The organism is Serratia sp. BFP-2025 (assembly GCF_050880365.1).
Lineage (GTDB): Bacteria > Pseudomonadota > Gammaproteobacteria > Enterobacterales > Enterobacteriaceae > Serratia > Serratia surfactantfaciens.
The window spans coordinates 1-56,243 of sequence record NZ_JBPAFV010000001.1 but is presented as its reverse complement, the minus strand read 5'-3'; the positions used below and the strand labels follow the sequence as shown (position 1 = coordinate 56,243).

55 protein-coding genes (1 of these 55 running past the window's edge) are annotated in these 56,243 nt (G+C 58.3%); 30 read left to right on the top strand and 25 right to left on the bottom strand.

The genetic code is table 11. From position 1 onward, the window contains the following. The 11 genes from gpJ to ACRAWE_RS00225 all read right to left on the bottom strand — a co-directional run. On the bottom strand, nt 1-3,340 hold the 5' portion of the coding sequence (gene gpJ, locus ACRAWE_RS00275; protein WP_154747711.1) for a TipJ family phage tail tip protein. Its footprint begins 2,378 nt before the window's first position; 3,340 of the gene's 5,718 nt are visible here — the first part of the coding sequence; its start codon is at nt 3,338-3,340; the stop codon falls past the left edge of the window. A 54-nt stretch (nt 3,341-3,394) separates the two neighbouring features. Further along, nucleotides 3,395-4,015 carry a tail assembly protein gene (locus ACRAWE_RS00270; protein WP_060441078.1) on the bottom strand — a complete coding sequence of 207 codons (621 nt, stop codon included), beginning with the start codon at nt 4,013-4,015 and terminating at the stop codon, nt 3,395-3,397. Then, nucleotides 4,012-4,722, bottom strand: a complete 711-nt coding sequence (locus ACRAWE_RS00265; protein ID WP_019455556.1) for a C40 family peptidase — start codon at nt 4,720-4,722, stop codon at nt 4,012-4,014. Before ACRAWE_RS00265 ends, ACRAWE_RS00270 begins: the two co-directional genes overlap by 4 nt. Nucleotides 4,723-4,724: 2 nt before the next feature. Next, on the bottom strand, nt 4,725-5,477 hold the full coding sequence (locus ACRAWE_RS00260; RefSeq protein WP_154747712.1) for a phage minor tail protein L: 753 nt from the start codon (nt 5,475-5,477) through the stop codon (nt 4,725-4,727). A gap of 8 nt (nt 5,478-5,485) precedes the next feature. Next, on the bottom strand, nt 5,486-5,827 hold the full coding sequence (locus tag ACRAWE_RS00255) for a phage tail protein (RefSeq protein WP_019455558.1): 342 nt from the start codon (nt 5,825-5,827) through the stop codon (nt 5,486-5,488). A 74-nt stretch (nt 5,828-5,901) separates the two neighbouring features. Then, entirely contained in the window at nt 5,902-8,346 is a 2,445-nt protein-coding gene (locus tag ACRAWE_RS00250; protein WP_154747713.1) for a phage tail tape measure protein, read from the bottom strand. Nucleotides 8,347-8,401: 55 nt separating this feature from the next. Next, nucleotides 8,402-8,635: a DUF1799 domain-containing protein gene (locus ACRAWE_RS00245; protein ID WP_071532865.1), complete on the bottom strand. Its 234-nt coding sequence runs from the start codon at nt 8,633-8,635 to the stop codon at nt 8,402-8,404. Between the two features lie 68 nt (nt 8,636-8,703). Continuing rightward, nucleotides 8,704-9,057 (bottom strand): phage tail assembly chaperone, encoded by a 354-nt coding sequence (locus ACRAWE_RS00240; RefSeq protein ID WP_019455561.1) that lies wholly within the window; start codon nt 9,055-9,057, stop codon nt 8,704-8,706. Nucleotides 9,058-9,130: 73 nt separating this feature from the next. Continuing rightward, the gene (locus ACRAWE_RS00235) at nt 9,131-9,793 is read right to left on the bottom strand and encodes a phage tail protein (RefSeq protein WP_019455562.1); all 663 of its coding nucleotides are present in this window, start codon (nt 9,791-9,793) and stop codon (nt 9,131-9,133) included. 126 nt (nt 9,794-9,919) lie between these two features. Then, nucleotides 9,920-10,441 carry a phage tail terminator-like protein gene (locus ACRAWE_RS00230; protein WP_019455563.1) on the bottom strand — a complete coding sequence of 174 codons (522 nt, stop codon included), beginning with the start codon at nt 10,439-10,441 and terminating at the stop codon, nt 9,920-9,922. 157 nt (nt 10,442-10,598) lie between these two features. Next, nucleotides 10,599-10,967: an antiterminator Q family protein gene (locus tag ACRAWE_RS00225; protein WP_154747735.1), complete on the bottom strand. Its 369-nt coding sequence runs from the start codon at nt 10,965-10,967 to the stop codon at nt 10,599-10,601. A 173-nt stretch (nt 10,968-11,140) separates the two neighbouring features. On the opposite strand from ACRAWE_RS00225, the gene ACRAWE_RS00220 reads away from it, so the two are divergent. Then, nucleotides 11,141-11,812, top strand: coding sequence for a LexA family protein (locus ACRAWE_RS00220; protein WP_019455565.1), 672 nt, complete (start codon nt 11,141-11,143; stop codon nt 11,810-11,812). Between the two features lie 64 nt (nt 11,813-11,876). Here ACRAWE_RS00220 and smrA read toward each other — a convergent pair whose 3' ends face one another. Beyond that, nucleotides 11,877-12,449: a DNA endonuclease SmrA gene (smrA, locus tag ACRAWE_RS00215; RefSeq protein WP_432524326.1), complete on the bottom strand. Its 573-nt coding sequence runs from the start codon at nt 12,447-12,449 to the stop codon at nt 11,877-11,879. A gap of 184 nt (nt 12,450-12,633) precedes the next feature. Here smrA and ACRAWE_RS00210 point away from each other — a divergent pair, with 184 nt between their 5' ends. After that, nucleotides 12,634-12,969, top strand: a complete 336-nt coding sequence (locus tag ACRAWE_RS00210; RefSeq protein ID WP_004928976.1) for an MbeD/MobD family mobilization/exclusion protein — start codon at nt 12,634-12,636, stop codon at nt 12,967-12,969. A gap of 67 nt (nt 12,970-13,036) precedes the next feature. Further along, nucleotides 13,037-13,483 carry a DUF1198 family protein gene (locus ACRAWE_RS00205; protein ID WP_063919944.1) on the top strand — a complete coding sequence of 149 codons (447 nt, stop codon included), beginning with the start codon at nt 13,037-13,039 and terminating at the stop codon, nt 13,481-13,483. 27 nt (nt 13,484-13,510) lie between these two features. Here ACRAWE_RS00205 and ACRAWE_RS00200 read toward each other — a convergent pair whose 3' ends face one another. The 3 genes from ACRAWE_RS00200 to ACRAWE_RS00190 all read right to left on the bottom strand — a co-directional run bounded on the left by ACRAWE_RS00200 (nt 13,511) and on the right by ACRAWE_RS00190 (nt 16,223). Next, complete coding sequence (locus tag ACRAWE_RS00200; RefSeq protein ID WP_019455568.1) at nt 13,511-13,849, bottom strand: DUF2002 family protein; 339 nt, start codon at nt 13,847-13,849, stop codon at nt 13,511-13,513. A gap of 102 nt (nt 13,850-13,951) precedes the next feature. Beyond that, complete coding sequence (locus ACRAWE_RS00195) at nt 13,952-15,124, bottom strand: MFS transporter (RefSeq protein WP_084799174.1); 1,173 nt, start codon at nt 15,122-15,124, stop codon at nt 13,952-13,954. A gap of 94 nt (nt 15,125-15,218) precedes the next feature. Further along, the gene (locus tag ACRAWE_RS00190) at nt 15,219-16,223 is read right to left on the bottom strand and encodes a helix-turn-helix domain-containing protein (RefSeq protein ID WP_432524322.1); all 1,005 of its coding nucleotides are present in this window, start codon (nt 16,221-16,223) and stop codon (nt 15,219-15,221) included. Between the two features lie 150 nt (nt 16,224-16,373). On the opposite strand from ACRAWE_RS00190, the gene ACRAWE_RS00185 reads away from it, so the two are divergent. After that, nucleotides 16,374-17,414, top strand: a complete 1,041-nt coding sequence (locus ACRAWE_RS00185; RefSeq protein WP_063919947.1) for an alpha/beta hydrolase family protein — start codon at nt 16,374-16,376, stop codon at nt 17,412-17,414. Here ACRAWE_RS00185 and ACRAWE_RS00180 read toward each other — a convergent pair. After that, nucleotides 17,374-18,270 carry a LysR family transcriptional regulator gene (locus ACRAWE_RS00180; protein ID WP_063919948.1) on the bottom strand — a complete coding sequence of 299 codons (897 nt, stop codon included), beginning with the start codon at nt 18,268-18,270 and terminating at the stop codon, nt 17,374-17,376. The two genes, ACRAWE_RS00185 and ACRAWE_RS00180, sit on opposite strands and share 41 nt — an antisense overlap. A 105-nt stretch (nt 18,271-18,375) precedes the next feature. Here ACRAWE_RS00180 and ACRAWE_RS00175 point away from each other — a divergent pair, with 105 nt between their 5' ends. Both ACRAWE_RS00175 and ACRAWE_RS00170 read left to right on the top strand, forming a co-directional pair. Beyond that, nucleotides 18,376-19,758: an MFS transporter gene (locus ACRAWE_RS00175; protein ID WP_063919949.1), complete on the top strand. Its 1,383-nt coding sequence runs from the start codon at nt 18,376-18,378 to the stop codon at nt 19,756-19,758. Then, entirely contained in the window at nt 19,755-20,135 is a 381-nt protein-coding gene (locus ACRAWE_RS00170; RefSeq protein ID WP_063919950.1) for a DUF4440 domain-containing protein, read from the top strand. The genes ACRAWE_RS00175 and ACRAWE_RS00170 overlap by 4 nt, the downstream gene beginning before the upstream one ends. A gap of 195 nt (nt 20,136-20,330) precedes the next feature. On the opposite strand, the gene asr is transcribed toward ACRAWE_RS00170, so the two are convergent. Continuing rightward, entirely contained in the window at nt 20,331-20,681 is a 351-nt protein-coding gene (gene asr / locus ACRAWE_RS00165) for an acid resistance repetitive basic protein Asr (RefSeq protein WP_004928953.1), read from the bottom strand. Nucleotides 20,682-20,880: 199 nt separating this feature from the next. On the opposite strand from asr, the gene ACRAWE_RS00160 reads away from it, so the two are divergent. Together ACRAWE_RS00160 and ACRAWE_RS00155 are read left to right on the top strand one after the other, a co-directional pair. Next, entirely contained in the window at nt 20,881-21,849 is a 969-nt protein-coding gene (locus ACRAWE_RS00160) for a nickel/cobalt transporter (RefSeq protein ID WP_063919951.1), read from the top strand. Between the two features lie 91 nt (nt 21,850-21,940). Then, a complete protein-coding gene (locus ACRAWE_RS00155) occupies nt 21,941-22,249 on the top strand; it encodes a DUF883 family protein (protein WP_004928950.1) in 309 nt (102 codons plus the stop codon). 61 nt (nt 22,250-22,310) lie between these two features. On the opposite strand, the gene ACRAWE_RS00150 is transcribed toward ACRAWE_RS00155, so the two are convergent. Beyond that, entirely contained in the window at nt 22,311-23,741 is a 1,431-nt protein-coding gene (locus ACRAWE_RS00150) for a PLP-dependent aminotransferase family protein (protein ID WP_432524319.1), read from the bottom strand. Nucleotides 23,742-23,836: 95 nt separating this feature from the next. Here ACRAWE_RS00150 and ACRAWE_RS00145 point away from each other — a divergent pair, with 95 nt between their 5' ends. The 5 genes from ACRAWE_RS00145 (at nt 23,837) to nrdF (ending at nt 28,292) form a co-directional block, all read left to right on the top strand. After that, nucleotides 23,837-24,268, top strand: coding sequence for a carboxymuconolactone decarboxylase family protein (locus ACRAWE_RS00145; protein ID WP_063919953.1), 432 nt, complete (start codon nt 23,837-23,839; stop codon nt 24,266-24,268). Nucleotides 24,269-24,541: 273 nt separating this feature from the next. Next, the gene (nrdH, locus tag ACRAWE_RS00140) at nt 24,542-24,772 is read left to right on the top strand and encodes a glutaredoxin-like protein NrdH (RefSeq protein ID WP_004928934.1); all 231 of its coding nucleotides are present in this window, start codon (nt 24,542-24,544) and stop codon (nt 24,770-24,772) included. A 9-nt stretch (nt 24,773-24,781) separates the two neighbouring features. Beyond that, a complete protein-coding gene (gene nrdI, locus ACRAWE_RS00135; protein ID WP_063919954.1) occupies nt 24,782-25,186 on the top strand; it encodes a class Ib ribonucleoside-diphosphate reductase assembly flavoprotein NrdI in 405 nt (134 codons plus the stop codon). Continuing rightward, entirely contained in the window at nt 25,168-27,312 is a 2,145-nt protein-coding gene (gene nrdE, locus ACRAWE_RS00130; RefSeq protein ID WP_025160247.1) for a class 1b ribonucleoside-diphosphate reductase subunit alpha, read from the top strand. The genes nrdI and nrdE overlap by 19 nt, the downstream gene beginning before the upstream one ends. A gap of 8 nt (nt 27,313-27,320) precedes the next feature. After that, a complete protein-coding gene (nrdF, locus tag ACRAWE_RS00125; protein ID WP_004928917.1) occupies nt 27,321-28,292 on the top strand; it encodes a class 1b ribonucleoside-diphosphate reductase subunit beta in 972 nt (323 codons plus the stop codon). A 61-nt stretch (nt 28,293-28,353) separates the two neighbouring features. On the opposite strand, the gene ACRAWE_RS00120 is transcribed toward nrdF, so the two are convergent. The 3 genes from ACRAWE_RS00120 to ACRAWE_RS00110 form a co-directional block, all read right to left on the bottom strand. After that, a complete protein-coding gene (locus tag ACRAWE_RS00120; protein ID WP_019455579.1) occupies nt 28,354-28,557 on the bottom strand; it encodes a DUF1289 domain-containing protein in 204 nt (67 codons plus the stop codon). 64 nt (nt 28,558-28,621) lie between these two features. After that, a complete protein-coding gene (locus tag ACRAWE_RS00115; protein WP_063919957.1) occupies nt 28,622-29,362 on the bottom strand; it encodes an SDR family oxidoreductase in 741 nt (246 codons plus the stop codon). A gap of 153 nt (nt 29,363-29,515) precedes the next feature. Beyond that, a complete protein-coding gene (locus ACRAWE_RS00110) occupies nt 29,516-30,460 on the bottom strand; it encodes an MBL fold metallo-hydrolase (RefSeq protein ID WP_019455581.1) in 945 nt (314 codons plus the stop codon). A gap of 206 nt (nt 30,461-30,666) precedes the next feature. Here ACRAWE_RS00110 and ACRAWE_RS00105 point away from each other — a divergent pair, with 206 nt between their 5' ends. Next, nucleotides 30,667-31,638 carry a patatin-like phospholipase family protein gene (locus tag ACRAWE_RS00105; protein ID WP_432524315.1) on the top strand — a complete coding sequence of 324 codons (972 nt, stop codon included), beginning with the start codon at nt 30,667-30,669 and terminating at the stop codon, nt 31,636-31,638. A 96-nt stretch (nt 31,639-31,734) separates the two neighbouring features. Here the strand turns inward: ACRAWE_RS00105 and ACRAWE_RS00100 are convergent, their stop codons facing one another. After that, nucleotides 31,735-33,090 (bottom strand): 2-hydroxycarboxylate transporter family protein, encoded by a 1,356-nt coding sequence (locus ACRAWE_RS00100; protein WP_019455583.1) that lies wholly within the window; start codon nt 33,088-33,090, stop codon nt 31,735-31,737. A 326-nt stretch (nt 33,091-33,416) separates the two neighbouring features. Between ACRAWE_RS00100 and ACRAWE_RS00095 the strand changes: the two genes are divergently transcribed. The 5 genes from ACRAWE_RS00095 to proX all read left to right on the top strand — a co-directional run bounded on the left by ACRAWE_RS00095 (nt 33,417) and on the right by proX (nt 39,508). Then, a complete protein-coding gene (locus tag ACRAWE_RS00095) occupies nt 33,417-35,009 on the top strand; it encodes an ATP-binding protein (protein WP_074055597.1) in 1,593 nt (530 codons plus the stop codon). Between the two features lie 33 nt (nt 35,010-35,042). Beyond that, nucleotides 35,043-35,729 (top strand): response regulator, encoded by a 687-nt coding sequence (locus tag ACRAWE_RS00090; protein ID WP_019455585.1) that lies wholly within the window; start codon nt 35,043-35,045, stop codon nt 35,727-35,729. Nucleotides 35,730-36,135: 406 nt separating this feature from the next. Beyond that, the gene (gene proV, locus ACRAWE_RS00085; RefSeq protein WP_063919959.1) at nt 36,136-37,338 is read left to right on the top strand and encodes a glycine betaine/L-proline ABC transporter ATP-binding protein ProV; all 1,203 of its coding nucleotides are present in this window, start codon (nt 36,136-36,138) and stop codon (nt 37,336-37,338) included. Then, nucleotides 37,331-38,437: a glycine betaine/L-proline ABC transporter permease ProW gene (gene proW, locus ACRAWE_RS00080; RefSeq protein ID WP_154747725.1), complete on the top strand. Its 1,107-nt coding sequence runs from the start codon at nt 37,331-37,333 to the stop codon at nt 38,435-38,437. Before proV ends, proW begins: the two co-directional genes overlap by 8 nt. A 69-nt stretch (nt 38,438-38,506) precedes the next feature. Further along, complete coding sequence (proX, locus tag ACRAWE_RS00075; RefSeq protein WP_063919961.1) at nt 38,507-39,508, top strand: glycine betaine/L-proline ABC transporter substrate-binding protein ProX; 1,002 nt, start codon at nt 38,507-38,509, stop codon at nt 39,506-39,508. A 30-nt stretch (nt 39,509-39,538) separates the two neighbouring features. Here proX and ACRAWE_RS00070 read toward each other — a convergent pair whose 3' ends face one another. Continuing rightward, entirely contained in the window at nt 39,539-40,417 is an 879-nt protein-coding gene (locus ACRAWE_RS00070) for a LysR family transcriptional regulator (protein ID WP_019455589.1), read from the bottom strand. 105 nt (nt 40,418-40,522) lie between these two features. On the opposite strand from ACRAWE_RS00070, the gene ACRAWE_RS00065 reads away from it, so the two are divergent. From ACRAWE_RS00065 to emrB, 7 genes are all read left to right on the top strand, one after another. Continuing rightward, nucleotides 40,523-41,722 carry an MFS transporter gene (locus tag ACRAWE_RS00065; RefSeq protein WP_025160248.1) on the top strand — a complete coding sequence of 400 codons (1,200 nt, stop codon included), beginning with the start codon at nt 40,523-40,525 and terminating at the stop codon, nt 41,720-41,722. 121 nt (nt 41,723-41,843) lie between these two features. Beyond that, nucleotides 41,844-42,590 (top strand): AzlC family ABC transporter permease, encoded by a 747-nt coding sequence (locus ACRAWE_RS00060; RefSeq protein WP_019455591.1) that lies wholly within the window; start codon nt 41,844-41,846, stop codon nt 42,588-42,590. After that, nucleotides 42,580-42,927 carry an L-valine transporter subunit YgaH gene (ygaH, locus tag ACRAWE_RS00055; protein WP_432524310.1) on the top strand — a complete coding sequence of 116 codons (348 nt, stop codon included), beginning with the start codon at nt 42,580-42,582 and terminating at the stop codon, nt 42,925-42,927. Before ACRAWE_RS00060 ends, ygaH begins: the two co-directional genes overlap by 11 nt. A 151-nt stretch (nt 42,928-43,078) precedes the next feature. Then, nucleotides 43,079-43,597 (top strand): transcriptional repressor MprA, encoded by a 519-nt coding sequence (gene mprA, locus ACRAWE_RS00050; protein WP_025160249.1) that lies wholly within the window; start codon nt 43,079-43,081, stop codon nt 43,595-43,597. Nucleotides 43,598-43,625: 28 nt separating this feature from the next. Further along, the gene (locus ACRAWE_RS00045) at nt 43,626-45,077 is read left to right on the top strand and encodes an efflux transporter outer membrane subunit (protein WP_025160250.1); all 1,452 of its coding nucleotides are present in this window, start codon (nt 43,626-43,628) and stop codon (nt 45,075-45,077) included. 23 nt (nt 45,078-45,100) lie between these two features. Further along, nucleotides 45,101-46,273: a multidrug efflux MFS transporter periplasmic adaptor subunit EmrA gene (emrA, locus tag ACRAWE_RS00040; RefSeq protein WP_309530602.1), complete on the top strand. Its 1,173-nt coding sequence runs from the start codon at nt 45,101-45,103 to the stop codon at nt 46,271-46,273. Nucleotides 46,274-46,290: 17 nt separating this feature from the next. Beyond that, complete coding sequence (gene emrB / locus ACRAWE_RS00035) at nt 46,291-47,829, top strand: multidrug efflux MFS transporter permease subunit EmrB (protein WP_019455596.1); 1,539 nt, start codon at nt 46,291-46,293, stop codon at nt 47,827-47,829. A 60-nt stretch (nt 47,830-47,889) separates the two neighbouring features. On the opposite strand, the gene ACRAWE_RS00030 is transcribed toward emrB, so the two are convergent. Then, nucleotides 47,890-48,978 (bottom strand): tRNA/rRNA methyltransferase, encoded by a 1,089-nt coding sequence (locus ACRAWE_RS00030; protein ID WP_019455597.1) that lies wholly within the window; start codon nt 48,976-48,978, stop codon nt 47,890-47,892. 207 nt (nt 48,979-49,185) lie between these two features. Between ACRAWE_RS00030 and trxC the strand changes: the two genes are divergently transcribed. The 4 genes from trxC to pssA all read left to right on the top strand — a co-directional run bounded on the left by trxC (nt 49,186) and on the right by pssA (nt 54,613). Further along, complete coding sequence (gene trxC / locus ACRAWE_RS00025) at nt 49,186-49,605, top strand: thioredoxin TrxC (RefSeq protein ID WP_004928868.1); 420 nt, start codon at nt 49,186-49,188, stop codon at nt 49,603-49,605. Nucleotides 49,606-49,718: 113 nt separating this feature from the next. Further along, nucleotides 49,719-50,408 (top strand): tRNA-uridine aminocarboxypropyltransferase, encoded by a 690-nt coding sequence (locus ACRAWE_RS00020; protein WP_033649762.1) that lies wholly within the window; start codon nt 49,719-49,721, stop codon nt 50,406-50,408. 48 nt (nt 50,409-50,456) lie between these two features. Continuing rightward, nucleotides 50,457-53,105, top strand: coding sequence for a GNAT family N-acetyltransferase (locus ACRAWE_RS00015; protein WP_432524307.1), 2,649 nt, complete (start codon nt 50,457-50,459; stop codon nt 53,103-53,105). A 152-nt stretch (nt 53,106-53,257) separates the two neighbouring features. After that, nucleotides 53,258-54,613, top strand: a complete 1,356-nt coding sequence (gene pssA / locus ACRAWE_RS00010; protein WP_432524305.1) for a CDP-diacylglycerol--serine O-phosphatidyltransferase — start codon at nt 53,258-53,260, stop codon at nt 54,611-54,613. A 36-nt stretch (nt 54,614-54,649) separates the two neighbouring features. Here pssA and ACRAWE_RS00005 read toward each other — a convergent pair whose 3' ends face one another. Next, the gene (locus ACRAWE_RS00005) at nt 54,650-55,960 is read right to left on the bottom strand and encodes an MFS family transporter (RefSeq protein WP_025160251.1); all 1,311 of its coding nucleotides are present in this window, start codon (nt 55,958-55,960) and stop codon (nt 54,650-54,652) included. Between the last annotated feature and the right edge of the window lie 283 nt (nt 55,961-56,243).

The following is a 56,243-nucleotide window of genomic DNA, read 5'->3' as shown; positions in this document are numbered from 1 at the left end:
CCTGATTATCGCTAAACTCGGCGCCCAATCCGCCCAACTGCTCACCCATTGCCTGCTGCTGGTTAGCCAATGCTTCCGTTTTTGCCGTAACGGCCGCATTAACCCGACCTTGTTCCGCATGATGGTCATCGACAATTTGGGCACTGGCGGCCACATCCGATTCCACTTTGGCCAACGCCGCTTGAGCATCTGCCTGCGTTTGTTCCAATTGGGCGATCGTTCCCTGCTGCTTATCGGAAACGGCTTTTACCGAATTGATAACTTGGGACATTGCCTCATCGGCATCACTCCTTGCCTGCTTTTCTTGAGCAATTTGCGCCGCATTGCCCGCTGATTTGGCCACGACGGCAGCCAATTGCTCTGCCAGCGCTTGGTCCTGTTCCCGCAAGACGCTAACCTGAGAAATCACCTCTGCAATGCTGGTGCCGTCACCGCCGGTCAATGCGTCTACTTTAGCCTGTAGCTCGGTATCGGCCCGCTGCAGAGCCGCTCGCGTCCCGCTAAGCTCATGCCGGGCATCTTGAATATCTCCGGCCAACGTTTGCTTCGCCATCGTCAAATCAGTGCGTGCCAAATCGAGTGTCAGGCTATTCTCAATCGCCGCCTTGCTGATTTGCTCCAGGTTGCGCTGCAAACCTTCTACGGTCATGTTCAGATCGGTATTGGTGCCGGCAACTTGTTCTTTAACACTCTCGAGAGCCTGCTCCAACGCACCGACATCGCCGGCCAGTGCCTCCTTGTTTTGCTCAATGTCACGCTGCGCCTTAGCGATCTTATTCGCCAGATCCTGAACGTTTTGATCGGACGGCAGACTGGAGATTTTATCCAACAGTTCTTTACCTAACTCCGTCTCGGTAATGCTGTTGGCAATCTGTTCCAAAACGATATCCGCTTTATCGGAGGAAATGCCGCGTACAAACTCCGTCCATTCAGACTGTAAGCCGTTTTTATCCGTAAACGCCGCGCGAAAATACAGCGTTTGCCCCGCCCTGAGTCCTTGCATGTCATAGTTATTTTGCGGATAAGGCACGTCTGCCAACAGTTTCTCATCAGAGAAATCCGCTCGTGCAGCAACGGCTAGCGTTGTTTTCAGACCATCCTCAGCCCCTGTACCAAACATCCAGGAAAGTTGGATACCAAATACCCGATCGATAGAAGCGCGCAGCCCAACGATTCGCGGCGGTGCCCCTTCTTTACCGGCCAAATAGGTGGTTTCTGAGCGGCCCCAAGGTGAGGAGACGTCGACTGCATTAACCGCACGCACCCGAACATCATAATTGCCTGCGAAAATACCGTTGACTTCAAACCCCAGCGAAGAGGTCGCACCGATATTCACCCAGTTGCCGCTGTCTTTGCGCCATTGCGCTTCATACTTCAGCGCACCGGTCACCCTCGCCCATTGCACGCGCAGAGTGGCGATATTGATCCCTTGGCTGACATAGTCATACCGGGAAAGAGTGATATTGGCGGGTGCGGCTATCGTGCCAGGGGGGGTGACAGTAAGCGGCGGAGAATCCAACCGAACACCGTTATCGATAAACGCGTATTTATTTGGATCGTGCTCTACCGCACTGATGGTGAAAGTGCCGTCATCGTTGGATTGCACTGAAATCACGCGGAACTGTTGAACGGCCAGGTCGTCAGAATCGATGCTCCAGACCGCTTCCGTTTCCGGTTGCTGACGAAAAGCCGCAGTGAGCGTTACGGTTTTCTTGTCAGCGGCAATGCTGGCAATGGTGCGGCGTTGGGCCGTGCCATCCGGCAGATTGACGCACAAACGATCGCCCGCGGTAAACTCGACCTCACGATCCAAAACGACTGTTCGTTCCTGTGCAGTTCGGATCCTGCCGCCATTGGCCTTACCGGCCAACATCGCGTCCGCGACGCCGATAATACGCGCAGGCAGAGGAATATTGCCGTCCAGTCCAACGTTAAAACTGACGGTACGATCTTTGGCATTGCTTAAAATAGCCCAGCGACCGCGGCGATGAGCTTCGGTCCGGCGTGTGCAGCCAATAGCCGTTATTTCGGTCTGGTTCACCCCATACCGTTTAACCAAATCGTTATCGTAGGCCGCCTCAACGGCCTCGGCATAATGATTGGATGGATCTCCCCATTTGACCAACGCCGAGGTATAGCGATTCTTGTAAGAACCTGAGGCATAGGTAAACTCACCGTTAATCACGTTGGCTCGCGAATAGACAAAATCCATATCGCGCGGCATATCCGCATAGGCAAATAGCTGATCGTTACCCCAGTAGGTAATACCGCGGAAAATAGCCGAAATATCGCGTAAGACGGTGTAAGCATCTTGCTGAGATTGAATATACACATCGCACAAAAAGCGTGGTTCCTTACCCTCACCACCCAGTCCGTCACTGACGAGCTCATCACAATACTGGGCGATTCGATAGAGTCCCCATTTGTCCATTTCCAATGCGGAAACCCGGTTCCCCAACCCATAGTTCTTATCAAGCGCAATATCGTAGAACACCCAGGCAGGGTTGTTGCTCCAAGCCCATTTGAAACTGCCATCCCAAGCGCCGGAGTAACTGCGAGCCAACGGATCGTAGTTGGCGGGAATGCGTATAATCTTGCCTTTTGGCCTGACGGTAATTTTAGGGACCGCGTTGAATTGAGCTGCGTCGAACTCAATGAACAGCAGTGCCGTATTGGGATAACGAAACTTCGCGTCAACGATCTCGGTATAAGTCTGAACCTGGGTATTATTTACCAGTTTGCTGCTGGTGGAGTCCGGCGTCAGACGACTTACACGCAACGTCCAGCCGTTTGTTGCCTTGGGCAAGTTAACCCGATGGTCACGCTCATACAAACTGGTGGTTTTGCCCTCTACTTTTCCGGCAACGACCGTTTGATAAGCAGCGCCGTCGGTAGAGAGTTCAATTTTGTATTCCACAACCGCGCCATGCATATCACCGTTATTTTCATAACGAAACAGCGATGGAAATCCCATCCGAATGCGCAATGCATCAATGTCGGTATTAGTGAAAGTACGTGTCCAGGCATTGGTCGTCGTCAGTTTTACGTTGACGGAGGTTTCCGACTCAACGTCCGGCATCCCCTGAATGTAATCCTGCATTTGCGTACCATTGCGCACCTCCCATTTCAGTCCGGTGAAATTCTCGCTGCCGTCGGCATTGTGTATCGGCGTGCCATCCAGCAGAATGCGCGTGCCGTCTAGTTCGCCGGCGATCTCACCTTCCGATAACGCCAGGAGGATTTTAATTTTTGCATTGGACTGCAAGTCATCAGGTGATTCGACCGGTGTATGCGCCGCTCCACCACCACCTTTGCGCCCGCGAATAAGTGTCTGTGCCATATTGCGCCCATAAAAAAAGGCCGCCTGAGCGACCGTGATGAATAAAGAAACGTCCTATTGTTGGTTTTCGGCGTAAATGCCCGCTGAGATCACCGCTCCCCCGATCTCGCGTTCACCGTACAAAATGGGCACAGGGTAGCCCTGTGCAGTGGTATTGACCGGGGAACCGAAAGCATACGAGGGTTTGTTCTCCACCGATTGTGAAACAGACATGCCGAAGCTGGGTTGCGGTGTCAGCATCTGGATGACACCGCCCATCACCATGGAAGCACCCATCATGCTGAGCGTTGAAACGGTGAGAGAAGTTGCCATGGATGCCTTCCAAAGCGCCAACGTGCCGCCCCCTGTATAAAATGCCCCTATCAAAGCGGCAACGCCGAGCACTATCTGGAACATGCCGCCGTTCTTGCTGCCCGCAATGATCGGCATGATGCGGATCACGGCATCACCTTTCGAGGTTGCGAACTCTTCAACCCCGATATTTTGATCACCGTTGAAAAAAGCGAAGTGAATGCCTTGGCGATGAGCGCCCATCATATATTTCTCAAACCCCTCGACCGTGACGCACAACGCGCGCAAGGCTTCACAAGTATCTTCGACCACCAACCGGTGAGTCTTGCCAAACCGCTTGCCCAGTTGGCCTCCTAACCTGATTGTTCTCGCTACCTTGTTCATAACAACTCCTTACGCCTGACCACTCGTACCGTTCGTTCTTGGAAATAGCCGTTATAGGGATAACGTTGGCTTAACTGGCCATAGAGATGATGCAACATCATGCTATCCCCTAAATAAATCCCCGCATGGTTTGTCACCGGAGCTGAAATTTGCATCATGATCATGTCACCCGGCCGTATTTCTCCCGCAAATTCACGAAACCCTTCACGATACCAATGCTCGTCATAGAGTCGGGTATGACCATCTCTCCACCACTCATGCTCTACGGAGTAATTATTCAGCATGATTCCATGCTGCCGGTGGTAATAATCCATGATCAATGACCAGCAATCGGCATGTCCCAGCAGCCAGTTGCGGCCAATCAACGGACGATCGCCACGCGGTGCAATTTCGAGATAATCCCCTTCAGGCCACGACAAAATGCCCCAGACAATACCCGAATGATCGCACTGAACCCGGTCCAACTCAGAAGGAACTACATTTGGCACATCGGGATGGCTGTGAATAATGCGAATAATTTCCCCACACGCTTCCGCACGAGCATAGTCCTGCGGAGCAATAACAAACCCCTCCAGCGGGCTGTCAGCCACATTATCACACGGCAAATACCGTACTTTACGACCACTGAGTACCACAAAACCGCAGCTTTCATTCGGGTACACCGAGCGGGCATGCTCATATATGGCCTGCATAACATGTTCTTGCATGCTCATTTCCCTAAAAGATTTGAACCAGGGAAACCACCGAAGGAGAGCGGCTGGGCTTCACCAAACCTTTTTCTGCATGAGGAAACACGGCCGCCACAGACATCCAACGCGGGATCGTCCACCGGTTGATCATCTTTGTCGAAGCCGGCAACGCCGCCGTAGTCGCAACCTCTTCCTGTACGATACCAACCGCGAATACACCACGTGCACAAACCATGGATTTGCCGTGACGGCAATTGTTGCCCCTGCAAATCAAAGGGTGTGGCCAGTTGGAATTCCACGACGGTGTTAGTCTCAGCAGTTTTGCTATCGATATAAAATACCTGCACCCGTTCCTGACTGGCATCCGCCAGCGAATTGCCTGCCGGAAAGTTGCGCGCATCAAGGTATTTCACAAAGGTTTGATGCACGGAGACTTTGGCCTGGACAAGATCGCTGTACGCCAGACATAACGCAGTCACCACATTGCTGATATTAGCAACGCGCAGTTTCGGCGTAGGCTGTGAACCGTCAGTTGTCGTGGCCAAGCCGGTAATTTCATACGGGTAAGCTTCATATTCCTGGCCCCGCCACCAAATTGACCTGGGCTTCAGGCGTTGCTCATCCCCTGCAGACGCGGCAAGCTCCTCAGATTCCCGAGGAAGGCTGTGCGCATGGAAGCGCAGGATGTCCGCGCCAAAACCGGTCCCATCAATTTCAATCAATTGGATAACTTCACCGGGCTCTAATTTTTGCACATCGTTGTGATATGACATGGCTCCCCCTACACCCCGAAGGCCTGTTCAAAGGTAAAACTCACCGAAAACACATTGCGTGAAAGCGGTGATACCGTGATGGAGTCAGATTTGACTCTAAACAGATTTTTTCTGCCGCCGGGCGGCGTCCAGAAAAAGGCGCGGATCACATGCGCATTTAAAAAAGACAACAGCGACTCCGTAACCGTAGGGTGGCCGGTATAGACCAGCTGCCAGGATTGGGTAACGCTGTTTAACCCATTGCTGCTGATTTGCTTATATCCGTCGCCAAACTGTGCGCTGCGGACATTGTGAAAAAAGTTGCCGACAGGTGCCGCCTGCGTGCGCCATTGAAAAGTATCGATTGGCATATTTACTCCAGACATAAAAAAACCCGCCGTAGCGGGTTGTGACCGTATATTTCGTAGTTTTAGCACCGATAAAATCAGCGCGCTCCCGAGGCATTCCAAATCAATCCCCCCGGTTTTAGTTCTTTGCTCAACCGTTCGGTAATCGCTTGGTTGACGATACCCTGTACGATTTTCCCCATCCCTCCCGCAGGAGGCTCACCGGCGTTACGCGCATTGCCATCCTGGCTCATCACCACAGTACTATTTACCGTAATACCGCCTCCCCGATCGCCTTTCAGTCCGAACATCGGTGCACGCTCGCCGACCAAACCACCGTCAGCGTAGCCGCGCATCATGGCGTAAAGATGACCTACGCCAATACGCTGCGTCGCCTCCTTGGTCATGACAAACTCACCGCGATGCACAACGCCGGCAGCATCATACTTGCCGCCATCACCGGTATACCCACCGGAGGACTTCAACCCCATCGGCACCGCCCCAGGAGTGTTACCGCCCGAAGAAGCGTCTCGGGCAATCCATCCCATGGCTTTTTGCACCATAAACGCCACCAACAACTGATTGATAACCTGGACGATCATTTTCAAGATAGAGGAAGTAAACTCTTGAAAACTGGTTTTCCCTGTGGTGACCATATCCGTCAACATTCCGGAAAGGCCGTTAAAGGTGGCTCGCCCAACATCCGCCATAGAGGCGTAAACGTTGGTCGCAGTATCCAGATATTCGCTCCATCCTTTACGTGCACCGGCGAGCCAGTCGCCACGAACCTTATCTTCAGCAGCAAATGTGTTTGCCAGCTCACTCATCATATTTGCAGCAAACGGGTTTTCTTTATTCTCCCGACTCAACTGCTGAAGCTCACGACGGCGTTGCAATTCACGGTCACTCACTCCGCTTTCTTGCAGTACTTGCTGGGATTTCGAGCGTTGTTGATTAATGTAATCCCCCGCAATACGGCCGTAGTCGGGCTTTTCTTGCCCTTTCGCCGACGAGACAGGGGCCGCTACCGCCGTGGGTGAATAAAATCCGGAGCGTTTATTGCGCTTACCCAGCCACGTGTCTATTTGCTCACGGCTGTCCCCCTTGTGAACAGGCGGTTGTTCCGCCGTCATGGCCTCACGATAACCTGCAAGGCCGGCACTGATTCTTGCGTGCCCCTGAAAGATGCTCTCCTCTAACTTAGCGGAGGTCTTCTGGCTGTCCTCAACAATTTTTTTATTCGTCTCAATAAAACCGTTAAGAAAGTCAACGTGGGCCATCTTGGCTATAGGCCCCAAAGAATCAACGATAAAGCCGGAAATCAATCCATCGCCTTTTGTGATTAACAGCCTGACTTCATCGATAAGCGTGCCCACGATATCTTTCACCAGCCTGGCCATGGCCAACATATCCACGCCAACGCCATGTGCGGCATCAGAAGCCCATTTTTTAACGTCCATCCACATCAGCGACAGCGGAGACATGTTTTCCATGATAGCCGCAGACTGCCTGCCGGTCTCATCACCATAGAACTGCATCGCCAACGTAGCCGCATCGGTGCTTTTCCCAGCATCAACCAAACGAGAGACATGCTCTAACATCTCAACGTTGACAAAGCCATACTGCTTACCCAACTCCGCCAATCCTTTAACGGGATCGTCCGCTATTTTGCGGAAGTTGGCTTCAACCTCTTCAGCGGTCACCTCGGTCACCGCACCAAGATCCTGCGTTGCTTTGGCAATAATGCCTATCTGCGGCGCGGAATAACGTCCCAAACGGTTCAAAGACGTGAGCAATGTTTCATTCGAACTGATACTGCTGTTCGTCATTGAACCGATAGAAACTGCCAGAGACTCCATTTGGCCAATCGAGTTGAAGGCCTGGCCGTTGGTCATAATGATGGAAGTTCGCATACTGTCGAATGATTCACGGACGTTATAGCCCCAACTGGCCAACGTTGCGACACCACCGATGACCCCACCCAAAGCGGCGCTAGTGGTCACCAACAATGGGCGTAATGCTTGCAACGTATTGCTTACGCCACCAAATGAAGTGACCAGTTGTGCCCCATGATTTAGCGCAACTTTCCAAACAGGCTCCCCCGACGCCAATGACGACACCAAACCCAACATATTGGTTGATAGAGTGTTTAATGTTTCCTTATAGGCTTTGGCATTATTATTACCAGTATGCATATCAGCAGCTTGCTGCCCCATTTGCCTCCTAAGCTGCTGCAGCGCCGCCCCATGGCGCCTTAAACCTTGCTCATCGAAGGCGCTGCGGGAAACTGAACTCTGGGTTTGACGTTGCTGCCGAATCAACTTGCCCAATTCATTATTTAACGGACCCAGCCGAGTCGACATCTGATGTAAACTATCACTATAGCGGCGGAGATCCTGCGCCCCACTGCGAAAAGCGCGATTCAGCACATCGATTTTACCGACGGTTGCCGAAGCGTTACGTTGCAAGTCGTTCAATTCTTTATTCGCACGCTGCAAATCACCGGTATGAATACGCAGCGTCATGGTTGCAATATCTGCCATGTCTGGCTCCTCGCCACAACAAAAGCCAGCACGGGGCTGGCACCCTCGCAGGCGATCATTTTCGGTGAATGACTCTTAGCGCTGCGTTTTCCATAATACGGATATCATTTAATGTGCTCGCCTCGTCATCTACCGCATAAACCTTCATTAACCAAGGCAGACAGTTATAATCCAACCCGGTGACACCATTCATTCCGATACGCCACTGCGTCGCCATCATCTGGAAAATAGTGACAGCTGATACCATATCCGGCCAGATTTCCAGAGTGACCGTTTCGTAGTCATCTATCGTTAATCCAAATGCGGCAAGTTCTTCGGGAGGGGTTTTAAGCGTGTAGAAAGCCTCGGCAAGCGCCGTCAGTTTTTTTCCCGTACCACCATCAACTCTTTGGTATACGCAGTGGCAATTGCATCAAACGCGCGCGGATAGTTATCAAGCAATGTGATAATGCTTTCTCTATTCAACGTGTCGGGCAATGCCCATCCATCACAAATTTCGTGCAAGAAATCGGCCATAGGTTCATTGTTGTAGCTACCCGCATCCAATTGCTGTTCGGTTGCTTCGCGCAGCGATTTTTCCAGCGTTTCCAATTGGCTGCGTTTTTTATGTTTGAACGAAAATGTCAATATTCCATCCTCGCTTCCCGCACGCGGAATAGCGACGTCAATGCTAAAGGTTGGGGTTGGGTTAAGGGTAAATTCAGTCATCATGAAAAAGCTCCAAGCAAAAATAGTGTCGTTGAAAAACAGGCCTTACCGAGATAAGACCTGTTTGCCGTACCGATTAAAGGGTGGTTTTATAGAAAGTCATGTCGCTGGACTGAATTGCCAGCGATACAGCCACAGTTTCCACCTGGTTGACAGCCGTTGTTGGTTGAGGGTCAAAAGATGGAATTGCTGACCAATAGCGCAGTTCGTTAGCTTTAGGGACGTACATATAAAATGCCAAAACATCGCCATTACGATCCGCATTCTGCAACACGCTATAAATTGGCTGTGTCGAATCGTGAGCGAAGGTAAAGGTTTGCGTTTTCGCCGCCTTGAATGTCGCGAGGTTGCGTTGACGATCATCCTCAAGAAACTGAACCTGAGCATATTGTTGATCGCCGCCCGACTGAGCCACTTCGGTAATTTGCGGAATTTGGGTCCAGTTGGCGACTTTAGTCAGTGCACCTTTACCGATACCGGCAGGGAAAAACTTCACATCCGAAGTATTGATCGCACCAATAGTAACGCTGGTATCGGTTGAGGCTGTGATCTTGGCAACCAAGTCATCAATCAGCCCCCAGCCTGAATTGACAATGACAATGTCCCCAATTTTCAAACCATGACCTGTGGCCAGAGTAAATACAGCGCCATTAGCGTTGCTAACCGCCGTCGTTGCTACCGTCGAAGTAGCAGGGATACCGGCAAATACAGTTGCGCCATTAGGTAATGCAAAACTCATGGTAACTCTCCATTTTTAGATATAAAAAAACCGCCAGGAGGCGGTAGCAGATAAAAAGAAAGACATCATTTTGATGTACTTCTTCATTACATTTATAATCGGTTACGTCTCAGCGCATTAGAAAATTCATGACTGAGACCAATAACTGATACTAACAGGAATGATATAGCTATCTTCTTTTTGAATAGCAGGTAAAATACTGGCCGGGGCATTAATACTGCAGCTCAAATAATCATCGAAAAGCTCAGCACCATTGGGAAAAAGTGACAACACCCGCTCCGCTAACAGATAGCCATCATGGCTCCCCTCGCCTTTTTTGATCACAATATTGACCTGATAATTACCGCTGTATATCGTCACATCCTGAGAAACACCGACCCCCTGATTGACTGCAGGAACAATAAATGGCTCAAGATGCAACACCGCACTTCCCTCAACAGGGAAATTTGCCAACGTATAGTCGATATTGTTTTTTTCCGCCCATTGCAACAGTACCGACTCAAACAAATCTTTTATCTTTAAGGTACTCAACACAACCTCCAAATAATTTAATCCATAAATCCTCTCATGCCCATCAGGAATTGACACAATCTTATATGGTGTTTTTATCAACGAGAATAGAAAAATTAGAATTAATGCCTCATGCATGCCAACTTCAGATGTTATCAAGCTACATGATAAAATTCGAAGCGAAAAGAATTATTTTATTATTTTTTTAAATTAAAAAATAAAACAAACAAAAACACCCCGATAAACGGGGCTATATAAAAAATTGTGAAAAACCTCAACGCTTTTTATGAATACGCTAATAGTTTTCCATCTGCAACTTTATTTCCTCATGAGATAAACATCCATCTATAAAACCTTCCGCAATTTGCATTTGCTGACGAACTCTCCCTTCAGAGCATTTCCAACCACGTGCGATAGCCGATTTTGATTCGCCATACACATAGTGACGCAGAATCAACTCCAACTCTTCTGGTTGACGTATAGCCTGCAATCGAGCAACGGCACGATCGACAGCCAATCCGTCTTCATCACAACAAGAAAGGCGATTCTTTGCCGTATTCGGCAACAATCCCTTAAAGCCCGCAGCGATATGAGAGTATCCCATCGAAGGATGTTCCCGCGCCCAGCCTCCCCACCGCATCAATACCTGCTGTATATCCCTCATGCCCCCTCCAGGAATGTACCTTATGAATTCACTATCACTCAAAAAATGTGCTAAAAGTACATTTACGCTGACTAAAACCATCAACAAATGTACCCAGTAGATACATTATGCATATAAAAAATAGTTAAACAAGTAACTTGTACCATTTTGGTACATATGCTGTAATAAGTGATATGAAAACGATCGAAGAAATCCGACGGGAAAACGCCAGAAAATTGCGCGACGGCGTGGGCGGCAACTCAAACTTCGCTGCCATGTTGGATCGCGAAGCGACGCAAATCAGCCGAGTTATCGGTAAAAACCCCACAAAAAAAATTGGCGACGATCTCGCTCGCCATATGGAAATTTGTTTTTCTCTTGCTACTGGATGGTTGGATAAAACCCATGACACCGCCGCCGGCCACACCAACGTTCAGGAAACATCGTACGGCAACGATAAAAAGATAAAATTGGTTCCGGTGATATCCTGGGTTCAGGCAGGAGCCTGGACGGAAATCGCGTTTTCAGAGGTTGATTTGATTCAAACAGAACACTATCCCTGCCCTGTCGCCTGTGGGGAAAGGACCTACATTTTGCGTGTGGTCGGCGATTCAATGAGCCCGGAATACTCCCCTGGCGATCTGATTTTTGTCGATCCTGATGTTACCCCCTGGAATGGCGATGACGTGATCGCTTTAATGAGCGACTTCGGCGAAACCACATTTAAACGTTTTATTGAAGAGGGCTCAGAACGGATGCTAAAAGCACTCAATCCTGATTGGCCGGAACGTTACATCCCAATCAACAGCAACTGCCATATCATCGGTACTGTTATCTTTTCGGGTAAATCTCGTCGCCATCGATAAGTCCGCTGTTTCATGTCTCATGCCACGCCGCAATCATTCTCCTGAGGTATAGCGGTTTCCTCACTCAACGGCTGCGCTTGGCGTGGCGCTCGAAGTTTTCCGCCTTGGCCTGCGCCGATTTACGCAGCGTGACGTAGCAGGCGCCCTCACCGCCGTCGCGGGGTAAGGCGCGGCAAAACGCCTGCACCTGTTCAAACTGCGCCAGCCATTTGGCGACGTAACTGCGCACGATATTCGGATGGCTCTCGTTCTGGCGCCCGCGGCCATGTACGATCAGTAGCGAACGCTGGTTTTGCGCCTCCGCCTGCACGATAAAGCGAAACAGCGCCTGCCGGCTGGCTTCAACCGACTGACGCAGCAGATTCAGCGACGCCTGCGGCGGGTAACGGCCGTTGCGCAGCTTGTCCAGCACGCCCTGCTGAATGCCTTCCCCTTTGAACTCCAGCGGCTGTTCACAGGGGATCACCTCGAGAAAATCAGTGCTGAGGAAATTTTCTTGCAGCAGCCGCTGCGCTTCGCGCCGCGCGCTTTTGTCCGTCGTCTCCTGCGGCTTGAGGTACAGCGTCTGCCGCCCGCTCGCCAGCGGCACCACGTCCGCCATCGCCTGTTCAAAAAAGTCTTTTTCCTGCTCGCTCATGTTCCACCTCTCTTGAACGGCAGCCTTTACGGCCGGGGATGGGGACGATTGTAAGACGCCTTGGCGCGGTTGCAAGCCGGGAATTGTCAGCGGCATTTGTCTCATTTGTCGTCAACGGGTGAGCTTGCGAGCAGTTTTCGCTATACTGCTAAGCCATCATTGAGTGCCGCAAAGGATCGAGCCCATGACAATGCGCGAGCTGGAAATCCAGTTTCAAAATGCGATGAATGAGTTGCAGAGCAGCTTCGAACGGCAACACCGCGAATGGCAGCAAAGCTACCAGGCGCTGCAGCAACTGCTGGAAGAAGCCAAACAGCGCGAAGCCGCGCTGCGGGCGCAGAATGAACAACTGGCGCGCAAGCTGAGCACCGCCAGCTCGGTGCCGGAACAGCATGCGCTGGTGAAGCAGATCAAAATGCTCGGCGCCCATCTGGATGCGCTGGCCAAAGACGCGGCCACCTTCAATCACCACCTGCGCCAACAGAGCGCGGTCGGTAATTTCAGCGGCGAACAGCATTGATAACAGGCGCTGTCGCACAGCGCCTCCCGCCCCTCTTCTGGCGTATTGAGAGTGTAATAAAGCCTAAATGACCTGGATCATCCTCGCCGCCCTGATCGTCGTATTTATTATCGGTTACCGCATTTTGACGTCCGACACTCGTAAAGCCATCGATTCGCTGGCCCATCTGCTGAGGGTCAAACCGATGCTGATCGAATCGATGATCCAGGAAATGGGCGGCCGCCAAAGCCAGACCTTTATCCGCATGCTGAACAACGGCTACACCGAAGAGATGCACCAGGCCGCTTACCTGCTGTTCATCTACCTGACGTTCATCAAGCAGGCGGATGACGAACAGATCGGCCAATGGCGCGATATGCTGCTGCGCGCCGGGCTGTCGCCGGAGCTGCACGCCGAACACACGGAAGCGGCGCTGTTTTACTTCGCCGAGCTGGATATCGATGCGTTTGAACTGGCGCAGTTCCGTCGCGCCTACAATGAGCGTTTCAACCGCGAAGCATTGGCCCACGGCTGATAGCGTCCCCCTGGGGCGGGGGACCGATTACAGGAACATGCTGTAGAGGTAGCGCGACAGCGCTTCGCGCGAGCTGAAGCCGTGTGCGATGCCGTAACGCTGGTTCGGGGCGTCGCCGCTTAAATCCAGGGGAAACTCCAGATACTGTTCGCTGGTGCGCACCGGCGAGGTCGGCGTGGCGAAATGCACGCTTTTCTCTTTCAGAGCCGGGTGGATCACCAACGCGGTTCTGCCCATCCGCGCTTCGCGATTCACATACACATAGTGTGCGCCCTTGCGGTAGCCATAGGCCTGATCGGTGACATAATCACGCTCAAAGCCGGTATTCTCCAACACTTTAGCCACTTCATCCGGCCGTAAATACATCGATTCCTCCTCTCATTCTGGACCGCTGAGCGACCTTACCGTAATCATTCACCGAAACAATGATTTTCTGGGGAGGAATCCGGGTTTCAGACTATTCCTGACTCAGGCCCGACGCTGCTGCAACAGACGCAGGGTGAGTAATACTCCGAGCGCCACCAGCAGCGCCGCCGCCAGATAGATCGGCGGCACGCCCGCTTGCCCAATCAACAGCCCGGCCAGCGGTCCGGTGATGCCCAACGCCAGATCGAGGAAGGCCGAATAGGTGCCGAGCGCCGTCCCCTGATTCTGCGGCGGCACCTGCTTGACCGCCTCGACGCCCAGCGCCGGGAACACCAGCGAAAAACCGGCGCCGGCCAGCAACGCGCCGGTTTGCACCATCCAGGGCTCGCCGGCTTGCCAGATCAACAGCAGCCCGACGATCTCCACCAGAAACGACGCCAGCGTCACCTTCAGGCCACCGTGGCGATTGATGACGTTGCTGAAGATCAGGCGGATGCCGACGAAGGCGCAGCTGAACAGCGTCAGCGAAAACGCCGCACCGCTCCAGCCCTTGTCGGCGTAGTAAAGGGTGATGAACGTGGCGATCACGCCGAAGCCGACGGTGCCCATAGCCAGTCCCAGGCCATAAGCCCAGATACGGCCGAGCACCGCGCTGAAGGCGATGCGTTGCCCGGCGGCGATCGAGACGTCCGGTTTGCCGCTCGCCAACAGCAGCGCGACCGCAACCGCCAGCACGATCAGCGCCGCCACACCGGCCAATCCCCACTGCTGGTTCAGATACACGCCGAGCGGCGCACCGGCCGCCATTGCGCCGTAGGTGGCGACGCCGTTCCAGGAAATCACGCGCGCGGTGTGCATCGCCCCGACCCGGCCGATACCCCACAGCGTGGAACCGGTGCTGGCGAAACTTTCGCCGACGCCGAGAAACACCCGCCCCACGCACAGCAGCAGCAGGCTGAGCCACGGCCAGCCGTCAACGCCGAACGCCAGCGCGTAAAACAGGCCGCTGACGCCGCAGCACGCCAGGCCGAACAGCACCACCTTCTTCGGCCCCAGCAGATCGGCGTAGCGCCCGGCGTGCGGGCGGCTGAACAGCGTGGCGAAGTACTGCGCGCTGATGATAAGGCCCGCCAGCACCGAGTTGTAGCCCAGGTGGTTATGCACAAATCCCGGCAGCACCGCCAGCGGCAGGCCGATGGTCAGGTAGCAGACGAAGGTGAACATCACCACGGACAGAATGCGTCGGTTCAACTGGAGGTTATTTTCTGCGGTCATCGAAGGTGGCTCGCATCGGACGGGGTAGGCGAAGCTCTCCAGCATACCCCGATGAGATTTGATGATAAATGAGAGAGTGATAACGAATTATTATTTAACTAAGTCTTTGCTGCCTGCGCCATTCGCTGGGATTGGCACCATATACGCGCAAGAATTCGCGGTTAAAATTCGACTTGGTGGTAAATCCCGACTCATGCATGATTTCGGTTATCGGGCGATCGCCGACAAGCAGCCTGCGCGCCGCCTCACCGATGCGCAATTGGTTCACGTATTGCGAGACATTCATCCCGGCATACTGATTGATGGCCTGCGACACCCGGCGCGCCGGCAATCCACTTTTGCGCGCCAACAGCGCCAAATTCAGCTCCGGTTGCAAATAAAGATCGTCTTTCAGCAATTGCTGTTGCACCTGAACAAACCAGTGGTGGATCTGGTCATCATTCACTGCGACGACTTTAACAGGCTCCGGCGTTTCCTCGACCGGTTGCTCCGCCGGCCGGGTGCGGGACAAGACCAGGTACACGCCCAACGTAAGCAGCAGAGTGTCGACCGTCACCAACAGGCCGGCATGTCGCCCGCCAAACCAGGCAAAATCGAGGGTAATGATCAGCTCCGCTATCGCGACGGTGAACAATAAAATGGCTAACCCACGCCACAGACGGCAGCAGAGCCAGCTTTCCGCCAACGCCACCTGCTTCAAACTGTTCTCCCCGCCGCGCAGTGCATACCACAAGGCCACGCCGTAACCCGCATCGGCGGCAATAATCAACGCATCCAACCAAACTGGCGCATACCAGCTGGCCAACAGCGTCAGGCATAAGGGCGCAAAATGCCAGACATCGGCAAGCCGCAATCGCCCCTGCGTGCTCACCCGGAAGGCCAGCCAGACCAGCACCGGGATCATGACGGCTCCCATCGGCTGCAACCGGTTGAACTGCGTTAAGTCGTAACCGTAACGCAACCCCACCAGCAGGCTTTGCCATGCGCACAGCAGCAGTAACAGCTGGAAAACCCAACGCCGGGCGCTGGGCCGGCCAAGGCGAAGCAACAGCCCGCAGCACAGCAGGCTGAACAAAAAGGTAACGGGAATGAGCGGCATTCATTACGCCTTATCCAAAGAGACGAAGCGGAAAAGTGTATGGCCTTAAGTCTGTTAAAACAATAATTTAACGACCTTGATCGCGATCGAGGTCGCCGAGAGGCACAGCCGATGTCACCTTTGCGCTTTTGTCGTAATGAGGATGTGAGGATGAAAAAGTTACTGTCCCTGTGGCTGCTGCTGTGCACGACGGCCAGCGCATCGCCTTATCAGATCGCCATTCATGATGAAGCGTTTTCCCGGGGTTCGCGCACGCTCGCCAGCCGTATTTATTATCCCACCGAGGCCGAAGGCCCACGACAAAACGTCGGTGCCAATCCGGTATTCACCGGTATTGCCGGCCAAATTGACGCACCACCGGCCAGGGGCACCTTTCCCTTGGTGGTGTTCAGTCACGGCAGCGGAGGGAACAATACCAGCCAGGCCTGGCTGGCGGCAGCGCTGGTTAGCCATGGCGTGGTGGTGATTGCCGCCAACTCACCCGGCAGTACCACCGGCGACTCAGTCCCGGCGCAGTCCATCAATCTTTGGCGGCAAACCGAAGATATCTCCGCGCTGATTGACGCGATCGGCGCCTCCCCTCGCTGGGCTGCTCTCGTCAACCCTCACGCCATCGGCGTTGTCGGCCACTCCAAGGGCGGTTACAGCGCTATCGCGGCCATCGGCGGCAGAGTCAGACTGGCAGATTTCATCGCCGGTTGTCGGCAACGGCCGCAGTCACCCAATTGCCGGTTCTATACCCAGGCCAGGGTTGACCTGACGCAGGTCGCCGCCGATCGGTTCGATGCCGATTATACCGACCCGCGTATCCGCTTTGCCGTCGCCCTCGATCCCGGCATGGTGCCCTATCTGCGGCCGGAGAGTTTGCGTCACCTAAACAGCCCCTTGTTGATTATCGAACCGCAAAACTATCTGCCAAGCGAGAAAGGCTCGCGTTTGGGTGGGGCGTCGCTGGCAGCTAACGGCGCTGAACAGCCTATCCGCGCACAGCGATTAACCCGCGGCAATCATTTCGATTTCTTACCCATTTGCCAACCCAACGGCCGCAAAATTTTGGCCTCTGAAGAACAGGAAGCAGAGGTACTATGCGCAACCACGCCTGCCCAACGTGAATGGGTACATCAGCAAACGGTGGCGGCAATATTGCCGTTCATTCGCCCCTGGCTACCCGTGCGCGCAGAAAATCGATAAACGCCCGCACCTTCTCCGGCACATGGCGGGTGTTCGGGTAGAGCGCATAGATGCTCTGCTCAGGGAAACGGTGATCCGGCAGCAACCGTTGTAGCCTGCCGGCATCGATTTCGGGCTGCGCCAGCCACGCCGGCAGCAGCGCCACGCCGCCGCCATGCAAGGTGAACGCCAGCAATGCCGCAGCGCTGTCGCCGGTGAGCGTGGCGGCATCCGCGACCTTGAACAGCACCGCTTCGCGCTGCGGCGTGATCACCTGCCAGCTGAGCGGCGAACTGAGCCGGCTGTGGGCGATCCACTGCGCCTGTGCCAGATCCGTCAGCGAATGGATCGGCCGGTCGGCCAGATAATCCGGCGCCGCCACCGGAAAAATGGCGAAGCTGTCGATCAAGGCCGCACGGTGGCTGGAATCCGCCAGTTGCCCCAGGCGGATCGCCACGTCGAAGCGCTCTGAGATCAGATCGGCATGGTAAGAAGAAGAGACATGCTGGATGCGCAGGCGCGGATGCTGTCGCGAAAACGCCGCCAGCGCCGGCACCACCACCTGCGCGCCATACTCCGGCGTGCTGGTGATACGCAGCACGCCGCTCAACCCATGATGATCGCGGCGCACGTCGTCCAGCACATTTTCCGCCTCCTGCAGCAGCTGCAGGCTGCGCTGGTAGAAACGCTCGCCGGCATCAGTCAGCGATAGCCGCCGGGTGCTGCGCGCCAGCAGTGAAACCCCCAGCTCGTTCTCCAGCTGCTTGACGTTAAAGCTCACCACCGCCTTGGTTTGCCCCAGCGCCACCGCGGCGGCGGTAAAGCTGCCAGCCTCCACCACCGCCGCGAAGATCGCCAGGCGCTGCAAATTCAGCATTTCGATACCCTTATTGTCAAAATGATTTTGACAGTGTAATCGCCCGCCGCCGATTTATCCGCACTTTTCCCCCCGCTACACTGCTCGCCTTCAACCGGAGGCACCATGTCTTATCGCAGCAAAGTGGCAATCGTCTATCTGCTCGGCTTTTTCGTCGATCTGATCAATATGTTTATCGCCAACGTCGCCTACCCCGCCATCGGCCAGGCAATGCGGGCGTCGGTCAGCCAGCTGGCGTGGGTCAGCAACGGCTATATTCTCGGCCTGACGCTGGTGATCCCGCTCAGCGCCTGGCTGGCGCAGCGCATCGGCGGGCGCCGGGTATTTATTCTTTCACTGGCGCTGTTCATGCTGGCCACCCTCGGTGCGGGCAACGCCGAGAGCATCGGCGCGCTGATCGGCTGGCGCACCCTGCAGGGCATGGGCGGCGGCTTGCTGATCCCCATCGGCCAGACGCTGACCTATCAGCTGTATCGCAGCCATGAACGCGCCGGGCTGTCGGCGGCCATCATGTTAGTCGGGCTGCTGGCGCCGGCGCTGTCACCGGCGCTGGGGGGCTGGCTCGTCGATCGGTTGGATTGGCGCTGGGTGTTTTTCGCCAACCTGCCGCTGGCGGCCTTGGCGCTGGCGCTGGCGGCGCTATGGCTGCGCGCGGAAACATCGGCGACGGAGCGAAAACCGCTCGACGCCACTGGCCTGCTGAGCGCCTGCGCGGCGTTGACGCTGCTGCTGCTCGGCCTGACGCGGCTCAGCGAAGCCGGTCATCAGGCTTCCGGCACGGCGCTGCTGATCGCCGGCCTGCTGGTGCTGGCCTATTATCTGCGCCATAGCCTGCACACTCCGCAACCGCTGCTGAACCTGCGACTGATCGGCGACCCGCTGCTGCGCAACGCCATGGCGGTTTACTTATGCATTCCCGGCCTGTTCATCGGCGTCAGCCTGGTGGCGATGCTGTATCTGCAAAACCAGCTGGCGATGCCCGCCGCTCAGGTCGGCGGCCTGATGCTGCCCTGGGCGCTGGCGTCGTTCCTGGCTATCACGCTGACCGGCAAAAGCTTTAATCGCCTCGGCCCGCGGCCGCTTTTGATCGTCGGCTGCCTGCTGCAAGGCGCCGGCATGCTGACGCTGGCGCAGATCGATCAGGCCGGGCAGCATGTGCTGCAGATCGCCGCCTTCGCCCTGATGGGGTTCGGCGGCAGCCTGTGCAGCAGCACCGCGCAGAGCAGCGCGTTCCTGCAGATCCCCGACGGCCAATTGGCGGACGCCAGCGCGCTGTGGAATATCAACCGCCAGCTCAGTTTCTGCCTCGGCGTGGCGCTGCTCAGCCTGCTGTTGAATCTGCTGCTGACCGTGTTGCCACCCGCAGCCGCCTACCGAACCTGCTTTATTCTGGCGGGCGCCAGCGTACTTATTCCGCTGCTGTTGTGCCTGCGTCTCGCCAACCGCGCCATCGTGCGCCAACTCAACGCTAAACAGGATGCTGTATGAACCCGTATTTTACCGAAGTGATCGACGCCCACATCGCCATTGAGCGCTGGCTGGGCAAAGGGGCTGGAGAGGAACAGGCGCTGCTGGCGCGCTTTACGCCGGATTTCAGCATGATCGCGCTGAACGGCGCCCCGCTGGATTTCACCGCGCTGTGCGCTTTTTTCCGCGCGCATCGCGCCGCCAAACCGGGATTGGAAATCGAGATAGAAGAGATGAAGCTGGTGGCCGAATGGCCGACGGGCGCGGTAGTCAGTTATCGAGAAAAACAGCGGTTGCCAGGGCAAAGCGCCACCCTGCGGCACTCCACGGTGGTGTTCGAGCGTCTGCCCGCCGCAATCGGCTGGCGACATTTGCACGAAACCGCTATGGCGCAGTAATCACAAAAAGCTGCCGGCCAAAAACAGTTCCCAGCCGACGATCACCCCGCACAGGGTCACCGCGCTGAAAATGACTTCAAACAGATAGCGATTGATCATCGTGCGTAGCCTCAAAAGAAGACACCCGGAAGAACCGGGTGTCTGAAATACGGGCTGGATCATGCGGAACCTTTCGGTTCCGCAAACATCACTTAATTAAGCTTTTTTACCGGCTTTTTTGTGGTGTTTTTTAGCGGCCTGAGCTTTCTGCACTGGCGCTTTTTTGTGGTGCTTTTTAGCAGCCTGGGCTTTCTGAGCTGGCGCTTTTTTGTGGTGCTTTTTAGCGGCCTGAGCTTTCTGGGCTGGCGCTTTTTTGTGGTGCTTAGCTTTCTTGTGGTGCGTTGCTTTAGCTGGCGCTTTTTCAGCAGCAGCCGCTGGCGCAGCGGTAGTGGTGGTCGCAGCTGGAGCAGTGGTGGTAGCCGGAGCAGTAGCTGCAGTATCAGCAGCGAAAGCAACAGAAGACAGACCCATAGTGGCAGCAACGATCAGCGCTAATACTTTTTTCATCTTTAAATCCTCAGAGTGTTGTTTCGGTAAGCTCCGGTGGAGCCGTTGAAACAGATACTAGTGGAATCAAACCGCCGTTTCCGTGAGTGATTGGTTTCGCCGAGTAACCAAATGTACAACGTTTGTGAATGGCGCTTGTGAACCCTATCGGCGGATATATGCTGTAGAAAGACGCCCTCGGCACAGGTCTGTTCACGCTATGAAAACCGCCTCGTTGAAACACGCGCCCGGCCGCTACGCCGGCCTGGCCCTCGCCGGCCTGCTGCTGCTGACGCTGCTCTATCTGTTCGTGCGGCACTGGGCGGAGTTCGTGCAGTACTGCATTAACTTCCAGATTTACATGCACCGCTATCTGGTGCTCTATCTGCTGCAGCAGCGCAACCAGCAATACAGCGGCGGGCTGATGCTGACGCTGGCCAGCTTCGCTTACGGCTTCCTGCACTCCATCGGCCCCGGCCACGGCAAGTTCGTCATCACGACCTACTTGGCCACCCATCGCCAGCAGTTGAACGCCAGCCGGCTGATCACCCTATTGGGTAGCCTGATGCAAGGTGTCGTTGCCATTGTGTTCGTGGTGGTGCTGGCGGTGGCGCTTAACCTGTCGATGGGCGATCTCAGCCTCAGCCGTTACTGGGTAGAAAAAGGCAGCGCGTTATTTATCGCCGCCTTCGGCCTGATGGTCATCCTGCGCGCCGGCGGCTGGCGGTGGCGCCGTTCACCGGTCATCAAAGCGCTGCATCCGGCGGACCATCCGCATACGGCGGCATGCGAATGCGGCCACCGACATCAACCCAGCGCGGCCGAACTGACCGGTGGCTGGCGCAACGCCCTGTGGTTGATCGTCTCGATCGGCATTCGTCCGTGCAGCGGCGCGATCCTGATCCTGGTCTTCGCCAACGCCATCGGCATGTTCACCTGGGGCGTGATCTCCGCCATGAGCATGGCGCTGGGCACCGGGCTGTCGATCATGATCCTCGCCACGCTGGTGCACCACGCGCGCGAGCGCTTTCTGACCAGCCAACCCGGCCTGACGGGCTATTATCTGGCACAGGTTTCCCGCATCGCGGTAATGCTCGGCGGCGTAATTCTTATCCTGTTCGCGCTGGTGCTGTTTAATTCCGTGATCCCGGTCAGCGCTAACGGCGATTTCATCGCCGCCGGTTGTTAACGCCGGCGAATCGTCGTTTTTTTCCGTGATCGGCCACACAAATCTCAGCATGGTCTACACTTAAAAGACATGTGTCGAAACGGAGAGCCGAATGTTTAAGAAAGCAGAAAGAACAGAACGCGACATCGATCAGGACGTCACTCTGTTGGCCGATACGCTGGATGAAGTGTTGCGTGAGTCCGGTGACAAGACCAAAGAGGAACTGAAAGAGCTGCACAGCAAGGCGAAAGGCGTGCTGCGCGACGCAAGGGCGCGGTTCAATGGCTCCACCAGTCTGACACAGCATGCGCGCGACGCGGTCGATCAAGCCGACAGCTATGTGCGTGACAAACCCTGGCAGGGCGTAGGGATCGGTGCCGCTGTCGGCATCGTGCTCGGCGTGCTGCTGGCCCGGCGTTAACACCCCTGCAGTCATAAAGATAAAACAGATGTGCGTCTGGCCCGCGGAAATCGCGGGCCGTTTAATTTGCGCGTTTGAACAGCTGCGCCAACCCCTGCACCGCCCGCTCTGTCTCTTCTCGCCGGCTGAAATTGGCGAATCCCAACAGTAATCCTTGCCCCGCCGGATGATCGATTTGCCAATCCGACAACGCCTGCGCCGCCAACCCGTGCCGCCACGCTTGCGCCGCCAACGGCGCATCCGCCAGCCCGTGATGTAACCGAGCCAATAGCTGAATGCCGCCCTGCTGCGGCACCACCGTCAGCCATACCCCCAGCTGCCGTTCCAGCGCCTGCGTCAACCACTCGCGCCGCTGGCGGTACACCGGCCGCATGCGTTTCAGGTGGCGGTAGAAATGACCTTGGCGGATGAAATCCGCCACGCCGGCCTGCAGCAGCGGCGGGCAGCCACAGCCGCGCAGCCGGCTGCTGCGCGCGAATACCTCCGTCAGATCGGCGGGCACCACCAGATAAGCCATGCGCAGCGCCGGGAACAGCGTTTTGCTGAAAGTGCCGGCGTACAGCACCCGTCCCTGAACATCGAGACTTTTCAGCGGCGGCAGCGGCCGCCCGTGATAGCGAAATTCGCTGTCGTAGTCATCCTCGAGGATCCAGGCCGCACGCTGCTGCGCCCAGTCGAGCAGCGCCATGCGCCGCGCCAGGCTGAGCGAGACGCCAAGCGGGCTTTGATGAGTCGGCGTCACCACCGCCAGCCGCGCCTCGGGCTCAGTCAGTATACCGGCGGCGACGTCCATGCCCTGTTCATCCACCGGCACGGCGACCGGCCGCACGCCGGCGGCCCGCAGCAGCGGGCGCGTGACCGGATAACCGGGATCTTCAATCCATACCGCGTCACCGGCGTGCAACAGCGTCTCCACCACCCAGTCCAACAGCGCCGGGTAGCCGGCGCAGAGGAAAATCTGTTCCGGCCGGCAGCTGATGCCGCGCGACAAATGCAGATAATGGGCGATCGCCTCACGCAGTTCAGGCAGGCCGCCGGCCGGCGGCAGCGCCAGGGAAGCCACCGTAGAACCGCGCAGTTGGCGGGCGACAATGCGCTGCCACAGCGCCCGAGGAAACGCATCCAGTGCCGGCACGCCCAGTTGGAAAGGCTGCAGCATGCCCTGCGGCTGCAGCGGATCGGGCGCCACCGCCGGCAGCGACGGCGCAGCAGACGCCGCCCCCTGCATGGGTGGCAACTGCGGCGAGACATAGGTGCCCGCCTGCCCCCGGCTCAGCAAGAAACCTTCGGCGATCAGTTGAGCATAGGCGCTTTCCACCGTGGCACGCGCCACGCCAAGATCGCTCGCCAACCCGCGCACCGAAGGCAGCCGGCTGCCCGCCGCCAGGTTGCCCTGGGCGATGGCGTCTTTGATTCGCAGATAAATCTGCCGGTACAGCGGCTCGGCGAGCCGGCTGTCCAAACGCAGCGAGGTCAGGAAAGTTGGCATCATGGCCCGGTTAAATAATCATTTTATGGCCCTATAGCATAGACCATAAGGCCGCTAAAGTAGCGTCATGATTTCGTTACTCCCCATTGAGGTTGACCATGATTAAGCAACGTTTGAACTACGCCGAGCTGGCGCCCGCCCCGTACAAAAATATGGTGGGCGCGCTGATGGCGCTGGAGAAAGGCGCTCTGGACAAAGCGACCATCGAGTTGATGTTTATGCGCGTTTCGCAGATCAACGGCTGCGCCTACTGCCTGGACATGCACGGTAAAGCGCTACGCGAAAACGGCTTCAGCCATGCCAAACTCGATACGCTGGCGGGCTGGCGCGTCAGCCATGAATTCAGCGCACGTGAGCGCGCGGCTCTGGAATGGGCCGAGTCGGTGACGCTGATCGCCGCCACCGGCGCGCCGGACAGCGCTTTTGAGGCGCTGAAAGCACACTTCAGCGACGCCGAGATCGCCGATCTGACCTTTGCCATCAGCATCATGAACGCCTTCAACCGACTGGCCGTCAGCATGCGTCAATAATGCGTTCGCCTCCCCCTCTTCTCTGAGAGGGGGAATTTCCCACCCGCAAAAAAAATTTTCCCCTCGCCTTCCCAGCCCCGACGCGGTCTGCGTATCACCTTACACAAAACACCATATATAGCGTGGTTGATAAAACAAATATCAACATATAGTATTTTATAGGTCAGCCGCAGGGAATGTCGTTCGGTTGATAACGCCGTCAGAAACGCCAGGAACGATGCTCCGTTATCTGACTTGTCCGCCTTTCCTTCAGCCTAAAGGTAAATGCGAATCATGAGCATTATTATTTACAGTAAGCCGGACTGTGTCCAGTGCAACGCCACCTATCGCGCATTTGATAAGCAGGGGATTGATTATCAGGTGATCGATCTCACCCAGGATCAGCAGGCGCTGAACCACGTTAAATCATTAGGTTATCAGCAGGTTCCGGTGATTATCGCCGGTGACGATCACTGGTCCGGTTTCCGTCCGGACAAAATCGGCGCGCTGGCGCTCACCTGCTGAGGCCCGCCGATGAATCCGCTGGTCTATTTCTCCAGCAGCTCGGAGAACACCCATCGATTCGTTGAGAAACTGGGCCTGCCGGCGATCCGCATTCCGATCGCCGGCGCCCGCAGCAAATTGCTGATGGAACAACCCTATATCTTGATCGTGCCCAGCTATGGCGGCGGCAGCGCCGTCGGCGCGGTGCCGATCCAGGTGATCCGCTTTCTCAACGTTCCGCAAAACCGTTCCTACCTGCGCGGCGTCATCGCCGCCGGGAACACCAACTTCGGCGCAGCGTACGGCATCGCCGGCGACATCATCGCCAAAAAATGCCAGGTGCCTTTTTTGTACCGCTTCGAGCTGCTCGGCACCTCGCAAGACGTTGAAAACGTTCGACAGGGAGTAACCGCATTTTGGCAACGACAGAACTGACCAGGCCCGAGACGGGCGCGCTGGATTACCATTCGCTCAACGCGATGCTCAATCTTTACGATGCGGAAGGCCGGATCCAGTTCGACAAGGATCGGCTGGCGGCGCGGCAATACTTCCTGCAGCACGTCAACCAAAACACCGTGTTCTTCCATAACCTGGAGGAAAAGCTGCGCTATCTGGTGGAAGAAGGCTACTACGAGCCGCAGGTGCTGGCGCAGTACGAGTTCCCGTTTATCAAGCAGCTGTTCCAGCAGGCCTACGCCAAAAAATTCCGCTTCGAGACCTTCCTCGGCGCCTTCAAGTACTACACCAGCTATACGCTCAAAACCTTCGACGGCAAGCGCTATCTGGAACGCTACGAAGATCGGGTGTGCATGGTAGCGATGACGCTGGCGGCGGGCGATACCGCCCTGGCGCAGGATCTGGTGGAGGAGATGATTTCGGGCCGCTTCCAGCCGGCCACGCCGACCTTCCTCAACTGCGGCAAACGCCAGCGCGGCGAACTGGTCTCCTGCTTCCTGCTGCGCATCGAAGACAATATGGAATCGATCGGCCGGGCGGTGAACTCCGCGCTGCAGCTATCGAAACGCGGCGGCGGCGTGGCCTTCCTGCTGAGCAATATTCGCGAAGTGGGCGCGCCGATCAAGCGCATCGAAAACCAGTCTTCCGGCGTCATTCCGATCATGAAAATGCTCGAAGACGCCTTCTCCTACGCCAACCAGCTCGGCGCGCGCCAGGGAGCCGGCGCGGTGTATCTCAACGCCCACCACCCGGACATTCTGCGTTTTCTCGACACCAAGCGGGAAAACGCCGACGAGAAGATCCGCATCAAGACGCTGTCGCTGGGGGTGGTGATCCCGGATATCACCTTCGAACTGGCGAAGAACAACGAAGAGATGTACCTGTTCTCGCCCTACGACGTCGAGCGGGTGTATGGAATGCCGCTGTCTGAAATCAGCGTCAGTGAAAAATACCGCGAGATGGTGGACGACAAGCGCATCCGCAAGTCGCGCATCAACGCGCGCGAGTTCTTCCAGGTGCTGGCGGAGATCCAGTTCGAATCCGGCTACCCGTATGTCATGTTCGAGGACACGGTCAACCGGGAGAACCCGATCGCCGGTCGCATCAACATGAGCAACCTGTGTTCGGAGATCCTGCAGGTCAACCGCGCCAGCACGTATCATGAGGATCTGAGCTACGATCGCATCGGCAAGGACATCTCCTGCAACCTCGGCTCGCTGAACATCGCCAAAACCATGGACGCGCCGGACTTCGGCAAGGCGATCGAGACCGCGATCCGCGCGCTGACCGCGGTGGCCGACATGAGCGACATCCGCTCGGTGCCCTCGATCGCCGAAGGCAACCGCAGCGCCCGCGCCATCGGTCTGGGCCAGATGAACCTGCACGGTTACCTGGCGCGCGAGCGCATCTTCTACGGCTCGGAAGAAGGCATCGACTTCACCAATCTCTATTTCTATACCGTGGCCTATCACGCCATCCGCGCCTCGAATCGGCTGGCGATCGAACGCGGCGGCACGTTCGACGGCTTTGAGCACTCTCGCTATGCCAGCGGCGAGTACTTCGACAAGTACACCGAACGCGACTGGCTGCCGCAGACCGAGCGGGTGCGCGAGCTGTTCGCCGCCGCCGGCATCGCTATTCCGGGCCGCGACGAGTGGCGCGCGCTGCGCCAGTCGGTGATGATGCACGGGCTGTACAACCAGAACCTGCAGGCGGTGCCGCCGACCGGTTCCATCTCGTACATCAACAACGCCACCTCCAGCATCCATCCGATCGTTTCGCGCATCGAGATCCGCAAGGAAGGCAAGATCGGCCGCGTTTACTATCCCGCGCCTTACATGACCAACGACAACCTGGCGTATTACCAGGATGCCTACGAGATTGGCCCGGAGAAAATCATCGATACCTATGCCGCCGCCACGCAACACGTCGATCAGGGGCTGTCGCTGACGTTGTTCTTCCGCGATACCGCCACCACCCGCGACATCAACCGCGCGCAGATCTACGCCTGGCGCAAAGGCATCAAGACCATTTACTACATCCGCCTGCGCCAGATGGCGCTGGAAGGCACCGAGGTGCAGGGCTGCGTGTCCTGCTCGCTGTGAGGCAACTTATGACGACCGTAACATCGGCGCCGCTGGTGCGCGCCATCAACTGGAACATCATCGAAGACGACAAGGATCTGGAGGTGTGGAACCGCCTGACCTCCAACTTCTGGCTGCCGGAGAAGGTGCCGCTGTCCAACGATATCCCCTCCTGGGCCACGCTGACGCCGAAGGAGCAGCAGCTGACCATTCGGGTGTTCACCGGGCTGACGCTGCTGGACACCATCCAGAACACTGTCGGCGCGCCGGCCCTGATCGCCGATGCGCTGACGCCGCACGAAGAGGCGGTGTACTCCAACATCAGTTTTATGGAGGCGGTGCACGCCCGCTCTTACAGCTCAATCTTCTCCACCCTGTGCCAAACGCCGGACGTGGATGACGCCTATCGCTGGAGCGAGGAAAACCGCGCGCTGCAGAAGAAAGCCGGCATCATTCTGGCGCACTACCGCAGCGACGATCCGCTGCTGAAAAAAGTCGCCAGCGTGTTCCTCGAGTCGTTCCTGTTCTATTCGGGCTTTTACCTGCCGATGTACTGGTCCAGCCGCGCCAAGCTGACCAACACCGCCGATCTGATCCGCCTGATCATTCGCGACGAAGCGGTGCACGGCTACTATATCGGCTATAAGTTCCAGAAAGGGCTGGAGAAGGTGGACGCCGCGCGGCGCCAGCAGGTGAAAAACTTCGCCTTCGATCTGCTGCAGGATCTGTACGACAACGAGGTGCGTTACACCGAGGAGCTGTACGACGGCGTCGGCTGGACGGAAGATGTGAAGACCTTCCTGCACTACAACGCCAACAAGGCGCTGATGAACCTCGGGTATGAAGCGCTGTTCCCACCGGCGATGGCGGAGGTCAACCCGGCGATCCTGTCGGCGCTGTCGCCGAACGCCGACGAAAACCACGACTTCTTCTCCGGTTCAGGTTCGTCCTACGTTATCGGCAAAGCGGTCAACACCGAGGATGAGGACTGGGATTTCTAAGGCTGGCTGACTCTATCAGGAAACGCCGCTAGCGGGGGTGCGGTGTGTTATCCCCGCTCAACTATTTGTTTTTATTTAAATCATCACGCAGCTCAAGCCGCCGCCAGATGGCGCGTTTCTCCGCGTCGCTGGCGGTCGGCCAGGCGGCGATCTCCGCCCGCGTGCGCCGGCATCCCCGGCACTGCTGCGTCTCATCATCAAGCCGACACAGGCTGATGCAGGGCGACCTGACGCCGAGATGAGAGTGCTGATTGTTGCCCGCCATAAACCGCCCTTGATGTGATGTGTGCCGCCACAGGATACCCGATCCGGCGGCGGCGCGCCGTCAATCAGATGATGCCGCCGTTGGCGCGCAGGGTTTGGCCATTGATCCAGCCGCCGTCGGCCCCCGCGAGAAAGGCCACCGCCGCCGCGATGTCTTCCGGCGAGCCCAGGCGTTCCAGCGGCGCCATCTTCGCCAGCCGCTCGATAAGCTCCGGGGTTTTGCCGTCGAGGAACAAGCCGGTGGCGGTCGGCCCCGGCGCGACGGCGTTCACCGTGATATTGCGGCCGCGCAGCTCTTTCGCCAGCACGCTGGTCAACGCCTCGATTGCCGCCTTACTGGCGGCATACATGCCGTAACCCGGCTGCAGCAACCCCACCACGCTGGAGGAAAAGTTGATGATGCGACCGTTGTCGCGCAGGCGCTTCGCCGCCTCGCGCATCGTGTTGAAACTGCCTTTCAGGTTGATGTCGAGCAGGCGATTCACCTCTTCATCCCCCATGTCCGCTATCGGCGCCAGCGCGATCACCCCGGCGTTATTGACCAGGACATCGACGCCGCCAAACGCCTGTTCGGCGCTGTCGAACAGCCGGGCGACCGCAGCCGCATCGCTGACGTCGGCCTTGACGCTCAAGGCGCGGCCGCCGCGCTGTTCTATCTTGCGCGCCAGCTCGTCGGCCGGTGCCGGGTTACCCGAATAGTTGATGACGACGGTAAAGCCGTCGGCGGCCAAGCGCTCGGCGATAGCGGCGCCGATGCCGCGCGATGCGCCGGTAACGATGGCGACAGGAGGCGTTTTCTGGTTCATCGGGAGATCCTTAAAGAAAGCAACGGGCAGAGCGTTCATCATGCACTGTTTATCACGGCGAATCAGCCCTGATTCTCTGGCATCATAATCCCAAATTATCGAACAATGCCGCTGGGCTCTGTTCGATGGCCGCCCGTTGGGCGGCCATGTCCATTACAGCGCGCCGTAGTTCAGCGGCACCCAGGTATAGCCTTCACCCTGGCGGTTCAGGTAACCCAATCCCGGGAACGACAGGTGTGCGCCACCGACCAGCTCGCTCTGCCGTGCACTGTCGCTGAACACCCGCAGCCGCTGGGCGACCGCCGCCTTGGCGTCGCTATCAAAGCCGATCGCCACCTTCGGATGCGGCATCTGCACCGCCGCTACGTGGATCAGATCCCCCAACAGCAGCAGCTTTTTACCCTGACTCGTCACCTGATAGACGCTGTGGCCCGGCGTATGGCCATGGGCGGCAAAGGCGGCAATGCCCGGCGAAAGTTCACCGTCGCCGTTGAACGGCTTAAAATGGCCGGCCGTCTGGTAAGGTTTGATCGCCGCCTGGGCTCTTTCGAAGTTGCTTTTGCTCTCCGCATTAGCCTGTTTCAGCCGCTCGGCGCTTAGCCAGAAGTCCGCATCCTGGCTGGCGGCGCGCACCACCGCATTGGGGAATACCGCCTTGCCATCGCGCGTCAGACCGCCAAGATGGTCCGGGTGCATATGGGTCAGGTAGATCTCATCCACCTGTTCCGGCTGGTAGCCCGCCGCGCGCAGGTTATCCACCAGCTTGCCCAGCCCGCCGCCCAGCAGTTGGCCGGCACCGCTGTCGATCATCACCAGCTTGTCGCCGGTATTGATCAGATAGGCATTGACCGAGGTGACCACCGGCAGGCTTTGATGCTGCTCGGCTAACCCGGCGGCGATCTGCTGCGGCGTGCTGTTCAGCAACAGTTTGTCCGCCGGCAGGCGAATGATGCCGTCAGACAATGCGGTCACTTCAAAACCGCCCAACATGATGCGGTAGAATCCCGGCGTCGGGGTTTTGGCCTGCGGCGCGGCGGCCCCGGCCTGTAATGACATAACGGCCAACGCCGCCCCCAGCAGACAACGTTTCCAGAACATGATGACTCCTTGCGAGAATTGAACAGCGCTAAGTATTGACGCAAAAAGCCCGATGCGCCTGTTTAATAAATGCCTTTGATAAATATATAAATAATATATTTACTGTGAATAATTTTGTTTGTTAATTCACACAACCCCAATCAATATTTTCTCGCTCGCCACTTGGTTATTTTCCTTACTCCCTAAACCACGAGTAAGGAAATAACATGAGCTATCAATTCGAAAACCTGGTCTTTGAAGGCGGCGGCGTAAAAGGCATCGCCTATGGCGGCGCGCTGGAGCTGCTGGAAGCCAAAGGCATCATGCCGCAGATCAAGCAAACCTCCGGTGCCTCGGCGGGCGCCATCGCCGCACTGCTGGTCGGCCTGGGCTGCAGCTCGGCAGACGTAACCAAAATTCTGTCGGCGATGGATTTTAAAAAATTCCTCGATTATAACGGCGGCTTTTTCGGCACGATCCAGGACGCCTATCGCCTGTTTAATCAATACGGCATCGCACCCGGCGATTATTTCTATCAATGGTCGCGCGATATTATCAAGCAATATACCGGCAACCCGGATATTACTTTCGAACAGTTCGAAGCGATGAAGGCGGCGAAAGGGTTCAAGTCGATTTACTTTATCGGCGCCAACCTCAACAGCGGTCAGCGCGAGGTCTATTCTCACCGCACCACGCCGCGTATGAAAGTGGCGGACGGCCTGCGCATTTCGATGTCGTTCCCGTTCGCCTTCGTGGCGAAGAACAATACCCTGGGCGATCTGTGCATGGACGGCGGCATGATCGACAACTATCCGGTGCGGCTCTTCGATTATGACTTCTCCGCCACGCCGCCTTACATCGACAGCTCCAGCCAGCGCATCAACACCCGCACGCTGGGCCTTCGCCTGGATTCCGCCAGCGAAATTGCCCAGGCCGCCGGCCAGGCAAGCCCGCGCACGCCGGTCAACAACCTGTTTGATTTCACCCTGGCGGTGGCCAACGTGATGCTGGACATCCAAACCAAGGTGCATCTGGACAGCGATGACTGGAAACGCACCGTGTATGTCGACACGCTCGACGTCGGCACGCTGGAGTTCGGCATCAGCGAGGAGAAAAAACGCGCGCTGATCGAATCCGGCCGTCGCGGCGTAGAGCGCTACTTCGCCTGGTATGATGCCGCCATGAAGCAAGCGGCGTAACCGGTGCTTTCCCGCCTGCGCGGCCGGCCGGCGCGCGGGCAAAAAAATCCCCGCGGGGGCGGGGAAAGGCAAAGTAACGCTAAGGATTTATAGGAGTTATACGAAGAACTTGGCCAACACCAGCAGCGACAGCGAGACGTTGATAGCGCCGCCGATACGGGTTGCGATCTGGGCGAACGGCATCAGCGACATGCGGTTGCCGGCGGTGAGGATCGCGACGTCGCCGGTGCCGCCCTGCCCACTCTGGCAGCAGGAGACGATCGCCACGTCGATAGGGTGCATACCGATTTTCTTGCCGACGAAGAAACCGGTCGCCACCAGCGCGCTGACGGTCGTGACGATCACGATCAGGTTCTGTACGGTAAACGCGTCCACCAGCTCTTGCCATGGCGTGATGGCCACCCCGACGGCGAACAGGATCGGATAAGTCACGGCGGTGCGGAAGAATTTGTACACCACCTGCGAACCTTCCTGAATGCGCGGCGATACCCCGTGCGCCAGTTTCACCGCTACGGCGGCGAACAGCATGCCCACCGGCGCCGGCAGGCCGATCAGACGGTGCAGCAGCATGCCCACCATATACAGCAGAATGGCCAGCAGCGCGCCGCAGGCGATAGTGCTGACATCAACCTTGCCGCTGATTTTTTCCACCGCGTTCATGTCGCCGTCGCCCTGCTTGCTCGGCATCAGGCTGCCTTCGCCGGTCAGATGCGGATAACGCTTGCCCAGTTGATTGAGCAGGCCGGCGATGACGATGGCGGTCAGGCTGCCGAGCATCACGATCGGCAGGATGCGCCCCAACGCCACGCCTTGCTCCATGTGCAGGATCGCCGCGTAGCCCATCGACAACGGAATCGCCCCTTCACCCACGCCGCCGGCCATGATCGGCAGGATCAGGAAGAAGAAGATCTGGAACGGCTCCAGGCCCAGCGCCATGCCGACGCCCATCCCCACCAGCATGCCGACGATCTCGCCGCACAGCATCGGAATGAAGATGCGCAGGAAGCCCTGGATCAACACCTGGCGGTTCATGCTCATGATGCTGCCGACGATGATGCAGCAGATGTAGAGATAAAGAATGTTGGTCGATTTGTAGAACTTGGTGGTCGATTCCACCACCACGTCCGGCAACAGGCCATAGTGCACCAGCGCGGAAGGAATGAAGGTGGCGCAGATCGCCGCCGCGCCCATTTTGCCGATCAGCGGCAGGCGCTTGCCGAATTCGCCGCAGGCGAAACCGAAGAACGCCAGCGTGGCCACCATCACCACGATGTCGCTCGGCAGCTTGCCTTCCAGGCAGTCGAGCAGAATCAATACGCCGGCCAGAATAAAGAACGGTAACGGAATGATCCCTACTTTATAATTGTCCAGTATCCGCCACCATTTTTCACGCAGAGGAATATCGGCGGTCTTGTCTTTGGCTACGAGGTAAGAATCATCTGTTGTGCTCATAATCTGGCCTCTTATTAGTTTGTTCAGCCATCATAGAGAAGCGCACGGATTATCTGCTGTGATTATGTTCAAAATTAAAAAGGGTTTTTAATGGTGGTTATGGTTTCTATGGGGTTAATTAAGATTATGTAAAACCCGGCGTGGTTTTAATGGTGTTAATACCGTTTTTATTTTAAAGCTTATCAACTTTATCGCAGACGAACAATTCTCGTCCGTTTCACTCTAATCCCGTGTGAGGGATCACAAGTTGATCGGGCGCAATATTACAGACCCCGCTTCTCGTGATAGGGTAAGGCTTCAGGATCTCTTTACGGTAAAGCTCCGCCATGCGCCTTAAACTCTCATTTCAAATCAAACTGTTTCTGTGCCTGGTGGCCTTCTCCTGCCTGCTGCTGACCTGCATCGGCGCCTACACCTATTATCAGCTGGATGCGCAGCTGCACCGCGATCTCGGCGCCCGCGCCCAGGTGCAGGCGCGGGAAATCGCCCTTATCCCTTCGTTGGTGGACGCGGTGGAAAAGAGTGACGCCGCCAGGATCGCCGCGCTGATGAAAAAAATCCGCGCCAGCAGCGATGCCAGCTATATCGTTATCGGCGATAATCACGCCCGCCATCTTTATCATTCCGAATATGAAGGCCGCCTGGGTACGCCGATGATCGGCGGCGATAATAAAGAGGTGTTGGAAGGCAAAAGCATTATTTCCATTCGCAAGGGCGGCATCGGCGTATCATTACGCAGCAAGGCGCCGATCCTGGATGAAAATAACCGCGTTATCGGCATCGTTTCCGTCGGCTATTTGAAATCGCATATTGATAGTTTAAATGCCAGGACGTTGACGCAAATTATCGGCTCCATCGTCCTGCTGCTGATCGCCCTGTTCGTTTTTTCCTGGCTGCTGTCGAAAAACCTCAAGCGTCAGATGTTCTGGCTGGAGCCGAAAGAGATCGCGCTGCTGGTGCGCCAACAGAAAGCGCTGCTGGAAGCCATCTATGAAGGGGTGATCGCCGTCGATCCGCAGCTGCGGATCATCACCATCAACCATGCGGCACGCGAGCTGCTCGATCTGCACCAGCCCGCCGCCGGCTTGCTGGGCCGGCCGATCGGCGAAGTGATCCAGGCGCAGCCGAACTTCTTCGGCGCCGCGCAGCTGGGCCAGGATACGCACGATGAGGTGTGCCGTTTCAACCACGTGCGGGTGATCGCCAGCCGGGTGCGCATCATGCAGGAGCAGGAGCTGCAAGGCTGGGTGATCAGCTTCCGCGACAAGAACGATATCAATACCCTGAGCAGCCAGCTCAGCCAGGTGAAACGCTATGCCGACAACCTGCGCATCATGCGCCACGAGCAGCTGAACTGGACCGCCACGCTGGCCGGACTGCTGCACATGCAGCGCTATGACGAGGCCATCCGCTATGTGGAAGCCCAGTCGGAGGGCGCGCAGGAGATCCTCGATTTCATTTCACAGCGCTTCAGTTCGGCGGCGCTGTGCGGCCTGCTGCTGGGCAAATACTCCAGCGCCAGAGAAAAAGGCATCGAATTGCGCTTCGATCCGGCCTGCCAGCTGCGGCAGATCCCGGCGGCGCTGAATGAGACCGAACTGATGTCGATCGTCGGCAACCTGCTGGATAATGCGGTGGAAGCGACGCTGCACTGCCCGGCCCCGCACGACGCGATCGAACTCTATATCAGCGACAGCAGCAACGAGCTGGTGATCGAGGTGGCGGATCGCGGCACCGGCATCGCCGAGGAAATTCGTGATACGCTGTTTGAACAGGGCGTGACCACCAAAGCGGATAAAAGCGACCACGGCATCGGCCTGCATCTGGTCGCCAGCCATGTGGCGCAGGCGCACGGCAGCATAGAAGTGTCGGACAACGAGCCGCACGGCGCGATATTCTCTATATTTATCCCTAAATAAAACCCATAACCCGATTTTTTTGAGCACCCGATTATGTCACACCAAGCACTGGACGTTCTGATCGTGGAAGACGAGCCGCAACTGGCGACACTGCACGCGGAGTTCATCGAGAAAAATTTCAACCTGCGGGTGGTAGCCTATGCCGCCACGCTGGCCGAAGCGCGGGCCAAAGCCAATGAGCATCAGCCGCGTCTGATCCTGCTGGATAACTTCCTGCCGGACGGCCAGGGCATCGAGCTGATGGAAGAACCGGCGGTAAAAAACCCCGCCTGTTCGGTGATCTTCATCACCGCCGCCAGCGACATGCATACCTGCAGCCAGGCGATCCGCAACGGCGCCTTCGATTACATCATCAAACCGGTGTCCTACAAGCGGCTGCGCAATTCGCTCGAGCGTTTCATGCAGTTCGTACAGACCCAGCGCACCTTCAAGATCATCGACCAGGACAACGTCGATGCGCTGTATAACCTGCAGTCGAAACAGTTCTCCAGCGAGCCGAGCGCCAAAGGCATCGAAACCAACACCCTTGAGCTGGTGCAGGCGCTGTTTATCGCCCAGCCGGCGGTGGCGCATGCGGTGGAAGACGTGGTTGAACAGGTCGGCATCAGCAAAACCACCGCCCGCCGTTATCTGGAATACTGCGTCGCCACCCAGTTCGTGCGAGTGGAGATGCTGTACGGCAATATCGGCCATCCGCGACGGCTGTATCGCAAGGCCTGAGGCTGCCATCTGGCTGTCATATTCAGGCGATAACATAGCGCCCGACGATATCCCCCTCGATATCGGCACCTGTCGTTAACACTGATGAAATACTGATGACTTTTACCCGGCCTCTGGTCGGGTTTTTTATTATGCGAACGGCAGGTGCAGAACCGAAATATCCCATTGCTTCACGCCGTGTTATTCCCTCCTAAAACCAATCATGATGGCGAATAACGGCCGGCAATTTTGAGTCACGGGCCAAATTACCATAACTAATTAAAACCTTGATGTAAACCACTAATATCCCATTTAAATGACATTGAGGGTTGTCTCAGATATTCACTGTGTTAGGGTAAAAAGCTCTTTTATTTTGCTAAGGACAGCCCATAACGCTTTAATTAAACCAGAGGAAACAGCAAATTGCATGGCAATTAAACTCGAAGTAAAGAACCTGTATAAGATATTTGGCGAACACCCGGAACGCGCATTCAAACTGCTGGATAAAGGTCTGACAAAAGATCGGCTGTTGGAAAAAACCGGCTTATCGCTCGGCGTAAAAGACGCCACTCTGGCCATTGAAGAAGGCGAGATATTTGTCATCATGGGGCTTTCCGGTTCCGGCAAGTCCACCCTGGTACGCCTTCTCAATCGTCTGATAGAACCCACCCGCGGTCAGGTGTTGATCGACGGTGAGGACATCGCCAAAATATCCGACGCCGCGCTGCGCACCGTGCGGCGAAATAAGATCAGCATGGTATTTCAGTCATTCGCGCTTATGCCGCATATGAATGTCCTGAATAACACCGCCTTTGGCATGGAATTAGCCGGCATACCGCTGCAAGAACGCCAGGAAAAAGCGCTGGACGCCCTGCGCCAGGTCGGGCTGGAGAATTATGCGTTGTCTTATCCGGATGAATTATCCGGCGGCATGCGTCAACGCGTGGGATTAGCCCGTGCGATGGCCAACGACCCGGATATATTATTGATGGACGAGGCCTTCTCGGCGCTCGATCCGTTAATTCGCACCGAGATGCAGGATGAGCTGGTGAAATTACAGGCCCAGCATCAGCGCACCATCGTATTTATTTCCCACGATCTGGACGAAGCGATGCGCATTGGCGATCGCATCGCCATCATGCAGGGCGGCGAAGTGATCCAGGTCGGCACGCCGGACGAGATCCTGAATAACCCGGCCAACGACTATGTGCGAACTTTCTTCCGCGGTGTGGACATCAGTCATGTGTTCAGCGCCAAGGATATCGCCCAACGGCGCCCGGTAACGCTGATCCGCAAAACTCCCGGCTTTGGCCCACGCTCGGCGCTGCAGCTGCTGCGCGATGAGGACCGTGATTATGGTTATGTTGTTGAACGCGGGAAGAAATTTATCGGCGTGGTGTCGATAGAGTCGCTGAAAAAGGCGCTGTCCGCCAATCAGACGCTGGACGATGCCCTGCTCGAAGCGCCCGCCGCCGTGCCGGCCGACACGCCGCTCAGCGATCTGATCTCTCTGGTCGCCCAGGCGCCGTGCGCGGTACCGGTGGTATGCGAAGAACATAACTATCTCGGCATCATCTCCAAGGCCATGCTGCTGCAGGCGTTGGACAAGGAGGGCTCCGCCAATGAGTGATACCACGCAAACCCAAGATCCCTGGGCTACCGCACCGGCCGATACCGGCGCCGCACCCGCTCACGATGCCGCCGCCAACGCCGGCGACGCTTGGTCCAGCGCGCCACCGCCGGCCGCCCATGACGCCGCCGCGTCAGGCGCCGATTGGCTGAGCAGCGCCCCGGCCCAGCCGGAGCACTTCAGCCTGCTCGATCCGTTCCACAAAGCCTGGGTGCCGTTCGACGCCTGGGTCACGCAAGGCATCGACTGGCTGGTGCTGCACTTCCGCCCGCTGTTCCAGGGCATCCGCGTGCCGGTGGACATGATCCTGAGCGGCTTCCAGCAACTGCTGCTGGGCATGCCGGCACCGATCGCCATTCTGGTGTTCTCGCTGCTCGCCTGGCAGGTCGCCGGTTTCGGCATGGGCGCCGCAACGCTGCTGTCCCTGGTCGCCATTGGCGCCATCGGTGCCTGGTCGCAGGCGATGGTCACGCTGGCACTGGTGCTGACCGCGCTGTTCTTCTGCATCCTTATCGGCCTGCCGCTCGGCATCTGGCTGGCGCGCAGCAAGCACGCCGCCAAGGTGATAAGGCCGCTGCTCGACGCGATGCAAACCACCCCGGCCTTCGTCTATCTGGTGCCGATCGTCATGCTGTTCGGCATCGGCAACGTGCCGGGCGTGGTGGTGACCATTATCTTCGCGCTGCCGCCGATCGTGCGTCTGACCATTCTCGGCATCAAGCAGGTGCCGGAGGATCTGATCGAGGCCGCCGAATCCTTCGGCGCCAGCCCACGCCAGCTGCTGTTCAAGGTGCAGCTGCCGCTGGCGATGCCGACCATCATGGCCGGCGTGAACCAGACGCTGATGTTGGCGCTGTCGATGGTCGTCATCGCCTCGATGATCGCCGTCGGCGGTCTGGGACAGATGGTGCTGCGCGGCATCGGCCGGCTGGATATGGGCCTGGCCGCCGTCGGCGGCGTCGGCATCGTGATCCTGGCGATCATTCTCGATCGCCTCACCCAATCGCTGGGGCGCGATCGCCGCAGCAAGGGCATCGGCCGCTGGTACCGCCGCGGCCCTATCGGGTTGCTTACCCGCCCGTTCATCAAACAAGCCTGACGCTTTTCCCGCCGGCGGCTGTGGCCCCGGCGGGCTATGACACCACCACATTGAAAGAGGGGAAACACTATGCGCACCACGGGCATCTGGGCTCTCGCCCTGACGACGCTGATTGGTACACAGAGCGCCATTGCGGCGGATTTACCCGGTAAGGGGATCGCGGTACAGCCGGTGCAAAGCACCATTTCCGAAGAGACGTTCCAGACGCTGCTGGTTAGCAAGGCGCTGGAAAAACTGGGTTACGACGTGAAGGAACCGCGCGAGGTGGATTACAACGTCGCCTACACCTCCATCGCCTCCGGCGACGCGACCTTTATCGCGGTCAACTGGGATCCGCTGCACGCCGATCAGTACAAGGCCGCCGGCGGCGACGCCAAGTTCTACCGTGAAGGCGTCTACGTCAACGGCGCCGCGCAGGGTTACCTGATCGACAAGAAAACCGCCGAGCAGTACCACATCACCAACGTCGAGCAGCTCAAGGATCCCAAGATCGCCAAGCTGTTCGACACCAACGGCGACGGCAAGGCCGATCTGACCGGCTGCACCCCAGGGTGGGGCTGCGAGGCGGTGATCAACCACCACATCAAGGCCTACGGCCTGAGCAACACCGTCGAACACAATCAGGGCAACTACGCGGCGATGATCGCCGACACCATCACCCGCTACAAAGAGGGCAAGCCGGTGCTGTATTACACCTGGACGCCGTACTGGGTCAGCGATGTGATGGTACCGGGCCGCGACGTGGTCTGGCTGCAGGTGCCGTTCTCCTCCCTGCCGGGCGAGCAGAAAAGCGTCGATACCAAGCTGCCTAACGGCGCCAACTACGGCTTCCCGGTCAACACCATGCGTATCGCCGCCAACAAACAGTGGGCCGAAGCCAACCCGGCGGCCGCCAAGCTGTTCGCCATCATGAAGCTGCCGATCGCTGACATCAACGCGCAAAACCTGCGCATGCACGAAGGCCAGGCTTCGGAAGCCGACATCCAAAACCACGTTAACGGCTGGATCAAGGCGCACCAGGCGACCTTCGACGGCTGGGTGAAAACCGCCGCCGCCGCGGCGAAGCCGTAACCGCTCGGGGGCGCCGCAACCGCGCGCCCCTTACCCCGCCAGATCGATGCCGCTGAACTGTAAAAAGCGTGCGGCGGCATTCGACAAGGGCTGCGGCCAAATGCAGTACACCTGGCGCCGCGGCCCGTCTTCAATCGGGATCGATACCAGCGCGCTTAAGCGTTGCGCGGTCGAGATCGGTACGATCCCCGCCGCCAACCCGCGCCGCACCAGATTCTCCAGCCACTCGATATGATCGATCTCAAAACTGACATGCCGGCGGATACCCGCCGCCAGGAAGGCGCGATCGGTTTGACGCCGCGCGCCGGTGCCGCTGTAGAAATCCACCAGCGGCACTTCCGCGAGCGCCTGCAGATTCACCCGCTCGCGGTTGGCCAACGGATGCTGCGGCGCCACCAACGCCACCAGCGGCTCATCGGTCAACTGCCGGTGCGACATCGGCAACAGGTCGACATCGCCGGGCCAGATGCCGACGAACGCCATATCGCACTTCTGCTGACGCACGTCCTCCAGCAGGGCTTCGCTCATGCCGACGTACAGGCGGATGTTCACCGCCGGATAGTGGCGATGAAACTTGTCGAGCTTTTCGGTCAGATCAATCGCGTTTATGGTTGAAATGGTGCCGATGGTGAGCGTGCCGGACACCGCATCGCCGGCGGCGGTCACTTCTTCCACCAGCGCCTGCTGCGCCGCCAACAGCCGCTGCGCCGACGGAATGAAAGCCTGGCCGGCGGGCGTCAGCCGCACCCGGCGCGAGGTGCGTTCAAACAGCGTACAGCCCAGCTCTTCTTCCAGTTTGGCGATCTGGTGGCTGAGTGCCGACTGCACCGTATGGCAGCGCTGCGCCGCCCGGGTAAAGCTCTGCTCTTCCGCCACCGCCAGCGCATAGCGGATCTGTTTCAGGTTCATGGCATCTATCTTGAAATGAGATAAATCAAATGAAAATTATACATTGGTTTCCCAATGCGCGTTGCCGGATACTGCGCGCTATCTTTTTCCCGTGATGAAAAAATCATGAACCAACAAAACGCCCATCCGGGCCTCAGCCCGGCGCTGACCGTGCTGATCGCCATCGCAACCGGCCTGGCGGTCGCCAGCAACTACTATGCGCAACCGCTGCTGGAAACCATCGCCACCGGTTTCAACCTGTCGGTCAACCAGGCCGGCTTTATCGTCACCGCCGCGCAGCTGGGTTACGCCACCGGCCTGCTGCTGCTGGTGCCGCTCGGCGACATGTTCGAACGCCGCGGCCTGATCGTGTTCATGACGCTGCTGGCCGCCGGGGGCATGTTGATCACCGCCACCTCCGCCACGCTGCCGATGATGATCCTCGGCACCGCGCTCACCGGGCTGTTCTCGGTGGTGGCGCAGATCCTGGTACCGCTGGCCGCCACGTTGGCCCACCCGGAAAAGCGCGGCAAGACCGTCGGCATCATCATGAGCGGCCTGCTGCTCGGCATCCTGCTGGCACGTACCGTCGCGGGCGCTTTGGCGTCGTTCGGCGGCTGGCGCACCATCTACTGGGTCGCCAGCGTGCTGATGATCCTGATGGCGCTGGTCTTGTGGCGCGCACTGCCGCGCTATAAGCAACACTCCGGGCTGAACTACCCGCAGCTGCTGGCCTCGATCTTCAGCCTGTTCTGCCGCACGCCGCTGCTGCGCACCCGCGCCATTCTCGGCGCCCTGTCGTTCGCCAACTTTAGCGTGCTCTGGACCTCCATGGCCTTTCTGCTCGCCGCGCCGCCGTTCAACTATTCCGAGGGCGTGATCGGGTTGTTCGGCCTGGTGGGCGCCGCCGGCGCGCTGGCCGCCTCGCGCGCCGGTCATCTGGCGGACAAAGGCAAGGCCGGGTTGACCACCACCGTCGGCCTGGTGTTGCTGCTGCTGTCCTGGATACCTATCGCGCTGGCTAAACAATCGCTGTGGGCGCTGATCGCCGGCATCCTGATCCTCGATCTGGCGGTGCAGGCGGTGCACGTCACCAACCAGAGCGTGATGTATCGCATCATGCCGGACGCGCGCAACCGCCTGACCGCCGGCTATATGACCAGCTACTTTATCGGCGGCGCTCTCGGTTCGCTGCTCTCCGCCTCGGCCTATCAGCATGCCGGCTGGTACGGCGTCGCCGCCGCCGGGGGGATTCTATGCCTGCTCAACCTGCTGACCTGGTGGCTCGGCAAACGCCACGATCCGCAGGGGCCAGCGACAATCTGATTACCTTGCAAATAGTAACTAAAGAAATTTATTAGCGGTGCAGGGTATAAACATTACTTACTCTCTGGTAATGTTCTGGGCATAAACTATTGAAACCCTATCTACCCTGCGACCCACAACCATGCAAAGCCAAGCTGCAGACAGCCTTACTCCGCCCGCCGTCAGCGCCACCTTCGCCAACGGCGTCGTCGACAGTTTGCCGATCGTCATCGGGTACGTCCCGGTGGCGTTCGCCTTCGGCCTCAGCGCCGTCAAGCTGGGCTTCTCCCCGCTGGAAAGCATTTTCTTCTCCTGCATCATCTACGCCGGCGCCAGCCAGTTCGTGATCACCGCCCTGCTGAGCGCCGGCATGTCGCTGTGGGTCTCCGCGCTGACGGTGATGGCGATGGATGTGCGCCATCTGTTGTACGGCCCGGCGCTGCGCCACCGCATCGTCTCGCGCATGTCGCCCGGTAAAACGGCGATATGGGCCTTTGGGCTGACCGATGAGGTCTTCGCCGCCGCTACCGCCAAGCTGATGCGCAATAACCGCAGCTGGAGCGAAAACTGGATGCTGGGCATCGCGCTCTGTTCCTGGCTCTCCTGGGTGGCCGGCACCGCGCTCGGCGCGCTGTTCGGCAATGGCCCGCTGGAGCAGTTCCCGGTGATCGAGGCCTCGCTTTCATTCATGCTGCCGGCGCTGTTTCTCAGCTTCCTGCTGGCCGCTTTCCGGCGCCCGCAGAGCCTGACCATCGCCGCCGCACTGGCCGGCGCGCTGCTCGGCGTGGTGCTGTTCTCCATCCCGGTCGCCATTTTGGCCGGCATCGGCGCCGGCTGTATCGCCGCCCTGTTCCAACCCGCACATGCGGAGGCCGCTCATGAACACTGATGTGCTGGTGATTGGTCTGGTGGTGGGCTGCGCCAATTACCTGTTCCGTTATCTGCCGCTGCGGCTGGCGCCGGCGCGCGCCCAACCCGGCATCAAACGCGGTAAAACCGCCCTGCTGCTCGACAGCATCGGCATCGCCTCGATCTGCGCCCTGCTGGTGGTCTCCAGCACGCCGGTGGTGATGCGCGAACCGGACAAGCTGCTGCCGACGCTGGCGGGCTTCGCCGCGCTGGCGCTGTGCTTCTACCGCAGCAAAAGCATCATTCTGTCGACGCTGCTCGGCGCGACGGCCTTTGGCGTCACATTAAAACTGTTAATGCTTTTCGGTCCGGGCTGACACCGCTTCCGGCCATTTGGCGTTTTCATGCGCCGCATCTTTACAAACACTGACAAATGACACGAATTGCTAAATTATCCGCACGGCTGAACATTTACATTATTTGTCACCGTCGTTACTATCTCGAACGAAATTAATGAGGCCCTAAATTATGGAAAGCTCGTTTGCCCCCATAGAACAAATGCTGAATTTCCGCGCCACCCGGCAGAAAGATTTCCCTTATCAGGAAATCCTGCTGACCCGCCTGTGCATGCACATGCAAGGTAAATTGCTGGAAAATCGCAATAAAATGCTGAAGGCGCAGGGGATTAACGAAACACTGTTTATGGCGCTGATTACCCTGGATGCGCAGGAAAGCCACAGCATCCAACCTTCTGAGCTAAGCTCTGCCTTAGGCTCCTCGCGCACCAATGCAACCCGCATCGCCGACGAGCTGGAGAAACGCGGTTGGATCGAGCGCCGGGAAAGCGACAACGATCGCCGCTGCCTGCATCTGCATCTGACGCCGCAGGGGGAAGAATTTCTCAGTCAACTGCTGCCGCCGCAGCACCAATGTCTGCATTTCCTGTGGTCCACGCTGACCGACGATGAGCAAAAACAGCTGGAACAGCTGACGCGCAAATTGCTGGCACGTCTGGATCAAATGGAAATCACAGAACAGTTATCCTAATTCACAATTTCTGTTCAGGTACCTACTTATGCGATCCCCATTTAACTGGAGATTCACCCCGCTGTTCGCCGTGTTGCTGCTGGCCGGGTGCGCTTCGACCGATAATATTGCTCCGCAATCCACGCTGATGGATCCGCAGAGCCTGCAGTTGGCTCAGCCGAAAGTCAGCTCGCTGGCCGTCAGCCCGCAGTGGTGGCGCGCCCTCAAGGATCCGCAGTTGGACACGTTGATGACGCAGACGCTGCAAAGCTCGCCGACCCTGCGCCAGGCCGCCGCCCGCGTACGTGAAGCGCAGAGCGTGGTGGGCGAAGCCAACGCAGCCAACGGGCCGAACCTGGATCTGAACGCCAGCACCCAGCGCCAGCGCATACCGCAAAACGTCAATATGGGGCTGGGGTATCCACAAAAACCTATCTATGAAAGCTCCAACTCACTGGGGTTAAATTTGGCGTATGAATTCGACTGGTGGGGCAAATACCGCAACCAGGTGAACGCCGCCAAGGCGCAAGTGAACGCCGCACGCGCCGAGCAGGAACAGGCGGCGCTGACGCTGACCAGTTCGGTAGCCTCCGCCTACTACCAGCTGCAAAGCAACCTGGCGCTCGAGAAGCTGCTGCAGCAGGAAGTGAACAACAATGAACGCCTGACCGCGCTGCGCCAACAACGCTATCAGGCCGGCCTGACCGCCGTCGACGTGCCGCAACAAACCCAGGCGCAGTCCGATGCCGCCAAGCAGCAGATCCTGCAGTTGCAGTCGCAAATCGAACAGCTCAGACACCAGCTCGCCGCGCTGGCGGGCCAGGGGCCGAACGCCATGCAGCACCTTCGTCAGGTGCCGCTGCCCGCCGACAACCTAATGGCGCCGCAGGGCGAGCTGACGGCAGATCTGCTGGGCAAGCGCCCGGACATCGCCGCGCAGCGCCAGCTGGTGGAGTCTTACAGCCAGCGCGTCAGCGCCGCGCGCAAAGAGTTTTACCCCAGCCTGACCATTTCAGCCTTCGCCGGTCTGATGACCACCAATGTCGGTGGCACCAACCCGAACCTGTTTGAAGCGGCCAGCCAGGCCTGGAACGTGATGCCGGCGATTTCGTTGCCGATCTTCCACGCCGGGGCGCTGCGCAGCAAGCTGGGCGAGGAATCCGCGCTGTATGACGAAGCGGTGGAATCCTATAACCAAACCATCCTGAATGCGGTACAGGAAACCGCCGACGCCATCACTATCCAGCAGAGCTCTGCGCAACAGCAGCTGCAGGCGGCGTCCGCGGCCCAGTCGATGCAACAGGTGTATCAGGTCGCCAGTGCCCGTTACCAGGCAGGGATTATCGGGCGCGACGATCTGTTGACCAGCCAGACGCAGCTATTGCAGCAGCAACAGGCGGAGTTGAATGCCAGCAGCAATTTACTGCAGGCGAAGATAGGACTGATCCGCGCGCTGGGCGGTGGCTATCAGGCCCCGGCCGCAGCGGATTCGAAAGCATAATAATATAAGGCTTGGAGAACACCATGAGCGCAAGCGCGGAAATCCAAAACCCGCAGCAGCCGAACGGCAAAAAGAAGCAGCGCAAGTTTTGGCTGCTGTTGTTGACGGCTATTTTCATTGTTATAGGGGTGGTTTACTTAGTGTATTGGTTCCTGGTGCTGCGTCATCACCAGGAAACCGACGACGCCTACGTCTCCGGCAACCAGGTGCAGATCATGGCCCAGGTGTCAGGCAGCGTGAACAGCGTCAATTTTGACAACACCGACTACGTCAAACAGGGCGACGTGCTGCTGACGCTCGATCCGACCGATGCCGAGCAGGCGTTTGAACGCGCCAAGACCGGCCTGGCCAACAGCGTGCGTCAAACCCACCAGCTGATCATCAACAGCAAGCAGTATCAGGCCAACATCGCCCTGCGCAAGACCGATCTGAGCAAGGCCGAGAACGATCTGAAACGCCGCGTGGTGCTGGGTAGCGTTGACGCCATCGGCCGCGAAGAGCTGCAACACGCTCGCGATGCGGTCGACAGCGCCAAGGCCGCGCTGGAAGTGGCGGTGCAGCAATACAACGCCAACCAGGCGATGGTGCTGAATACCCCGCTGGAACAGCAGCCGGCGATCCAACAGGCCGCCGCGCAGATGCGCGACGCCTGGCTGGCGCTGCAGCGTACCAAAGTTGTCAGCCCAATTACCGGTTATGTTTCGCGCCGCAGCGTGCAAGTGGGTGCGCAAATTGCCGCCGGTTCGCCGCTGATGGCGGTGGTGCCGGCCGATCACATCTGGGTTGACGCCAACTTCAAGGAAACCCAGATCGCCAACATGCGCATCGGCCAGCCGGCGACGGTGGTCAGCGACGTGTACGGTGACGACGTGGTGTATCAGGGCAAAGTGGTCGGTATCGACATGGGCACCGGCAGCGCCTTCTCGCTGCTGCCGGCGCAGAACGCCACCGGCAACTGGATCAAGGTGGTGCAACGCCTGCCGGTGCGTATTGAGCTCGACGCCAAGCAGGTTGCCGATCATCCGCTGCGCATCGGCCTGTCGACGCTGGTGACCGTCGACACCGCCAATCTGGACGGCCGCGTGCTGGCCGACGTGGTGCGCGATAAACCGCTGTACCAGAGCAACGCGCTGGCGTTGAATCTGGCGCCGGTTAATCAGCTGATCGCCGACGTGATCCATGCGAACGCCGGCTAAGCGCGCGGGAGGCCATCTTGCCACAGAAACCGCTTGAAGGCGCCCAGCTCGCCTGGATGACGGTCGCGCTCGCCATGGCGACCTTCATGCAGGTGCTGGACTCCACCATCGCCAACGTGGCGATCCCCACCATTGCCGGTAACCTCGGGTCTTCCAACTCGCAGGGCACCTGGGTGATCACCTCGTTCGGCGTGGCGAACGCCATCTCGATCCCGATCACCGGCTGGCTGGCGAAGCGCATCGGTGAAGTGCGGCTGTTCCTCTGGTCCACCGCGCTGTTCGTCCTCGCCTCCTGGCTGTGCGGCATCTCCAACAGCCTCGGCATGCTGATCTTCTTCCGCGTGATCCAGGGCGTGGTGGCCGGGCCGCTGATCCCGCTGTCGCAGAGTCTGTTGCTGAACAACTACCCGCCCGCCAAGCGAGCGATGGCCCTGGCGCTCTGGTCAATGACCGTTATCGTCGCGCCGATCTTTGGGCCGATCCTCGGCGGCTACATCAGCGACAACTACCATTGGGGCTGGATCTTCTTCATCAACATCCCGATCGGCGCCTTCGTTATCATGGCGGCGATGGCGACGTTGAAGGGGCGAGAAACCAAAACCGAGATCAAGCCGATCGACACCGTCGGCCTGGTGCTGCTGATCGTCGGCATCGGTTCGCTGCAGGTGATGCTAGACCAGGGCAAGGAGCTGGACTGGTTCAACTCGACCGAGATCATCACCCTGACCGTGGTGGCGGTGGTGGCGCTGCTGTTCCTGGTGGTTTGGGAGCTGACGGACGACCACCCGGTGGTGGATCTGTCGCTGTTCAAGTCGCGTAACTTCACCATCGGCTGTCTGTGCATCAGCCTGGCCTACATGCTGTACTTCGGCGCCATCGTGCTGTTGCCGCAGCTGCTGCAAGAGGTGTACGGCTATACCGCCACCTGGGCGGGGCTGGCTTCGGCGCCGGTCGGGCTGATCCCGGTGCTGCTGTCGCCGATCATCGGTAAGTTCGGCAACCGGCTCGACATGCGCAAGCTGGTGACCTTCAGCTTCATCATGTATGCCGTGTGCTTCTACTGGCGCGCCTATACGTTTGAACCGGGCATGGACTTCGGCGCTTCGGCGTGGCCGCAGTTCGTTCAGGGCTTCGCCATCGCCTGCTTCTTCATGCCGTTGACCACCATCACGCTGTCCGGCCTGCCGCCGGAACGCATGGCGGCGGCATCGAGCCTGTCGAACTTTACGCGAACGCTGGCGGGCTCGATCGGCACCTCGATCACCACTACCCTGTGGACACAGCGCGAATCGCAGCATCACGCGCAGCTGACGGAGTTCGTCAACCCGTACAATCCGCAGTCGCAGGAGATGTACCGGCAGCTGGAGCAGCTCGGCATGAGCAAGCAGCAGGCGTCGGCCTACATCGCCAACGAGATCACCGCGCAGGGCCTGATCATCTCCGCCAACGAGATCTTCTGGCTGTCGGCCGGGGTATTCCTGGTGCTGCTGGCGCTGGTGTGGGTGGCGAAACCGCCGTTCAGTTCCGGCGGCGGTGGGGGCGGCGGCGCTCACTAAGCTTCAATAAACGAAACGGGCGCCCTGAGGCGCCCGTTTTTTTATCCGGCGGAATAAAGATTACGCCTGATTCTGACGCCACCAGTCCGCCAGCAGAATGCCGGTCGCGACGGAAACGTTCAGGCTTTCCACCTTGCCGGTGCCGCCGATGGACACGTTCATGTCGCCTTGCTGCCAGGCGCTGTCGCTCAGACCGTCGCGCTCCTGGCCCAGCACCAGCACCATCTTGGCCGGCAGCTTGGCTTGCGCCAGCGCGGTGCCTTTGTGGCTGGAGGTGGTGACGATGGTGTAGCCCGCTTTGCGGAAGGTATCCAGCACCGACAGGAAATCATCGGCGTTGATCGCCTTGATATGCTCCGCGCCGCCTTCTGCGGTGCGCACCGCCGCGCCGGACTCCAGCAGCGCCGGATCCTGCAGCAGCACGCCGTTGACGCCGAAGTGGGCGCAAGAACGGACGATGGCACCCAGGTTATGCGGGTTGCCCACTTCTTCCAGCGCCAGCACGCAGTCGGTCGCCGGCGCGGTTTTCAGGTAGCTCTGCGCATCCAGACCCTGACGTTTTTTGATCAGGAAGCACACGCCGCCGTGGTGCTCGGTGCCGGAAGCCTTGGCCAGCTCTTCCTCGTCCACCACGTGGTAGGCTTTGCGGTTCGCCGCCATCCAGCGCAGCGCTTCGCGGAAGCGCGGGGTGACCGACTGCACAAACCAGGCGCGCACGATCGCTTCCGGACGGCTGGCGAACAGCGCCTGACAGGCGTTTTCACCGTAAACGCGGGTTTCTTCCGCGCGCTGGCGGCGCAACTGTTCCGGATCGATAAAGCTTTTGCCGCTGATGCCGCCGTGATCGAACGCCGGCTCTTCATTCGGCGCGCGCGAAACGGTTCTCCACGGCGACTCGTTGCCACCGCGATCTTCTGAGCGCGCCGGACGGCGAGGACGATCGCTTTCACTGCGGCGGGAGTCGGCGCCGCGACGATCGTTGCCGCCGCGCGCCTTGTCTTGGCCGGTGCGGCCCGAGCGCGCACCGTCAGCCGGACGGCCTTTGCCGGCCGGACGTTTATTCTTGTTGCGGTCGTCGCCGTTGTCGTCGTCGCTGCGGACGTACATCACTTTAACTTTACCGTTCTTGCCACTAAATGAATCGTTCATTGTCTTCTCCACCAACGCGCAGGGCGCGAAGATTACCTGATGTTGGTGCATGAAGCCACCAACTTGCGCTAAAAGCTCCCAACTATCACATCCATTGAACAAACCTCATTGTTCATGCGCCGGGTTTTGCCGATAATTGTCAGCATTAAAGAAACATCTCCGCAACCGCGTTGCGGGGACCATGCTTTCTCTGTACCCGAGGTCAACATGAATACAGTTTGTGCAGCTTGCAATGCCACCAACCGTGTGCCGGAAGAACGTCTGGCGGACAACGCGAAATGCGGCCGCTGCGGCCACGAGCTCTTCGACGGTGAAGTGATCAACGCCACCGCCGCCACGCTGGACCAGTTGCTGCAGGACGATCTGCCGGTCGTGGTCGATTTCTGGGCGCCGTGGTGCGGTCCGTGCCGCAGCTTTGCGCCGATCTTCGAAGACGTGGCCGAAGAGCGCGCCGGCAAGGTGCGCTTCGTGAAAGTGAACACCGAAGCCGAGCCGGAGCTGAGCGCCCGTTTCCGCATCCGCAGCATCCCGACCATTATGGTGTTCCGTCAGGGCAAGATGGTCGACATGCTTAACGGCGCGATGCCGAAAGCGCCGTTTGACAACTGGCTCAACGAGTTGGTGTGATTCGGCAAGTATAGGCCGTATCCCGCCATCGCGCGCGAACGCCCCCGATCGAGCCCGCCTCTCCCGGCGGGCTTTTTTCTGCGTTACAATAGCGGTTTTTCCCCAGGATCGTTATGACCGACAACGCCGTACTTCGCCTGCGCCAATTCCGTTTAGACCGCGCCACCCGCCCCTTCCTGGCGCGCGGTTGCCGGGTGGCGCGTTGTCAGGGTTGCCTGCTGCCGCATAAAAACTGCCTGTGCGACACCATTCGCCCGCAGCAGGCCGGCAGCCGTTTCTGCCTGATCATGTTCGGCGCCGAGCCGCTCAAGCCCAGCAATACCGGCCGCCTGATCGCCGATATCCTGCCGGACACCCAGGCGTTCCTCTGGTCGCGCACCGAGATCGATCCCGCCCTGCTGGCGGCCATCAACGATCCGACGCGGCAGCCTTACGTGGTGTTCCCCGCCTCTTACGCCGACGCCGAACGCCCGGTGTTCAGCGAGCTGCCCGCCGGCGGCAAACCGCCGCTGTTCATCATGCTGGACGGCACCTGGGCGGAAGCGCGCAAAATGTTCCGTAAAAGCCCGTACCTCAATCAATTCCCGGTATTTTCCCTCAACGTCGACGCCGCATCGGATTATCAACTGCGCGAAGCCAGCCGCGCCGAGCAACACTGTACGGCGGAAGTGGCCGCCGCCCTGCTGCAACAGGCGGGCGATCTGCCGGCCGCCGACGGATTGAATCAGCATTTCCGCTATTTCCGTCAACAGTATCTGGCGGGAAAACCGACCCGGCCGGAGGCACCGGTCACAGCAATGTAGCCATAAAGCGCCTAAAATCAGGCGTAACGTTGCCAAAAGGAGCCGTGCATGAGCCAGCGAGGGTTAGAAGCGCTACTACGTCCCAAATCGATCGCCGTTCTGGGCGCTTCGCAACAGCCGGGCCGCGCCGGCAACCTGATGATGAGCAACCTGCTGGCCGGCGGTTTCAGCGGGCCTATCTTGCCGGTCACGCCGCGCTACAAGGCGGTATGCGGCGTCATGGCCTATCCCGACGTCGCCAGCCTGCCGCTGACGCCGGATCTGGCGATCATCTGCACCCACGCCGACCGCAATCTGGCGCTGATCGAAGCGCTGGGCCAACGCGGTTGTAAAACCGCCATCGTGCTCTCTTCGCCACCGGAACAGTTCGCCGAGCTGAAAGCCTGCGCGCAGCGCTACGCCATGCGGCTGCTGGGCCCCAACAGCCTGGGATTGCTGGCGCCGTGGCAGGGCATCAACGCCAGCTTCTCGCCGGTGCCTATCCAAAAAGGCAAGCTGGCGTTTATCTCGCAGTCCGCCGCCGTGGCCAACACCATTCTCGATTGGGCGCAACAGCGAGAGGTCGGCTTCTCCTATTTCATTGCGCTGGGCGACAGCCTGGATATCGACGTCGACGATCTACTCGACTTTTTGGCGCGCGACGGCAAGACCAGCGCCATCCTGCTGTATCTGGAAAACATCAGCGACGCGCGGCGTTTTCTCTCCGCTTCGCGCAGCGCCTCACGCAACAAACCCATTCTGGTGATCAAAAGCGGCCGCAGCCAACAGGCGCAGCTGTTGCTCAACAGCCAGCTGGGGCTGGACGCCGCCTATGACGCCGCCATCCAGCGCGCCGGTCTGCTGCGCGTGCAGGATACTCACGAGTTGTTCTCGGCGGTGGAAACCCTCAGCCATATGCACCCGCTACGCGGCGAGCGGCTGATGATCGTCAGCAACGGTGCGGCGCCGGCGGCGATGGCGCTGGACGAGCTGCTCGGGCGCAACGGCAAGCTGGCGACGCTGAGCGATGAGAGCCTGGCGACGTTGAGCGATGCGCTGCCGGATTTCATTCGCGCCGGCAATCCGCTCGATCTGCGCGACGACGCGACGCCGCAGCGTTACCTGGCGGCGCTCGAAGCGCTGCTCGACAGCCACGACTATGACGCGCTGCTGCTGATCCACGCGCCGAGCGCGGCCGCGCCGGGCACCGCCACGGCGCAGCGGCTGATCGACGCGCTGCACCGCCATGCGCGCGGCAAGCGCATCACGTTGCTGACCAACTGGTGTGGCGAATACTCCTCGCAAGAGGCGCGACGGCTGTTTACCGAAGCCGCCATTCCCACCTACCGCACGCCGGAAGGCGCGGTCACCGCCTTTATGCATATGGTGGAATACCGCCGCAACCAGAAGCAGCTGAAAGAGACGCCGGCGCTGCCGGTTGGCCTGACCGCCAACACCGCCGACGCCCACCGTCTGATCCACCAGGCGCTGGCCGAAGGGGCCACACAGCTGGATACCCACGAGGTGCAATCCATCCTGCAGGCCTATGACCTGAGCACCCTGCCAACCTGGATCGCCGAAGACAGCGCCGAGGCGGTACACATCGCCGAACAGATCGGCTACCCGGTGGCGCTGAAGCTGCGTTCGCCGGATATCCCGCACAAATCGGAAGTTCAGGGCGTGATGCTTTATCTGCGCACCGCGACCGAAGTGCAACGCGCGGCGGAGGCGATCCTCGACCGCGTGAAGCGCACCTATCCGCAGGCGCGTATCCACGGCCTGTTGGTGCAGAGCATGGCCAACCGCGCCGGCGCCCAGGAACTGCGCATCGCGGTGGAACAGGATGCCATTTTCGGCCCGCTGATCATGCTGGGCGAAGGCGGCGTGGAGTGGCGTCAGGAAAATCAGGTGGCGGTCGCGCTGCCGCCGCTGAATATGGCGCTGGCACGTTATCTGGTGCTGCAGGCGGTGAAAGGCGGCAAGATCCGCGGGCGCAGCGCGCTGCGGCCTTTAGATATCCCGGGGCTAAGCCGCTTGCTGGTGCAGGTTTCCAACCTGATCCTCGATTGCCCGGAGATCGCCCGGCTGGATATTCACCCGGTGCTGGCTTCCGGCAGCGAATTCACCCTGCTGGACGTTTCGATGCAGCTCGCGCCGTTCAGCGGCGATCCGCAGGCGCGGCTGGCGATCCGCCCTTATCCGCATGAGCTGGAGGAAACCATCGCGCTGAAAGACGGCAGCCAGTGTCTGTTCCGTCCAATCCTGCCCGAAGACGAACCGGCGCTGAAGCATTTCATCGACCGGGTGACCAAGGAAGATCTCTATTATCGCTACTTCAGCGAGATCAGCGAGTTTACCCATGACGATTTGGCCAACATGACGCAGATCGACTACGATCGAGAAATGGCCTTTGTGGCGGTGCGCTCAGACGAAATCATCGGCGTGACCCGCGCGTTGTCCGATCCGGACAACACCGATGCCGAGTTCGCCGTGCTGGTGCGTTCCGACCTGAAAGGGCTGGGGCTGGGCCGGCAACTGCTGGAAAAAATGATCGCCTATGCGCGCGCCCATGGCCTGACCCGCCTGAGCGGCATCACCATGCCGAATAACCGTGGCATGATCGCGCTGGCTCAGCGGCTGGGCTTTGGCATCGAGGTGCAGCTTGAGGACGGCATCGTCAATCTGACGCTGCCGCTGCAGGCCGCCGACGCGCAGTGACCTGCGTCGCAATGCGCTACGAATCCACCACTTAACGCCAAAACATACGCACAATCGAGGCAACTAATGGTATTATCGCCCGATTATTCGGTTTATTGTTTTTAAGCCTGTGGCGTTCCGGCCATCAATCATGAGAGAAGAAGCGCACTGTGATGTTGTCAAAATTTAAACGTAGCAAACATCAACAACACCTTGCACAACTGCCCAAACTCCCCCAGACGGTTGCTGACGTTCGTACTCTGTACGCGCCGTCCGACTTTCGCTCCACGCTGCTGGATTCCATCGCCAACGCCACCCAACGCATCTATCTGGTGGCCCTGTATCTGGAGCATGACGACGCCGGGCGTGAGATCCTCAACGCACTGTATCAAGCCAAGCAACGGCGGCCCGAGCTGGAAATCTGCGTGCTGGTCGACTGGCACCGCGCTCAGCGCGGACGCATCGGCGCTGCCGCCGCCGATACCAACGCCGACTGGTATTGCGCCATGGCCAGCCAGCACCCGGAACAGTCGGTGCCGATCTACGGCGTGCCGGTCAATACCCGTGAAGCGCTGGGCGTATTGCATCTGAAGGGCTTTGTGGTCGACGATACCGTGATCTACAGCGGCGCCAGCATCAACGACGTTTATCTGCATCAGCATGAGAAATACCGTTACGATCGCTACCAGCTGATCACCAATGAGGTGTTGGCCGATACCCTGATCGATTACATCAAGCAGCATCTGCTGACCGCCGGCGCGGTGCAGCGCCTCGATCGCAGCGATCGGCCGAAAAGCCCGGAGATTAAAAACGAGACCCGCCTGTTCCGTTTCGCCCTGCGCCGCGCCGGTTATCACTTCCGCGGTAAGGCCGGCAACGATGAGCTGGCGGTGACACCGTTGGTTGGGCTGGGCAAACAAAGCGTGCTGAATAAAACCATTCATCACCTGATGTCGTGCGCCGACCAGAAACTGACGCTGTGTACCCCCTATTTCAACCTGCCGGCGCTGCTGGTGCGCAACATCATCTATCTGCTGCGCCAGGGCAAACAGGTGGAGATCATCGTCGGCGACAAGACCGCCAACGACTTCTATATTCCGGAAGATCAGCCGTTCAAAATCATCGGCGCACTACCCTACCTGTACGAGATCAACCTGCGCCGCTTCCTGAGCCGGTTGCAGCGTTACGTCGATACCGGCCAGCTGATCGTGCGGCTGTGGAAGGATGGCGATAACAGCTATCACCTGAAGGGCATGTGGGTGGACGAAGAGTGGCAGCTGATTACCGGCAATAACCTCAACCCGCGCGCCTGGCGGCTGGATCTGGAAAACGCCATTCTGATCCACGATCCCAAACAAGAGATGCGCGAGCAGCGGCAAAAAGAGCTGGAGTGCATCCGCACCCACACCACTGTGGTCGGCCATTATCAGGAGCTGCAAAGCATTCAGCAGTATCCGATCAAGGTGCGTAAGCTGATTCGCCGCCTGCGCCGCATCCGCATCGATCGGCTGATTAGCCGCATCCTGTAAGCTCTACGCTAACCCCGGCCAAGGCCGGGGTTTTCATTACAGCTGTATCTCCTTGCCTTTGCGATGCAGCCGGAGCGAAACCAGCAACGCCAGCAGGCACATGCCGGAGACATACCAGAAGAAAGCGTTCTCCACGCCGAACGATTTTAGCGACAGCGCGACATATTCCGCCGAGCCGCCGAACAGGGCGTTCGCCACCGCATAAGACAAGCCCACCCCTAACGCGCGCACCTCCGGCGGAAACATCTCGGCTTTAAGCAGCCCGCTGATCGCGGTGTAGAAACTGACGATGAACAGCGCCAATACGATCAGGCCAAACGCCATAAAAGGGTTGGTCACTCCTTTCAGAGCGAACAGGATCGGCACCGTCAATACGGTGGCGAAGGCTGAGAAGATCAACATCGAGCTGCGACGGCCGATTTTATCCGAGAACGCGCCCACCGCCGGCTGCAGCAGCATAAAGACGAACAGTGCGACGGTCATGATGGCGCTGGCCAGCTTGGCGTCCATACCGGCGGTGTTCACCAGATATTTCTGCATGTAGGTGGTGAAGGTGTAAAAGGTCAGCGAACCGGCGGCGGTAAAGCCCAGCACCATCAGGAATGCCTTGCGGTTTTTCCACAGCCCCGTCAGCGAACCGGCATCCTTGTGGTTACGCGTTTTTGCATCGGAGGTTTCATTCAGCGAACGGCGCAGGTACAGCGCCACCACCGCCAACACCGCCCCCAAGGCGAACGGAATACGCCAGCCCCAGGCCTTCAGCTCTTCGCCGGACAAAATTTGCTGCAGGATCACCAAGACCAGCAGCGCCAGCAGTTGCCCGCCAATCAGAGTGACATACTGGAACGAGGCATAGAAACCACGTCGCCCCTTGATCGCCACCTCACTCATATAGGTGGCGCTGGTGCCATATTCTCCACCTACCGACAGCCCCTGGAACAGGCGGGCGATCAGCAGCAGCGCCGGCGCCCAGCTGCCGATCGATTCATACGTCGGCAGGCAGGCGATCACCAGCGATCCGGCGCACATCATGCAGACCGACAGCAGCATTGAGTTTTTACGGCCATGTTTGTCAGCGATGTAGCCAAATAACCAACCGCCGATCGGCCGCATGAAGAAGCCGGCGGCGAATACCCCGGCGGTTTGCAACAGCTGCGTGGTGCTGTTGCCTGCCGGGAAGAACGAGGCGGCAAAGTAAATGGAACAGAAGGAGTAAACGTAAAAATCAAACCACTCCACCAGATTGCCTGATGAAGCCCCAACGATAGCGAAAATGCGTTTCTTGTTATCGAGCGCCCCCTGTTCGGCGCCATGCTCACCCTCAAGAGCCGAGGTTGTTTCTGTCATGATGTTTTCTCCGAGCCATAGCAATGATGAAATTCGGCTTCCTGCCGCCTAGTGTTACTTTATTGTTATTTATAAGTTAACAGCCAAACTTAATAGCGGGCGAAGAATATCTGACATTCATGGAAACAATGAATTGGTTTTGTGATGAATATTAAACAGTACGATGAAAGCTGAAGCGGGTTACAACGGGGATTTTCCATTTTTCCCATAGCAAAAAGCCCTGAACGTCAGTTCAGGGCTTTCGGCTTTGTTTGATGCCTGGCAGTTTATGGCGGGCGTCCTG

What these genes read in the sequence shown, in the direction of transcription:
- ACRAWE_RS00090 (WP_019455585.1), top strand. Translation starts at nt 35,043, where the DNA reads ATGTCACACCAAGCACTGGACGTTCTGATCGTGGAAGACGAGCCGCAA.
- ACRAWE_RS00145 (WP_063919953.1), top strand. Translation starts at nt 23,837, where the DNA reads ATGATTAAGCAACGTTTGAACTACGCCGAGCTGGCGCCCGCCCCGTAC.
- ACRAWE_RS00180 (WP_063919948.1), bottom strand. Translation starts at nt 18,270, where the DNA reads ATGCTGAATTTGCAGCGCCTGGCGATCTTCGCGGCGGTGGTGGAGGCT.
- pssA (WP_432524305.1), top strand. Translation starts at nt 53,258, where the DNA reads ATGTTGTCAAAATTTAAACGTAGCAAACATCAACAACACCTTGCACAA.
- proV (WP_063919959.1), top strand. Translation starts at nt 36,136, where the DNA reads ATGGCAATTAAACTCGAAGTAAAGAACCTGTATAAGATATTTGGCGAA.
- nrdF (WP_004928917.1), top strand. Translation starts at nt 27,321, where the DNA reads ATGACGACCGTAACATCGGCGCCGCTGGTGCGCGCCATCAACTGGAAC.
- ACRAWE_RS00155 (WP_004928950.1), top strand. Translation starts at nt 21,941, where the DNA reads ATGTTTAAGAAAGCAGAAAGAACAGAACGCGACATCGATCAGGACGTC.
- ACRAWE_RS00270 (WP_060441078.1), bottom strand. Translation starts at nt 4,015, where the DNA reads ATGAACAAGGTAGCGAGAACAATCAGGTTAGGAGGCCAACTGGGCAAG.
- ACRAWE_RS00170 (WP_063919950.1), top strand. Translation starts at nt 19,755, where the DNA reads ATGAACCCGTATTTTACCGAAGTGATCGACGCCCACATCGCCATTGAG.
- asr (WP_004928953.1), bottom strand. Translation starts at nt 20,681, where the DNA reads ATGAAAAAAGTATTAGCGCTGATCGTTGCTGCCACTATGGGTCTGTCT.
- ACRAWE_RS00095 (WP_074055597.1), top strand. Translation starts at nt 33,417, where the DNA reads ATGCGCCTTAAACTCTCATTTCAAATCAAACTGTTTCTGTGCCTGGTG.
- ygaH (WP_432524310.1), top strand. Translation starts at nt 42,580, where the DNA reads ATGAACACTGATGTGCTGGTGATTGGTCTGGTGGTGGGCTGCGCCAAT.
- ACRAWE_RS00195 (WP_084799174.1), bottom strand. Translation starts at nt 15,124, where the DNA reads ATGACCGCAGAAAATAACCTCCAGTTGAACCGACGCATTCTGTCCGTG.
- ACRAWE_RS00240 (WP_019455561.1), bottom strand. Translation starts at nt 9,057, where the DNA reads ATGATGACTGAATTTACCCTTAACCCAACCCCAACCTTTAGCATTGAC.
- ACRAWE_RS00150 (WP_432524319.1), bottom strand. Translation starts at nt 23,741, where the DNA reads ATGATGCCAACTTTCCTGACCTCGCTGCGTTTGGACAGCCGGCTCGCC.
- ACRAWE_RS00175 (WP_063919949.1), top strand. Translation starts at nt 18,376, where the DNA reads ATGTCTTATCGCAGCAAAGTGGCAATCGTCTATCTGCTCGGCTTTTTC.
- ACRAWE_RS00250 (WP_154747713.1), bottom strand. Translation starts at nt 8,346, where the DNA reads ATGGCAGATATTGCAACCATGACGCTGCGTATTCATACCGGTGATTTG.
- ACRAWE_RS00105 (WP_432524315.1), top strand. Translation starts at nt 30,667, where the DNA reads ATGAGCTATCAATTCGAAAACCTGGTCTTTGAAGGCGGCGGCGTAAAA.
- ACRAWE_RS00255 (WP_019455558.1), bottom strand. Translation starts at nt 5,827, where the DNA reads ATGCCAATCGATACTTTTCAATGGCGCACGCAGGCGGCACCTGTCGGC.
- nrdH (WP_004928934.1), top strand. Translation starts at nt 24,542, where the DNA reads ATGAGCATTATTATTTACAGTAAGCCGGACTGTGTCCAGTGCAACGCC.
- ACRAWE_RS00115 (WP_063919957.1), bottom strand. Translation starts at nt 29,362, where the DNA reads ATGAACCAGAAAACGCCTCCTGTCGCCATCGTTACCGGCGCATCGCGC.
- ACRAWE_RS00230 (WP_019455563.1), bottom strand. Translation starts at nt 10,441, where the DNA reads ATGCATGAGGCATTAATTCTAATTTTTCTATTCTCGTTGATAAAAACA.
- ACRAWE_RS00015 (WP_432524307.1), top strand. Translation starts at nt 50,457, where the DNA reads ATGAGCCAGCGAGGGTTAGAAGCGCTACTACGTCCCAAATCGATCGCC.
- trxC (WP_004928868.1), top strand. Translation starts at nt 49,186, where the DNA reads ATGAATACAGTTTGTGCAGCTTGCAATGCCACCAACCGTGTGCCGGAA.
- ACRAWE_RS00185 (WP_063919947.1), top strand. Translation starts at nt 16,374, where the DNA reads ATGAAAAAGTTACTGTCCCTGTGGCTGCTGCTGTGCACGACGGCCAGC.
- ACRAWE_RS00205 (WP_063919944.1), top strand. Translation starts at nt 13,037, where the DNA reads ATGACCTGGATCATCCTCGCCGCCCTGATCGTCGTATTTATTATCGGT.
- ACRAWE_RS00235 (WP_019455562.1), bottom strand. Translation starts at nt 9,793, where the DNA reads ATGAGTTTTGCATTACCTAATGGCGCAACTGTATTTGCCGGTATCCCT.
- ACRAWE_RS00200 (WP_019455568.1), bottom strand. Translation starts at nt 13,849, where the DNA reads ATGTATTTACGGCCGGATGAAGTGGCTAAAGTGTTGGAGAATACCGGC.
- ACRAWE_RS00210 (WP_004928976.1), top strand. Translation starts at nt 12,634, where the DNA reads ATGACAATGCGCGAGCTGGAAATCCAGTTTCAAAATGCGATGAATGAG.
- ACRAWE_RS00005 (WP_025160251.1), bottom strand. Translation starts at nt 55,960, where the DNA reads ATGACAGAAACAACCTCGGCTCTTGAGGGTGAGCATGGCGCCGAACAG.
- mprA (WP_025160249.1), top strand. Translation starts at nt 43,079, where the DNA reads ATGGAAAGCTCGTTTGCCCCCATAGAACAAATGCTGAATTTCCGCGCC.
- ACRAWE_RS00100 (WP_019455583.1), bottom strand. Translation starts at nt 33,090, where the DNA reads ATGAGCACAACAGATGATTCTTACCTCGTAGCCAAAGACAAGACCGCC.
- ACRAWE_RS00045 (WP_025160250.1), top strand. Translation starts at nt 43,626, where the DNA reads ATGCGATCCCCATTTAACTGGAGATTCACCCCGCTGTTCGCCGTGTTG.
- ACRAWE_RS00070 (WP_019455589.1), bottom strand. Translation starts at nt 40,417, where the DNA reads ATGAACCTGAAACAGATCCGCTATGCGCTGGCGGTGGCGGAAGAGCAG.
- ACRAWE_RS00030 (WP_019455597.1), bottom strand. Translation starts at nt 48,978, where the DNA reads ATGAACGATTCATTTAGTGGCAAGAACGGTAAAGTTAAAGTGATGTAC.
- ACRAWE_RS00110 (WP_019455581.1), bottom strand. Translation starts at nt 30,460, where the DNA reads ATGTTCTGGAAACGTTGTCTGCTGGGGGCGGCGTTGGCCGTTATGTCA.
- ACRAWE_RS00190 (WP_432524322.1), bottom strand. Translation starts at nt 16,223, where the DNA reads ATGCCGCTCATTCCCGTTACCTTTTTGTTCAGCCTGCTGTGCTGCGGG.
- ACRAWE_RS00260 (WP_154747712.1), bottom strand. Translation starts at nt 5,477, where the DNA reads ATGTCATATCACAACGATGTGCAAAAATTAGAGCCCGGTGAAGTTATC.
- smrA (WP_432524326.1), bottom strand. Translation starts at nt 12,449, where the DNA reads ATGAGCGAGCAGGAAAAAGACTTTTTTGAACAGGCGATGGCGGACGTG.
- ACRAWE_RS00265 (WP_019455556.1), bottom strand. Translation starts at nt 4,722, where the DNA reads ATGCAAGAACATGTTATGCAGGCCATATATGAGCATGCCCGCTCGGTG.
- ACRAWE_RS00065 (WP_025160248.1), top strand. Translation starts at nt 40,523, where the DNA reads ATGAACCAACAAAACGCCCATCCGGGCCTCAGCCCGGCGCTGACCGTG.
- ACRAWE_RS00220 (WP_019455565.1), top strand. Translation starts at nt 11,141, where the DNA reads ATGAAAACGATCGAAGAAATCCGACGGGAAAACGCCAGAAAATTGCGC.
- ACRAWE_RS00225 (WP_154747735.1), bottom strand. Translation starts at nt 10,967, where the DNA reads ATGAGGGATATACAGCAGGTATTGATGCGGTGGGGAGGCTGGGCGCGG.
- ACRAWE_RS00160 (WP_063919951.1), top strand. Translation starts at nt 20,881, where the DNA reads ATGAAAACCGCCTCGTTGAAACACGCGCCCGGCCGCTACGCCGGCCTG.
- ACRAWE_RS00060 (WP_019455591.1), top strand. Translation starts at nt 41,844, where the DNA reads ATGCAAAGCCAAGCTGCAGACAGCCTTACTCCGCCCGCCGTCAGCGCC.
- proW (WP_154747725.1), top strand. Translation starts at nt 37,331, where the DNA reads ATGAGTGATACCACGCAAACCCAAGATCCCTGGGCTACCGCACCGGCC.
- emrA (WP_309530602.1), top strand. Translation starts at nt 45,101, where the DNA reads ATGAGCGCAAGCGCGGAAATCCAAAACCCGCAGCAGCCGAACGGCAAA.
- proX (WP_063919961.1), top strand. Translation starts at nt 38,507, where the DNA reads ATGCGCACCACGGGCATCTGGGCTCTCGCCCTGACGACGCTGATTGGT.
- ACRAWE_RS00020 (WP_033649762.1), top strand. Translation starts at nt 49,719, where the DNA reads ATGACCGACAACGCCGTACTTCGCCTGCGCCAATTCCGTTTAGACCGC.
- ACRAWE_RS00120 (WP_019455579.1), bottom strand. Translation starts at nt 28,557, where the DNA reads ATGGCGGGCAACAATCAGCACTCTCATCTCGGCGTCAGGTCGCCCTGC.
- nrdI (WP_063919954.1), top strand. Translation starts at nt 24,782, where the DNA reads ATGAATCCGCTGGTCTATTTCTCCAGCAGCTCGGAGAACACCCATCGA.